The 57,671-nt window shown below is 68.8% G+C and carries 41 protein-coding genes (1 of these 41 running past the window's edge); 24 read left to right on the top strand and 17 right to left on the bottom strand.

The features are described from left to right. The 5 genes from QTI05_RS27115 to QTI05_RS27095 all read left to right on the top strand — a co-directional run. Positions 1-1,014: the 3' portion of a type II toxin-antitoxin system HipA family toxin gene (locus QTI05_RS27115; RefSeq protein ID WP_286624858.1), read on the top strand. It extends 48 nt beyond the left edge of the window; the window shows 1,014 of its 1,062 coding nt (coding positions 49-1,062); its start codon lies beyond the left edge, outside the window; its stop codon occupies positions 1,012-1,014. 111 nt (positions 1,015-1,125) lie between these two features. After that, complete coding sequence (gene mutS, locus QTI05_RS27110) at positions 1,126-3,714, top strand: DNA mismatch repair protein MutS (RefSeq protein WP_286624892.1); 2,589 nt, start codon at positions 1,126-1,128, stop codon at positions 3,712-3,714. Positions 3,715-3,877: 163 nt separating this feature from the next. Continuing rightward, the gene (locus QTI05_RS27105; RefSeq protein ID WP_286624859.1) at positions 3,878-4,705 is read left to right on the top strand and encodes a proteasome-type protease; all 828 of its coding nucleotides are present in this window, start codon (positions 3,878-3,880) and stop codon (positions 4,703-4,705) included. 103 nt (positions 4,706-4,808) lie between these two features. Beyond that, the gene (locus QTI05_RS27100; RefSeq protein ID WP_286624860.1) at positions 4,809-5,612 is read left to right on the top strand and encodes an alpha/beta fold hydrolase; all 804 of its coding nucleotides are present in this window, start codon (positions 4,809-4,811) and stop codon (positions 5,610-5,612) included. 123 nt (positions 5,613-5,735) lie between these two features. Continuing rightward, positions 5,736-6,098 carry an SPW repeat protein gene (locus QTI05_RS27095; RefSeq protein WP_286624861.1) on the top strand — a complete coding sequence of 121 codons (363 nt, stop codon included), beginning with the start codon at positions 5,736-5,738 and terminating at the stop codon, positions 6,096-6,098. 29 nt (positions 6,099-6,127) lie between these two features. Here the strand turns inward: QTI05_RS27095 and QTI05_RS27090 are convergent, their stop codons facing one another. Beyond that, complete coding sequence (locus QTI05_RS27090) at positions 6,128-6,952, bottom strand: undecaprenyl-diphosphate phosphatase (RefSeq protein ID WP_286547112.1); 825 nt, start codon at positions 6,950-6,952, stop codon at positions 6,128-6,130. Between the two features lie 198 nt (positions 6,953-7,150). Here QTI05_RS27090 and QTI05_RS27085 point away from each other — a divergent pair, with 198 nt between their 5' ends. From QTI05_RS27085 to QTI05_RS27050, 8 genes are read left to right on the top strand one after another with little or no spacing between them, the layout of a single operon-like run. Then, positions 7,151-7,351, top strand: coding sequence for a hypothetical protein (locus tag QTI05_RS27085; protein WP_286547110.1), 201 nt, complete (start codon positions 7,151-7,153; stop codon positions 7,349-7,351). Positions 7,352-7,410: 59 nt separating this feature from the next. Then, positions 7,411-8,037: a hypothetical protein gene (locus QTI05_RS27080; protein ID WP_286624862.1), complete on the top strand. Its 627-nt coding sequence runs from the start codon at positions 7,411-7,413 to the stop codon at positions 8,035-8,037. Next, positions 8,034-17,870 (top strand): DUF6603 domain-containing protein, encoded by a 9,837-nt coding sequence (locus QTI05_RS27075; protein WP_286624863.1) that lies wholly within the window; start codon positions 8,034-8,036, stop codon positions 17,868-17,870. The genes QTI05_RS27080 and QTI05_RS27075 overlap by 4 nt, the downstream gene beginning before the upstream one ends. Further along, the gene (locus tag QTI05_RS27070; RefSeq protein ID WP_286624864.1) at positions 17,870-19,912 is read left to right on the top strand and encodes a hypothetical protein; all 2,043 of its coding nucleotides are present in this window, start codon (positions 17,870-17,872) and stop codon (positions 19,910-19,912) included. The genes QTI05_RS27075 and QTI05_RS27070 overlap by 1 nt, the downstream gene beginning before the upstream one ends. Then, positions 19,909-20,937 carry a hypothetical protein gene (locus tag QTI05_RS27065; protein WP_286624865.1) on the top strand — a complete coding sequence of 343 codons (1,029 nt, stop codon included), beginning with the start codon at positions 19,909-19,911 and terminating at the stop codon, positions 20,935-20,937. Before QTI05_RS27070 ends, QTI05_RS27065 begins: the two co-directional genes overlap by 4 nt. Then, positions 20,934-24,950, top strand: coding sequence for a hypothetical protein (locus QTI05_RS27060; RefSeq protein WP_286624866.1), 4,017 nt, complete (start codon positions 20,934-20,936; stop codon positions 24,948-24,950). The genes QTI05_RS27065 and QTI05_RS27060 overlap by 4 nt, the downstream gene beginning before the upstream one ends. Further along, positions 24,947-28,537 (top strand): hypothetical protein, encoded by a 3,591-nt coding sequence (locus tag QTI05_RS27055; RefSeq protein ID WP_286624867.1) that lies wholly within the window; start codon positions 24,947-24,949, stop codon positions 28,535-28,537. The genes QTI05_RS27060 and QTI05_RS27055 overlap by 4 nt, the downstream gene beginning before the upstream one ends. Before the next feature lie 14 nt (positions 28,538-28,551). Then, complete coding sequence (locus QTI05_RS27050; RefSeq protein ID WP_286624868.1) at positions 28,552-29,661, top strand: M12 family metallopeptidase; 1,110 nt, start codon at positions 28,552-28,554, stop codon at positions 29,659-29,661. On the opposite strand, the gene QTI05_RS27045 is transcribed toward QTI05_RS27050, so the two are convergent. Genes QTI05_RS27045 through QTI05_RS27035 form a run of 3 tightly spaced genes read right to left on the bottom strand, consistent with a single transcriptional unit; the run spans position 29,645 to position 32,606 of the window. Next, positions 29,645-30,295 (bottom strand): aspartate/glutamate racemase family protein, encoded by a 651-nt coding sequence (locus QTI05_RS27045; RefSeq protein WP_286624869.1) that lies wholly within the window; start codon positions 30,293-30,295, stop codon positions 29,645-29,647. The two genes, QTI05_RS27050 and QTI05_RS27045, sit on opposite strands and share 17 nt — an antisense overlap. A 14-nt stretch (positions 30,296-30,309) precedes the next feature. After that, on the bottom strand, positions 30,310-31,221 hold the full coding sequence (locus QTI05_RS27040; RefSeq protein WP_286624870.1) for an amino acid ABC transporter substrate-binding protein: 912 nt from the start codon (positions 31,219-31,221) through the stop codon (positions 30,310-30,312). Between the two features lie 41 nt (positions 31,222-31,262). Then, a complete protein-coding gene (locus QTI05_RS27035) occupies positions 31,263-32,606 on the bottom strand; it encodes an aspartate aminotransferase family protein (protein ID WP_286624871.1) in 1,344 nt (447 codons plus the stop codon). A 129-nt stretch (positions 32,607-32,735) separates the two neighbouring features. Between QTI05_RS27035 and QTI05_RS27030 the strand changes: the two genes are divergently transcribed. Continuing rightward, a complete protein-coding gene (locus QTI05_RS27030) occupies positions 32,736-33,602 on the top strand; it encodes a MurR/RpiR family transcriptional regulator (RefSeq protein ID WP_286624872.1) in 867 nt (288 codons plus the stop codon). Between the two features lie 84 nt (positions 33,603-33,686). Here the strand turns inward: QTI05_RS27030 and QTI05_RS27025 are convergent, their stop codons facing one another. Further along, positions 33,687-34,163, bottom strand: a complete 477-nt coding sequence (locus QTI05_RS27025; protein WP_286624873.1) for a MarR family winged helix-turn-helix transcriptional regulator — start codon at positions 34,161-34,163, stop codon at positions 33,687-33,689. A gap of 90 nt (positions 34,164-34,253) precedes the next feature. Between QTI05_RS27025 and QTI05_RS27020 the strand changes: the two genes are divergently transcribed. The 3 genes from QTI05_RS27020 to QTI05_RS27010 are packed head-to-tail and all read left to right on the top strand — an operon-like array spanning position 34,254 to position 37,909. Beyond that, the gene (locus tag QTI05_RS27020; RefSeq protein ID WP_286624874.1) at positions 34,254-35,966 is read left to right on the top strand and encodes an FAD-dependent oxidoreductase; all 1,713 of its coding nucleotides are present in this window, start codon (positions 34,254-34,256) and stop codon (positions 35,964-35,966) included. Beyond that, positions 35,963-36,832 (top strand): intradiol ring-cleavage dioxygenase, encoded by an 870-nt coding sequence (locus tag QTI05_RS27015; protein ID WP_286624875.1) that lies wholly within the window; start codon positions 35,963-35,965, stop codon positions 36,830-36,832. Before QTI05_RS27020 ends, QTI05_RS27015 begins: the two co-directional genes overlap by 4 nt. 3 nt (positions 36,833-36,835) lie before the next feature. Next, entirely contained in the window at positions 36,836-37,909 is a 1,074-nt protein-coding gene (locus QTI05_RS27010) for a maleylacetate reductase (protein WP_286624876.1), read from the top strand. Positions 37,910-37,978: 69 nt separating this feature from the next. On the opposite strand, the gene QTI05_RS27005 is transcribed toward QTI05_RS27010, so the two are convergent. From QTI05_RS27005 to QTI05_RS26985, 5 genes are all read right to left on the bottom strand, one after another. After that, on the bottom strand, positions 37,979-38,452 hold the full coding sequence (locus QTI05_RS27005; protein ID WP_286624877.1) for a cupin domain-containing protein: 474 nt from the start codon (positions 38,450-38,452) through the stop codon (positions 37,979-37,981). Positions 38,453-38,523: 71 nt separating this feature from the next. Further along, positions 38,524-39,354, bottom strand: coding sequence for an alpha/beta fold hydrolase (locus QTI05_RS27000; protein ID WP_286624878.1), 831 nt, complete (start codon positions 39,352-39,354; stop codon positions 38,524-38,526). Positions 39,355-39,614: 260 nt separating this feature from the next. After that, positions 39,615-40,628: an ABC transporter substrate-binding protein gene (locus QTI05_RS26995; RefSeq protein WP_286657984.1), complete on the bottom strand. Its 1,014-nt coding sequence runs from the start codon at positions 40,626-40,628 to the stop codon at positions 39,615-39,617. Positions 40,629-40,693: 65 nt separating this feature from the next. Next, positions 40,694-41,647, bottom strand: a complete 954-nt coding sequence (locus tag QTI05_RS26990) for a fumarylacetoacetate hydrolase family protein (protein ID WP_286624880.1) — start codon at positions 41,645-41,647, stop codon at positions 40,694-40,696. 5 nt (positions 41,648-41,652) lie between these two features. Then, on the bottom strand, positions 41,653-42,567 hold the full coding sequence (locus QTI05_RS26985) for an NAD(P)-dependent oxidoreductase (RefSeq protein ID WP_286657983.1): 915 nt from the start codon (positions 42,565-42,567) through the stop codon (positions 41,653-41,655). 101 nt (positions 42,568-42,668) lie between these two features. On the opposite strand from QTI05_RS26985, the gene QTI05_RS26980 reads away from it, so the two are divergent. The 6 genes from QTI05_RS26980 to QTI05_RS26955 all read left to right on the top strand — a co-directional run bounded on the left by QTI05_RS26980 (position 42,669) and on the right by QTI05_RS26955 (position 48,051). Then, positions 42,669-43,562, top strand: coding sequence for a LysR family transcriptional regulator (locus tag QTI05_RS26980; protein WP_286624881.1), 894 nt, complete (start codon positions 42,669-42,671; stop codon positions 43,560-43,562). Between the two features lie 256 nt (positions 43,563-43,818). Continuing rightward, on the top strand, positions 43,819-44,133 hold the full coding sequence (locus QTI05_RS26975) for an NIPSNAP family protein (RefSeq protein WP_286547070.1): 315 nt from the start codon (positions 43,819-43,821) through the stop codon (positions 44,131-44,133). A gap of 9 nt (positions 44,134-44,142) precedes the next feature. Further along, positions 44,143-45,066 (top strand): VOC family protein, encoded by a 924-nt coding sequence (locus QTI05_RS26970; RefSeq protein WP_286624882.1) that lies wholly within the window; start codon positions 44,143-44,145, stop codon positions 45,064-45,066. Then, positions 45,066-45,446, top strand: a complete 381-nt coding sequence (locus tag QTI05_RS26965; RefSeq protein WP_286624883.1) for a YciI family protein — start codon at positions 45,066-45,068, stop codon at positions 45,444-45,446. Before QTI05_RS26970 ends, QTI05_RS26965 begins: the two co-directional genes overlap by 1 nt. 83 nt (positions 45,447-45,529) lie before the next feature. Beyond that, positions 45,530-46,699 (top strand): ABC transporter substrate-binding protein, encoded by a 1,170-nt coding sequence (locus QTI05_RS26960; RefSeq protein ID WP_286624884.1) that lies wholly within the window; start codon positions 45,530-45,532, stop codon positions 46,697-46,699. Between the two features lie 155 nt (positions 46,700-46,854). Next, on the top strand, positions 46,855-48,051 hold the full coding sequence (locus QTI05_RS26955) for a porin (protein ID WP_286624885.1): 1,197 nt from the start codon (positions 46,855-46,857) through the stop codon (positions 48,049-48,051). Positions 48,052-48,078: 27 nt separating this feature from the next. Here the strand turns inward: QTI05_RS26955 and QTI05_RS26950 are convergent, their stop codons facing one another. The 5 genes from QTI05_RS26950 to QTI05_RS26930 are packed head-to-tail and all read right to left on the bottom strand — an operon-like array spanning position 48,079 to position 52,363. Further along, complete coding sequence (locus tag QTI05_RS26950; protein ID WP_286624886.1) at positions 48,079-48,348, bottom strand: hypothetical protein; 270 nt, start codon at positions 48,346-48,348, stop codon at positions 48,079-48,081. A gap of 42 nt (positions 48,349-48,390) precedes the next feature. After that, a complete protein-coding gene (locus QTI05_RS26945; RefSeq protein WP_286547057.1) occupies positions 48,391-49,077 on the bottom strand; it encodes a response regulator in 687 nt (228 codons plus the stop codon). Then, positions 49,074-50,630 carry an ATP-binding protein gene (locus QTI05_RS26940; protein ID WP_286624887.1) on the bottom strand — a complete coding sequence of 519 codons (1,557 nt, stop codon included), beginning with the start codon at positions 50,628-50,630 and terminating at the stop codon, positions 49,074-49,076. Before QTI05_RS26940 ends, QTI05_RS26945 begins: the two co-directional genes overlap by 4 nt. 40 nt (positions 50,631-50,670) lie before the next feature. After that, on the bottom strand, positions 50,671-51,174 hold the full coding sequence (locus QTI05_RS26935; RefSeq protein ID WP_286624888.1) for a sensor histidine kinase: 504 nt from the start codon (positions 51,172-51,174) through the stop codon (positions 50,671-50,673). Between the two features lie 37 nt (positions 51,175-51,211). Then, positions 51,212-52,363 carry a porin gene (locus QTI05_RS26930; protein ID WP_286624889.1) on the bottom strand — a complete coding sequence of 384 codons (1,152 nt, stop codon included), beginning with the start codon at positions 52,361-52,363 and terminating at the stop codon, positions 51,212-51,214. 158 nt (positions 52,364-52,521) lie between these two features. Between QTI05_RS26930 and QTI05_RS26925 the strand changes: the two genes are divergently transcribed. Further along, on the top strand, positions 52,522-52,707 hold the full coding sequence (locus QTI05_RS26925; RefSeq protein ID WP_286547050.1) for a hypothetical protein: 186 nt from the start codon (positions 52,522-52,524) through the stop codon (positions 52,705-52,707). Here QTI05_RS26925 and QTI05_RS26920 read toward each other — a convergent pair. Then, positions 52,650-54,089 carry an efflux transporter outer membrane subunit gene (locus QTI05_RS26920; protein ID WP_286624890.1) on the bottom strand — a complete coding sequence of 480 codons (1,440 nt, stop codon included), beginning with the start codon at positions 54,087-54,089 and terminating at the stop codon, positions 52,650-52,652. The two genes, QTI05_RS26925 and QTI05_RS26920, sit on opposite strands and share 58 nt — an antisense overlap. Further along, positions 54,086-57,289 carry an efflux RND transporter permease subunit gene (locus QTI05_RS26915; protein ID WP_286624891.1) on the bottom strand — a complete coding sequence of 1,068 codons (3,204 nt, stop codon included), beginning with the start codon at positions 57,287-57,289 and terminating at the stop codon, positions 54,086-54,088. Before QTI05_RS26915 ends, QTI05_RS26920 begins: the two co-directional genes overlap by 4 nt. Positions 57,290-57,671 lie beyond the last annotated feature (382 nt).

The following is a 57,671-nucleotide window of genomic DNA, read 5'->3' as shown; positions in this document are numbered from 1 at the left end:
GGTGCCCTGCCGCTCACGCTGCGCGATGCCCTGCCCGACAGCTGGGGCCGCAAGGTGCTCGAAGTCCAGCACGGCAAGGCGCTGTCGGATCTGGACGCGCTGCTGCTCACCAACGAGGATCGGGTCGGCGCCATGGTGTTTTCCGAATCGCTGCCGATCGCCGTTGCAGCGCCGGCGGCGGGTCTGCTCTCGCTGCAGGATCTGGCCGAGGCTTCACGGCGCATCGAGGCCGGCATGGAAGTCACACCCCGCATGCAGCAGCTGTTGCGCGGTGGCAGCCTTGGCGGTGCAAGGCCCAAAGCCACCTTTGTTCACCGGGAACGCCGCCAGATCGCCAAGTTCGCCTCGCGCGGCGACGAGCACGACATGGAAGTTGTCGAAGCCGCCACGCTTGGCATGGCGATGGCCTGTGGCATCACGGTGCCGCCTTTCCTTTTGCAGCCGCTGGCGGTGGGCCACGCCCTGCTGGTCGAACGCTTCGATCGCACCGGGCCGATCGGCAACGAGCACCGGTTTCACTACCTGTCGGCGTCGGCCGTCCTCAATGTGCCCTACGAATCCAGTGGTGGCAGCTATGTGGAACTGGCGCAGCTGCTGCGCCGACTTTCGGCGCGCCCCGAACAGGACGTGCACGAGCTGTTCCGCCGCCTGGTTTTCAACCTCGTCGTCGGCAACAGCGACGACCATGTCAAGAACCACGGGCTGCTGCACCAGGGGCACGGCTTGTGGCGGCTGGCGCCGGCGTTCGACCTGGTGGCGCAGTTGGGCAGCCACACCGGCTATCAGGAGCTTGCGGTACTGCCGGGACAACACGCATCGAGTCTGGCGCTGGCATGCGAAGCCGCGCCGCATTTCGGACTGAACGCCGCGCGCGCCGAGGAGGTCATCCGTGCCGTCGAGGAATCGGTGGTCGGGCAGGCCTATGCGACGGTCAAGGCCGTCGGCGGCAGCCCGGCCCTGGCCAGGCGGGTCAGGGCTTTCGTGGCGCAACAGGGCGAGCGCATCCGCGCCTGAACCTGGCCGGGCGGCCGCCTTTCCAATGTCGAGGAAAATCGGCGCATCCTCCAGAAAACGGAACGCCTGTTGACATCGATTGCACCGGCTGACGCCCCGCCCCACACGCCGATGATGGCGCAGTATCTCGGCCTCAAGGCCGACCACCCGGACACCCTGCTGTTCTACCGGATGGGCGACTTCTATGAGCTGTTCTGGGCCGATGCCGAGAAGGCCGCGCGCCTGCTCGACATCACGCTCACGCAGCGCGGCCAGTCGGCCGGGCAGCCCGTCGTGATGTGCGGCGTGCCGTTCCATGCGGTCGATACCTACCTGGGCCGGCTCATCAAGCTGGGCGAGTCGGTAGCGATCTGCGAACAGGTCGGCGAGGTCGGCGCAAGCAAGGGGCCGGTCGAGCGCAAGGTGGTGCGCGTGGTCACGCCCGGCACGCTGACCGATGCCGAACTGCTCAACGACCGCAGCGAGTCGCTGCTGCTGGCCGTGCATGCCGGTACGCGCAACTTCGTCGGGCTGGCCTGGCTCAGCGTGACGGGCGCGGATCTGCACCTGGCCGAATGCCCGGCCGATGCGCTCGAAGCCTGGATCGGACGGATCGCACCGAGCGAGCTGCTTTACAGCGCAGAGGTCACGCCGGCTTTCGAGAACCGCCTGAAGACCGCACGCACGGCCTCGTCGCCGTTCACGCTGTCGATCCGGCCGGCCTGGCAGTTCGATGGCGGGCTGGGCGAGCGCAAGCTCAGCGAGCAACTGGCCAGCGCCAGCCTCGCGGCCTGGAATGCCGAGGGCCTGGCCAACGCGCATGCCGCCGCCTCGGCCCTGCTCGGCTACGCCGAACACACGCAGGGTCGTGCGCTCACCCACCTGCAGCGGCTCGTGGTCGAGCGCGACGGCGAACTGATCGAGCTGCCGCCGACCACGCGCCGCAACCTCGAGCTGGTGCAAACGCTGCGGGGCGAGGATTCGCCCACGCTGTTCTCGCTGCTCGACACCTGCATGACCGGCATGGGCAGCCGCCTGCTCAAGCGCTGGCTGCTGGCGCCGCGGCGCGATCGCGGCGAAGCGCAGGCGCGGCTGGCAGCCATCGCTGCATTGCAGACCGCGCCGATCGGCAGCACCGCGCTGCCCTGGCGCGCGCTGCGCGAGCAGCTCAAGAACACCAGCGACGTCGAACGCATCGCAGCGCGCATCGCGCTGCGGCAGGTGCGGCCGCGCGAACTCGTGGCACTGCGGCTGGCGCTGTCCAAATCGGAGCAGCTCGCACCGGCCCTGCCGGCGTCTGCCGCACTCCTGGCCCGGATTTCGAGCGACTTCGCGGCGCCGCCCGGCTGCGCCGAGCTGCTCGCCAGCGCGATCAAGCCCGACCCCTCGGCGCTGGTGCGCGACGGCGGCGTGATCGCGACCGGCCACGACGCCGACCTCGACGAGCTGCGCGCCATCAGCGACAACTGCGACGACTTTCTGCTCAAGCTCGAAATCCAGGAGCGCGAGCGCACCGGCATCGCCAACCTGCGCGTGCAGTTCAACCGCGTGCACGGCTTCTACATCGAGGTGACGCAAAGCGCGCTGGCCAAGGTGCCCGACAACTACCGCCGGCGCCAGACCCTGAAGAACGCCGAGCGCTTCATCACGCCCGAGCTGAAAACCTTCGAAGACAAGGCGCTGTCGGCACAGGATCGCGCGCTGGCACGCGAGAAGTTCCTTTACGAGCAACTGCTCGATGCGCTGCAAGCCCACGTGCCCGCGCTCACGCGGCTGGCCGGTGCGCTGGCCACGCTCGATGCGCTGTGCGCGCTGGCCGAGCGTGCCCACACGCTGAACTGGCGCGCGCCGACCTTCGTGGCGCACCCCTGCATCGAGATCCAGCAGGGCCGGCACCCGGTGGTGGAGGCGCGGCTGGCCGAGAAGTCGTCCGGCGGCTTCATCGCCAACGACACGCAGATGGGCCCGCAGCAACGCATGCAGGTGATCACCGGACCGAACATGGGCGGCAAGTCGACCTACATGCGGCAGGTGGCGATCGTCGTGCTGCTCGCCTCGATCGGCTCGTACGTGCCGGCCACCGCCTGCCGGCTCGGGCCGATCGACGCGATCCACACGCGCATCGGCGCGGCCGACGACCTGGCCAATGCCCAATCGACATTCATGCTCGAGATGACCGAGGCCGCACAGATCCTGCACGGCGCGAGCGCGCAGTCGCTGGTGCTGATGGACGAGATCGGCCGCGGCACCAGTACTTTCGACGGCCTCGCGCTGGCCGCCGGCATCGCGGCGCAGCTGCACGACCGCACCAAGGCCTTCACGCTGTTCGCGACCCACTACTTCGAACTCACCGAGTTCCCGGCCACGCACCACGCGGCGGTCAACATGCACGTGAGTGCGACCGAATCCGGCCGCGACATCGTGTTCCTGCACGAGATGCAGCCCGGCCCGGCCAGCAAGAGCTACGGCATCCAGGTGGCACGGCTGGCCGGCATGCCGGCCGCCGTGGTCAACCACGCGCGCCAGGCGCTTGAGGCGCTGGAAGCTCAGCAAACGCAAACGCGCGCGCAGGTCGACCTGTTTGCGCCGCCGCCGGTGGCCGAAACCCCGACGAGCAGCGCCGTAGAATCCGCGCTGGCTGCGCTCGACCCCGATGCGATGAGCCCCAGGGAGGCGCTCGAGGCGCTCTACACACTCCAAAAACTGAACCTGCGGAAATGAAATCACCCCCAGGCTGCGCGCACTGCGTGTCGCTTCGCCAACCCCCTCGCCGGGGGCAACACCAGTGGCCCGGCGAAGCCGGCTCCACGGTGTTCCTCGCAAAGACTCGGGCCGGTTTCTTGCATCGCGACGTATTCAGCACCGCAGAACCAGAACGAAATTCATGACTTATTGCGTAGGCATCAAACTCAACGCCGGACTGGTGTTCCTGTCCGACTCCCGCACCAACGCCGGCGTCGACCACATCAGCACCTTCCGCAAGATGATCTGCTACGAGCAGCCGGGCGACCGCGTCATGGTGCTGCTGTCGGCCGGCAACCTGAGCATTTCGCAGTCGGTGCGCGAGATCCTGCAGATCGAAGAGCTGCGCGAAAGCGAAGACAGTGCGCCCATCACGATCTGGAACGCAAAGAGCATGTTCGATGCCGCGCGCGTTCTCGGCTCGGCGGTGCGCCATGTGTACGACCGCGATGCCGAGGCGCTCAAGCATGCGGGCCTCGACTTCAACGTGTCCTTCATCTTCGGCGGCCAGGTCAAGGGCGAAGGCATGCGCCTGTTCCTGGTCTACTCGGCCGGCAACTTCATCGAGGCGACCACCGAGACGCCCTACTTCCAGGTCGGCGAATCGAAATACGGCAAGCCCGTGCTCGACCGCGTGCTGACGCCCGAAACGCCGCTCGACGAAGCCGCCAAGTGCGCGCTGGTGTCGATGGACTCGACCATGAAATCGAACCTCTCGGTCGGCCTGCCGCTCGACCTGGTGGTGTACGAGGCGAATCGCCTGCAGACCGACAAGGTGATCTGCATCGACGCCGAGAACCCCTACTACCGGATGATGCACAACAGCTGGGGCCAGAAGCTGCGCGAGGTGTTCGACAGCATCGAAGACCCGGTCTGGGACGACGCCGTTACCGAGCATCCGCTCAAGATGCCGGCAACGCGGCACAGCCCGCTGCGCAAGATCTCGACGCCCGAGGAAAAGCTGATTTAACCGGGGCAATGATGCTGCCCCCCGGCTTGCCACTTCGTGTGCTTCGCCACCCCCCGAGGGGGAGGCTCGGTCGCCTTGGGGCGGCCCGGCGGCGACCTCGGTGATGCCGCCCATCGTCTTCTCGCACGGCAACAGCTTCCCGGCGAGCACCTACCGCGTGATGCTCGACAGCCTGCGTGCGCGCGGCTTCGAAGTCGACGCGATCGAGAAGTTCGGGCACGACCCGAAATACCCCGTCACCGACAACTGGCCGCACCTGGTGCAGCAGCTCGCCGACTTCGCCCGGGGCGCGGCCGACCGGCACGGCGGCCCGGTGTTCCTGGTCGGCCATTCGCTCGGCGGCTTCCTGAGCCTGATGTGCGCGGCGCGCCATCCCGACCTGGCCCGCGGCGTGCTGCTGCTCGACTCGCCGCTGATCGGCGGCTGGCGTGCCAACACGCTGAACATCGTCAAGCGCACGCCGTTCATGAAAAGCATGTCCCCCAGCCTGGTGAGCCGCAAGCGCAAGAACAGCTGGGAACACCGCGAGGCCGTGTTCGAGCATTTCCGCAGCAAGAAGGCCTTTGCCCGCTGGGATCCGCAGGTGCTGCACGACTACATCGACCACGGCACCTCGGGCGCCGACGACGTGCGCACGCTCAGTTTCGACCGCGATGTCGAGACGGCGATCTACGACACCCTGCCGCACAACCTGAGCGGCCTGCTGCGGCGCCATCCGCTCAAATGCCAGGCGGCCTTCATCGGCGGGCGCCAGTCGCGCGAAATGAAGGCGGTAGGCATGGCGATGACCGAACAGGTCACCAAGGGCCGCATTGCGATGCTGGACGGCACGCACCTGTTTCCGATGGAAAAACCGATCGCGACCGCGGCGGCGATCGAGGCATCTCTGCGCAACCTGCTCGGTTGATCGCAGCCGCGTCGGCCAAGGCCGGTGGCCGGAACCAAGTCGCACGCAAACCGGTCAAAACCCTGCCGTCGGTGTGTTGCTTTTTCGACGGCAGAAAGTGTGTGTATGAAGCTACTCAAGCAAATGACGCCAGTCAAACACTGGCAAGACCCGGTAAACGTGCTGTTGGCGCTGTGGTTGATCGCCTCGCCCTGGGCGCTCGGGTTCACCGGCAATACCGTCGCGATGACGTCCACCGTGGTGATCGGGGTGGCGCTCGCCGCCGCGGCACTGGGCGCGACGCTGGTACCGCGTGCCTGGGAAGAGTGGACTGAAGCCGCGCTCGGGTTCGCGCTGATCGCATCGCCGGTGGTGCTCGGCTTCACCGCGACGCGCAACGCCATGCTCAGCGCTTTCGTGACGGGCGTGGTCGTGCTCGTACTGTCGCTCTGGGTACTGTTCGTCGACAAGGACTACAAGAGCTGGATCGAAGGCCCTGCCCACTAGCGCCGTTTGGCCGGCGCCTGCGTCGCCGGCTATTCGGCCCAGACCACCAGCCCGCTCCAGGCGGTGGCCAGCACGACGATGCCGAACGCAATGCGGTACCAGGCGAACGGCACGAAATCGTGGGTGCTGATGTAGCGGAGCAACCAGCGCACGCACAGCCATGCGCTGATGAACGAGAACGCCAGGCCGACCGCGAACAGCGGTACGTCGGCCACCGACAGTAGCGCGCGCTCTTTGTAGAGGCTGTACACGCCCGCGCCGATCAGGGTCGGGATCGCGAGGAAAAACGAGAAATCGGTTGCGGCCTGACGGCTCAGGCCGAGCAGCATGCCGCCGATGATGGTCGAGCCGCTGCGGCTGGTGCCGGGGATCATCGCAAGGCACTGCACCAGGCCGACCTTGAGTGCGTCCCATGGCGTCATGTCGTCGACATGCTCGATGCGCACCGAGCCCGGTGGCCGCCGCTCGGCCCACAGGATGATGAAGCCGCCCACGATGAAGGTGGTGGCGACCACCACCGGCGTGAACAGGTGCGCCTTGATCACCTTGCCGAACAGCAGGCCCAGCACCACCGCCGGCAGGAAGCCGATCAGGATGTTGAGCGCCAGGCGCCGCGCCTTCGGCTGGCGCGGCAACGCGACCACGGTCGAGTGGATCTTCTGCCAATAGACCAGGATCACCGCGAAGATCGCGCCGGTCTGGATCGCGATGTCGAACACCTTGGCCTTGTCGTCGTCGAAGCCGAGCAGCGAGCCCGCCAGGATCAGATGTCCGGTCGACGAGATCGGCAAGAACTCGGTCAGGCCTTCGACGATGCCCATGATCGCGGCCTTGGCCAGCAAAACGATATCCACGCAATCTCCTTGAAAGTGCGCCGATTATCGCGAGCGCGCCGTTCAGGTGGCCGTCAGCCCTCCGTGCCGGACCCTTGCCGCCCGGAAGGCCCATTTGCGTGAACTATTTCACAAGTTATACGGCCATCGGGGCGCTTGTGACGCATTGGGCAGGCGCGTAAGCTCGCGCCGCATTGACCACCCCCGGAAGAAAAGAAGATGTACACACTCATCCGAAACGCCGGTGTCAAGCGCGCACTGGTCGACGAGGCAGTGCCGCTTCTGTTCTCGTTCGGCGTGGCCGAAATGTTCTACAAGTTTCACAGCTTCATGCTTGAAACGGGTGCGTTCCTGCTGACCTGGCTCGTGGTGAGCTGGGTCGGCAGCGCGATCAGGTCGCGCTTCATACGCAACGGCTGAGCTGCCACCGACGCGAGCGGTGGACTCTCGCGAAACAGTTGCCGGAAGGGTTCCGAACCATGACGGATGGTGTCGCGCCAGAGTATTTGCGTTTCGTCGCGGCCGAGCGCCGCGCCGACCGGCTTCCGGCGGCGCCGAAGCCGATGGCCGAAGGCGAAATCTTCAAACCGGTTTCGCTCGAGGACAAGCAGGCCTCCGAGTTCTTTCGCGTTGCGGTGCGGCGCGCGAGCGGCCTGTTCCGACCGAGCAAACGCACCGAGGTGGTCTGGGTCGAAGGCGAGAACGAGCTCGCAGTGAGCCTGACGGGTCTGCAGGTGCAGATCGCGGACGGGCTGATCCGCGTCACGCTGCCGGTGCGCTGCGACCAGACCGGCGACGCCGTGATCGAGGTGGTGTTCGCCGTGGGATCGGACAAGGAGCCCTCCGGCCTCTACGCCTCCACCTACCGCCGCCCCAACGGCCCGGCACTGATCGTCGATACATGGGGTGAAGCGCTGGTCGCCTTTGCCTGGCAGGGCGTGCTCGGCATGGTGAGCGGCGTCGCCGGTGCGCTGGGCAAGGACGCCCGTGGCAACGTGCTGGTGCCGGTCGAGCTCACCGCGTCGAAGCGCGGCCTGCAGATCGTGCCGATGGCACGGCACCGCTTTGCCGGTGCGAGCGGCCTGAAACTGAGAGTCGCGCCATGAGCTTCGCGAGCGACGACCTCGGCGTGCTCGGCAACCTGGCCAAGGCGCTGGGCGTCTTCACGCCGGAGGGCGAGCCGAACCCGGGCTGGTTCGGCAACCCTGAAGCCTCGCTCAAGACCATGCTGGCCAACCAGGCCCAGCGCGAGGCGCTGATCGCCTTCGTCGACGACGCGATGGGCGGCGCCGACCGCACGACCGACCCGCGCGGCGTGGTGTGGCTGCCGATCGTGCACCTCGACGACCCGGATCTCACGATCGCCGTCACGGTCGACGAGTCGCAGCCCGACGGGCTGCACATCGGCATCGGCATCGCGGTGCACACCACCAACCCGGCCTCGACCAGCTCGCTCGCCGTGCCGCTGTTCCGCACGAAGAAGGGCAACGGCCCGAACGTGACGCCGGCCCAGGCGCTGCTGCTGGGCTCGGCCGGCGGGCGCATCCGGCTTGCCACCTCGATCACGGTCGACGCTGCAGCGCCGGTGCCGGGCCAGGCGCGGCTGGGCGCGATCGGCATCGACATCGACCTGCCCACCGCCCCGAACGACCCGGTCGCCCCGGTGTTCGGGCTCAGCCTCACCGGTTTCCAGTTGCCCGGCGCCACCGGCCCGCGCGACCTCCGCGTCGCGGCCGACGGGCTCGACGAACTCGACGACGCGCTGCTCGACCTGGTGCTCGCACTGGTCAAGGCGCAGGCCGACAGCGCCGCGGCCGGCTCTGTCATTGCCGCCGTGGGCGGCCTGCTCGGCCTGAAGAGCGGCGACGCGATTCCCGACTTTCCGATCACAGCCCTGCCGACCCAGGGCGTGCAGGCCATCGCCGCCTGGCTGCACGGCCTCATCACCACGCCGGCCAGCCGCAGCGTCTGGATGGGCTACCTCGCCACGCTGCTGGGCGGCGAGCCGCAGGACGACGCTGTGGCGTTCCAGCTCGGCGGCGCGCCGGGCCCGACGATCAACCTGACGCTGGGCCTGCGCGTCGACACCGGCCCGAGCGGCAACACCCGGCTGACCCCATCGCTCGGCATCGACCTGGGCGACGCCACGAAACGCGTGGAGGCGCGGGCCGACCTGTTCGAGGTCGACCTCGTCACCGGTGCGGCGAAGGCCCTGCCGCAGTTCGGCTTGTGGGCCGCGGCCGGCCGACCCGTCAACGGACAGCGCGTGCTCGACGTCGCCGGCCCGCCGGTCGCGCGGGCCGACACACTGCGCATCGGCTTCGCGCTCGACGGCGATCGGCATCTGAACTTCGTGCTGGCCGCCGACGGCGTGGTGCTCGGTGCCCACACCTACCCCACGCTGGATCTGACCTCGCCCGATGCGGTGATGGATGCGGTGGGCAACACCGTCGGCGATGTCGCCACCCAGTTGCTCGGCAATCTCGGCGGCGCGCTGCCCGCGGTGCGCCTGCTGATCGGGCTGGACGCGCCCGCGGGCGTCGCAGCGGTGACGCTGCCGGCCCTCATGGCCGACCCGCTGGCGGCCATCGCCGGCTACTGGCGAGCGCTGGTCGCGGCCGCCGGCAATGCGGCTGCCACCGTGCTGGCCGAACTGCGCAACGCGCTGGCCGATGCGGGCTCCGCAGCCTCGGCCATCCTGGGCACCGGCATCGCGCTCGACCCGTGGCGCGTGCCGCTGGTCGGCCCGCTGGCACTCGAGTTCCATGCCGACGGGCCGGTGCTCACCATCGGGCTGGCCGTGGTCACCAGCGTCGACACGCTGGGCCAGCGCTGCACGGTGATCGAGACGCGCATCGCCGCCACGCTCGCCGAAATCGACCTGCAGGCCCGCAGCGCCAGCCTGCTTCCCGGCGTCGAAGGCGTGCTCTCGGCACGCGAGCGCGGCATCAACCCGCCGCGCGTCACGCTCGCGCTCGGCAGTGGCACGGCGCTGACGGCACGCGGCGTCGGCCTGCGGCTGGGCTGGACACCGGCCGGTGGCCTCGCGGCCAGCGTGAGCGCACCCGACCTGCACCTGGCCACTGGCGATCTGAGCGTGCCGATCGCGCTGCCGGCGATCGCCGCCGATGGCAGCGTCACGCTGGCGCCTGCGGCCTGGGACGGCGTCGAGGCTCTGGTCGGCTATCTGGGCGAATTGCTCGGTGGCTTCTTCGGCGACACCGTCGCGGCACTGGGCTGGACGACCGAGCTGCCCTCGACCGCCGGCATCGCCGACAGCGGCGCGCGCCTGCGCCTGGCCGATCTGGTCGGCGACCCGGCGCAGGCGCTGCGCGGCTGGCTGCCGCGCCTCGCACTGAGCGATGCGGGGCCTGAAGCCCTTGCGCTGCTGGCCGACCTTTTCGCGGGCGCAGGCCCGAACCGCGGCTTCATCGAAGGCAGCGGGCATCCCGACGACCCGTACCGCCTGGCGCTCGCCGACGGGCTGCCGAACCTGGCCGTATGGTTCCCGCCCGCAGGGCTCGAACCGCGCCTGACGCGTGCGCCCGAGCCGCTGCGCAATTGGCGCCCGGGCGACCCGGGGCTTTCGCCCGCCGCGCTCGCGGCCGCCCTGGCGGACGAGGCGCGCGTCGCCGCCGACGTGCGCGAACTGGTGGAAGCGCGCGACGTTGCCGCCGGCCTTGCCGCGCTGGCGCAGCGCTGGGTGGGGGGTGACGGCCGCATCGTGGCGCCCGCCACGCCGCCCACCGGCGTGACGATCGATCTGACGGGCTTCGCGGCCGGCCAGCTGTTCGGGCAGCTCGACCTGGAAGACCTGACCGGGCGCATCCCGACCACCACGGTCTACGTCGCGCTCGGCAGTACGGCCTGGCCCGATGCACCGGCTGGCCGCCGCATCGACCTCGGCACGCCGCGCCTGGACGCCGCGATGTTTGCCGCGCCCGCCGCCGCGGTTGGCGACTGGTTCGTCGCGCTCGGCAGCCGCGCCGATTGCCTGGCCACCGGCAGCACCACCGACGGCACGCCGGAACAGGCCGCCCGCCTGGCGCGCGTGCTCGATGCGCTGGCCGGCGTCAGCAACGACATCGCGCTGGTCGCGCTCGATGGCGCGGGGCATGCCGCGCGCCTGGCGGCGCAGGCGCAGGCGGCGGTCACCGATCTGGTCACGCTGGGCACGCCGCTCGCGCCGATTGCGCTGACCGCGATCACCACCCAGCCGACCGCCGACGCGCTGCGGCTGCTGCACCGTCTGCTACCGCCCGCGCCGACGGCCGACGACGAGCCCGACGACGAAGACCTCGCGCTCGGCCGCGGCCTGGTCGGCGCGATGATGGAACTGGTCGATCGGGCCGACCCTGCGGCCGAGCTCCGGCCACCCGCCGTCGCCCCGGTGCCACCGCGCGCCGGCCTGGCCGTGACCGCGGTGTTCGGCGCCGTGCCGGCAAGCCGGATCGCGCGAGCCCTCACAGCCATCGTCGCGGCCGGCCTGGCGCAGCGCGCACGCACCCGCGCGGCAACCCCGTTGCCGGAACCCACCGGCGTGCAGGCCGGGCTGCGGCTGGTGCTCGCGCCCACCACCAGCGGCGCCCTGTCGTTCAGCGGCAGCGCGCTGCTCACGCTGTTCTCGTTCGACAAGACCACCGCCGGCATCGACACCACCCGCCAGCTGCGCGTGCAACTGCGCGTTGGCGACCGGCTCGGCTGGCTCAGCGCCACGCCCGAGCTCGAACTGCGCTGCGTGACGGCCGACATCGCGCTGCCGCTCGACGGCAGCAGCACGGGCACGGCCACCGTCACGCTGCACGACGCACGCGTGTTCGGCCAGTCGTGGGAGCGGCTGGTGCTCGGCACCGGGCCGGGTGCCGTGCCGCTGCTGCCCGAAGCGCGCGTGCTGCTGGCCACCGCGGTGCAGCGCATCGGTGCCGACGCGGCTGGCATCGCATCGCTGGCGCTCGATTCGCTGCTGTCCGCACTTGGCCTCACGAGCCCCACGGGTGGCCTCGCAGGCGACGCACTCGACCAGTTGCTGCACGACCCGGGCGGCCTGTTGCGGCAGCGCATGGCTGTGGCGGGTGCCGAGTTGTCCGAAGCAGTCGCGGTGCTGCTCGGGCCGCTCGGCAGCAGCGTCGATCTGGTCGCGCGCTCGGTGCGTGTGCAGGGCGGTGGCAACGCCAGTGGCCGCTTCGGCTGGCATGCCGACGTCACCGCGTCGCCCGCCGGGCTGGGTGGTGAATTGCGCTTTGGCGCCGACACGCCGACCCAGCCTGCCGGCGCACTCAACCTCGTGCTCGCGCTGCAGCCGCTGCAGGTGTCGCTGCAGTGGCACCAGTCCGGTGGCGCGACCGACATCGTGGCGCTCTGGCCGAACCCCGACGCGCAGGCGATCGCCCGCGCGGTGGCGCGCAGCGCGCCCAGTCTCGGCGGCCACGCCGCGCTCGAACTGATGCGCCAGGCCGACGAAGCGGCGCGTCCGGTGATCGACGCCGCGCTCGATGCCTTCGGCCTGCTGGCGGGCGCGGCGGGCGATGCGCAGCGCGCGATCCGCCCCCTGGCCGGGCTGTTGGCCGATCCCGCGGGCTGGTTGCGCAGTGCCGGTTCGCTCGGCGCCAACCCGGCGCGCATCCAGGCGCTGTTCGATGCGTTGCGGCCGCTGCTGGGCGTGGCCGGCGCGGCGGGCTCGCCGCTGGTGCTGGGCAGCGGCATCACGTTCAGCGTTGCGCCGGCTGCAGCCGGCGCGCGGCTCGCGCTCGATGTCGATCCCGGCGCCTGGGCGCCACCGGCCGGCGTAGCTGCGCGGCTGGCAGCCGGGCTCGGCGCCAGTCTCACGCTCGGCAGCGCCGGCCCGCCAACCCTGGGCCTGCAACTGCATGTGGGCCTCACCGGCGCCGCTTCGGGCCGGCAAGCCGTGCATGCACGCCTGGGCACGGGCGGCATCGAAGTCTTCGTGCGGCCTGCCTCCGGCGCGGACATTCCGCTGGTGCCCTTCGCAGGCCTCGGCTCGCTGGCGGCGGCGGCCGAGGCGGCGCTGCCCTTCCTGCTCGATCAGCTCGCCGGCATCAATGGCACGGTCGGGCAGCTCGTCGGCACGGTCGGCGACGCACTGGCGTTGCGCAGCGGCGCGCCGAAGAAGTTCGACGCGGTGGCATTGCACGACTGGGCGCTCGACCCGACCGGCCAGCTCGTCCTCGCGCTGCCGTCGATCGCCTCGACCGGCCTCACGACGATCGCGCCCCTGCTCGACAGCTTCATGCCTGCGGACGTCGCAGCCACCGCGAACGCCAACACGCTGACCGTCGCCATCGGCGGCTTCGCGCTGGCGTGGAGCCCTGCGAGCGGCGCAGTGGCGTTGAGCGGCAACGACATCGTGGTGCCGGGCATCGAGCACATCAGCTTCACGCTCGCGCTGGCGGCGACCGGCATCGAGGAACTCAGCGTCACCGCAGGCCCGGCGCAGATCGATGCCGGCGGCGTCGAATTGCGGCCCTTTGTCACCGTCGCGGCCGGCAACGGCCTGGTGGGCGGCTCGCGCGTGGCGATCGGCATGGCGGTCGACGACACGCATCGCTTCGCGATCCGCTGGCTGCTCGACGCGCACCAGTTCGCGCTGGTCGCGAGCGATGGCCCGGTCGTCAGCGGCCTCGACAGCGTCGACCCGGTCAAGGTGGCGCTGCGCATCGTCGAAGTGGTGGCCGACCTGGTGGCCGGCGTGGCCATGGCGCAGCCGGCCGTGACGCAATTGCTCGACACCGCCGTGGGCGCCACCAACGTCCGCAACATGATGCGCGGCGTGGTGCTGCGCGACCAGGCGAATCCGACGCAGCTGGTCAACGGCATGTTCGACCCGACCACCCTGCTGACGCGCATCCACAGGCTGTTCGGCAACATCGCCGGCGCCGGCATCGCGATCACCGTCGACGGCTTCACGGTGTCGTTCACCAAGTCCGGGGGCACGATCGGCCTGCAGGCCGGCCTGGCGAAGCGCTTCCCGCTGGTCAGCGGCAACGTGATGCTGTGGCTGGAGAACGATGACGCGTGGATCGAAAACAACCCGCCCGGCAACGGCGGCCTGTTCGTCGGCTTCCTGCCCGACACGCTGCCGCTGCGCTTCACGCCGAGCCTCACGGTCAATGGCGTCGGCCTGCGCATCGGCAAGAACTCGGGCCCGCTGCTCGACGCCGGCATCACGCTCGAATCGATTGCGCTGCACGCGTTCGCAAAGATCGACGGCGGCGGTGCGCGCAGCGGCGGTGTGCAGTTGCAGTTCTCCAACCTGGCGGTGTCGGCCGGCGGCGCCAAGGGTGACAACGGCATCGCGCAGGGCATCATGCGCGACACCGGCCCGAAGCCACCGCAACCGGCCTTCTCGCCTGCGCTCGCAATCCAGAAGCACGACAACCAGCCGGTGCATGTGACGCTGCGTGCGGGCGACGGCGACGGGCCCTGGTGGATCGCGATCCAGAAGGGTTTCGGCCCGCTCTACCTCGAGCAGATCGGCTTCGGCGCGACCATGCCGGCCGGCCGCGTCGAGCGCGTCTCGCTGCTGATGGACGGCTCGGTGTCGATGTTCGGCCTGACCTGCGCAGTCGACGACCTGCAGATCACCTACCTCACCACCAACGGCGACTTCTTCAACCCGAACAACTGGGCGGTCGACCTGGCGGGCCTGGCGGTGTCGGCCAACATGGCCGGCGTGTCGATCGCAGGCGGCCTGCTCAAGCAGCAGACGCCGGTCGGCATCGAGTACCTCGGCATGCTGCTGGGCCGCTTCGGCGTCTACGGCATCACGATCTATGGCGGTTACGGCGAAGGCACAGTCGCGGGCCAGAAGTTCACCGCCTTCTTCGCGGTCGGCGCGGTCAACGGGCCGATCGGCGGGCCGCCCGCGTTCTTCCTCACGGGCATTGGCGGCGGCTTCGGCATCAACCGCAAGCTGGTGGTGCCGACCGACCTCTCGCGCTTTGGCGACTACCCGCTGATCCAGGCGCTCGACATCGCCGCGCAGCCGCAGGATCCGATGACGCAGTTGCGCAAGCTGGGCGACTACTTCCCGATGGAGAAGGGCACCTTCTGGTTCGCCGCGGGCCTGTCGTTCAACAGCTTCGCGCTGGTCGACGGCATCGCGGTGGTGGCGGTGGAGATCGGCGACGGGCTCGACATCAACCTGCTGGGCCTGGCGCGCATGGCGCTGCCGCGGCCGCAGGTGGCGCTGGTGTCGATCGAGCTGGCGCTGATGGTGCGCTTCTCGAGCAGCGAAGGCGTGTTGTGGGTGCAGGGCCAGCTCACCGACAACTCGTGGCTGCTGTACCCGGACATCAAGCTCACCGGCGGCTTTGCCTACGTGATCTGGTTCAAGGGCGAGCACAAGGGCGAATTCGTGCTGACGCTCGGCGGCTACCACCCGGACTTCCACCGTGACGGCTACCCGCAGGTGCCGCGGCTCGGCATGCGCTGGAGCGTCAGCGACAACATCGTCATCAAGTCGGGCAGCTACTTCGCGCTCACCTCCGAGGCGTTGATGGCCGGCGGCGATTTCGAAGCCTCGGCCAGCTTCGGCCCGGCCTGGGCCGAGGTGAAGTTCGGCGCCAACGGCATCGTCTACTTCGACCCGTTCCACTACGACGTCGACGCCTATGCGCGCATCGCCGCGGGCGTGACGATCGACACGTGGATCTTCGGCGAGGTCACTATCTCGATCAGCATCGGCGCGCGGATCGAGGTGACCGGCCCCGACTTCCACGGCAAGGCCACGTTCGAAGTCGGGCCGATCGAGCTCACCGTCGAGTTCGGCGGCTCCGACCAGGCCCAGAAGCAGCCGCTGTCGGCCCCGGCCTTCATCGACAAGTACCTCGAAGCCGGCGACGGCGGTGCGCTGGCCCATGCGCTCATGACCTCGTTCGGGGCACTGCCGGCCAAGGGCGAGGATTCGACACCCGACGGCTCGGCCGCCCGGCCGTTCGTGGTGGTGGTCGAGTTCGGCATGACCTTCACCACCACCGTGCCGGCCACCAGCGTCACGCGGGTGCAGGCCGCGGCCGGCGCGACCACGCCGCATGCGGCCAGCCGCGCGCTCGGCGTGGCGCCGATGGATGCGCAGAACCTGCAGCCGGTCATCCAGCTCACCTGGAAGCGCGCGGGTGCCACGCAGCCGTTCCCGTTCGTGGCCACGGCGCGGCCGTTCGGCAGCTTCCCGGTCGGCATCTGGGGTCCGCCGCAGGACGCGGACAACCGCAAGGTGCCGAAGGCCGAGATGATCGAGGCGCTCAACGAGCTCGACCTGGTCTCGCGCGCCACGCCGTCGGGCGGCGGGCCGGAAATCCCGTACTACCAGGTGGTCGCGGGCAAGCGCAAGCCGCTGCCCTTCTCGCGCCGCAGCGTCGACGTGAACCTGCTCAAGAGCCAGGCGCAGGCGGTGGCCGGCCTGATCACCGCGCCGGCCACGGTGGCGGCCGCGTTCCAGCAGGCCAGAACCTTTCTTGCGGCCACGCCCACGGCGATGGCGTCGTTGCGCGGCGAGCGCCAGGCGCCGCCGCTGCTGGGCACGCTGGCCGAAGGGCTGCAGAGCGATCCGGCAACGGTGGCACCGGCCGTCGGCGCCACGCCCGCCGCCAAGGTCTACGACCACTTCGTGGATGCGCCGGTGGCGGTCGGCTTCATGTCGGGCGCGACGGTGGATCTGCGCGTCGCGTCGGCCGCGCGCACCACGGTCAAGGGCTCGGCCAAGGCATGGCGCGTGGCGCCGCCGAGCTTCGCCTCGGTCGAAGCCGAACGCAGCCGTTCGATCGCGGCACGGCTGGTGCTCGCCGAGCCGCAGGCGGTGCGCACCGACAAGGTCAAGACGGTGATCGGCGCAGTCGGCGTGCCGGTCACGGCGATCGGGCATGCGGCGCCTGCCGTGGTGGCGCGCAGCGGCGCATCCACCGCGCTGCTCGGCGACTTCACGGCGGCACTGGCAGCCGGCCCGCGCAGCGCGCGTGCGGCCACCGGCCAGCCCGGCGCCAGCCTGCTGCCGGGCCAGACGGTGGTGCTGAAGCTGCCAAATGCAAAGGCAGATGCCGCGCTGGGCGGCGCACGTCCAAGCCTGGGCGTGAGCGGTGCACCGGCGCGCGTGGTGTTGCTGGGCCTCGGCGGCAAGCTGCTGGCCGACGCCATGGTCGGTCCTGACGTCACCGGCAAGCAAGGCAGCATCGAGATCCCCGCCGGCACCGAGCGCATCGTGGCCATCGGCCAGAGCACACAGGCGGGCGCCGCGATCGACGCCGGGCTGGCCGGCTGGCATGCCGGCATGCAACTGCCCTACGCCGGCTGGTCGAGCGCGGTGGCGCCGGGCTGCGTGGTGCGCTCGAACGGCGACACGTTGGCGCTGCACCGCGAACGGCTCGATGCGGGCTGGGTCGGCGGTGCCGAACTCGCGCGCGGCGTGAGCACCGTCAGCACCACCTTCACGCAGGCGCCCCGCAGCGTGGTCATCGTGCTCGATGACCCGGCAGCGTTCGGCGATGCGGCCGGCGCGCGCCAGTTGCTGATGGGCCTGGACGGCGCCGAGCGCCGGCAGGACGCAGCAGGCGAAGCGCTGGCACCGGTGCTGCTCGCCATGGAAAACCGCAGCGTGCTGGCCTACGACATCGTGCCTGACGGAAGCGGCCCGGTGGTGGTCACGATCGCCAGCGAAGCGGGCTGGTCGCTGGTCGGCGTGATGGGCTCGTCGCAGCTCGACGCGACCGGCGCCATTGCGGCGATCTCGGCGCGCGGGCTCGACGCAGCGCTGCGTCCCTTTGCCGCTGCGCCGGCCAAGGACGCGCCGGCCAGCCGCCTCGCATGGCTCGGCCCGGTGCGCTCGTCCACCGAGCGGCACCAGGCACGCGCACTCGCCAGCGGCCGGCCACTCGCCGCCGTCGGCACCAACCCGCCAAGCAGGCGCAAGAAGGGAGGGCACCGCTGATGCCCAAGACCGGACATTTCGTGCTGCATTCGAACGTCATGCCGCCGCTGACGGCAGGCGCCTATGAACTGGTCAGCGAGCAGACCGGCCTGCCCTTCGCCGTGGCGCCGGAGCACACGCACGTGACGGTGGCCGCACCGCGCTACGTGATGCCGACCGACCAGATCCTGTCGACCTTTCCGCCGGCCAATGCCGAAGGCGCGTTCGGCGACCGCCTGCCGCAGATCGTGCTCAAGCGCCGCACCCTGCCCTGGGAGCGCAACCCCGCGGGGCAGGTGCAGCCCTCGCCCACGCCCTGGCTCGCGCTCGTGGTGGTGGCCGAAGGCGAGGCGCAGCTGTCCACGGCAACCGCGGTGGCGCAATGCGTCACGGCCGGCACCACGCTGCTGGACGCACAGGACAAGGACGTCGAGCAGGGCCTCTATCTCGCGGTGACCGAAACAGTGGTGAAGAAGATCTTTCCGTGCCTTGAAGACCTGGCGCTGCTGACGCATGTGCGCGAGGTCGACGTCAACGACACCGAACTGGCCAACGGCGACGACGACGGCTGGCTCGCCGTGGTGCTGGCCAACCGGCTGCCGGTGTTCGACGCCGCGAAGAACGCGCCGGTGCGCTACATGGCCTGTCTGGTGAACCTCGAAGGCCAGCTCGCCGCACTGCCGCCGCCGGAGCCGTTCGTGAACCATTTCGAATACGCGCTGGCGCAGGACTGGTCGGTGCTGGCCGAAATCGACGCCGGCATCGGGCCCGATCCGCGCGTGATGGGCGGCGTCGGCCTCGGCAACGTGGTGCTGCCGGGCGCCAGCGTGCTGGGCGACGCGGCGCCGGGTCGGGCGCGTGCGCCGCGCGCACTGCAGCAGACCGCACATGCGTCGCCCAAGGTCGGCGTCGCGCTCGACGGCGCGCAGACGATGACGCAGGGCACGGTCGGCAAGCAATGGGCGAATGCGAGCGATGCAGTGAAGGCCGTTGCGCTCGACCCCGATGCGAAGAAGCTGGTGCGCGACACGATGGGACGCGGTTTCCGCTTTCCGATCGAGACCTTCGCGATCGAAAAGGTGCTGCGCTTCCCGGTGCTCGCGCACTGGTCGTTCACCACCAACGAAGGCGCCACCTTCGAAACCCTGATGCAGGATCTGGACGTCGGCCTGCTCGGCACGGTGCCCGAACCCGCGCCGGCCAATGCCGCACCCGCCGCCGGGCCCGGGCCGGAAGTGGTGCAGACCGGGCACATTGGCCTCGGCCACCGCACGCGGCGCGGCGACCCGGTGCGCGCCTGGTACCGCGGGCCCTGCGTGCCCTTCCCCACCACGCGCGACGCGCCGGCCGCAAGCGGCCTGCCGCCGCTTGCGCATTCGGCCGATCAGCTGCGCCGCATCGTGCCCGATGGCCGCGAGGATCTCGCGCTCGCTGCCGCCTTCGAGATCGGCCGGCTGCTCGGCCTGTCGCAACTCTCCGTGGTGTCGGCGCTGATGCGCTTTCGCAGCGAGCAGTTCGGCGCCGGGCGCGTGCGCGAGCTGCTGATGCAGGCACTGCCCTACGCGATGCCGGAGCTGTCGGGCGTGCGCATCGACCTCGGCCGCTTCGTCGCGCTCGAGGCGATCGGCGAGATGGTGAAGAACCCCGACAAGATCATCGGCCCGCGCCGGCCGATCGCCGACCCTGGCCGCGAGATCGCGGTGAAGGGCGAACTCGACGTGCTGATCGCCGCCGGGCTCGGCATCGATCTGGAAGTGATCCGCAAGACCGGTGACCAGATCGGGCTGCTCGCGGCCATCGCGCAGACGCGCGCACCGGTAGCCAGCGAAGACAGCGGCATCCGCTTCGACACCAAGGCCGTGGCCGGCCTGCGCAACGCGCTGCGCGGCGAACTCGACCATGCGCTCGGTGTCGCGATGCCGCCGAGGGTGGCCGCGCCGCCGGTGCGGGCCGGCGCGCGCGCCGCGGCGGCCGCGCGGGCGGCGCCACCGCCCGATGCGCTCGATGCATTGATCGCCGGCGCCGAGGCGCAGGCCGACAGCGAAGAGGAGGACGCGCCATGAAGAACTTCATGAGTGCCGCCATCGCGCTCGACGCGGCCAAGGCCGCCTCGATGAACTACGCCGGCATCGTCACCGACCACGACCCGGGCGACGGCGACCACGTGGTGCCGGGCGAACTGCGCCGCTTCCTGGCGCGGCTGCGCCTGCTGCACGGCGTGCCCTTCAGCTACCTGGTGCCCGACGCCGACCTGCTGCCGATCGAGTCGATCCGCTTCTTCTACATCGACCGCGCATGGACCGACGCACTGGTACAGGGCGCGTTGAGCGTCGGCACCATCAGCAGCGCCGACCGCGCCCAGCTGGAGGCCGTGTACCCGCACATCCGCGACGACGTCGACGAGACCGAACGCACGGTTCGCACGCCGCGCGGCGAGAAGCGGCTGGCGGATGCGGGCGGCACCATCACCGGCTTCATCCTGCGCTCGCGCGCGGTCTCGGGCTGGCCCAACCTGCACGTGCGCGCCTATTCGCGCGACCTGCTCAAGGACGACGAGCTCACCACCGTGGCCGAGTCCGACCCCGACCGCATGAAGGTGCTGCGCATGGAGCGCCTGGCGCCCGCGGTGCTGCTGGTGCTGTTCGACGGCGTGCCGGCCGTGGTGCACATCGAGGAGCCGCGCCAGGGCATCCAGTTCGGCGTGCGCTTCGACACCGACGCGCCACCCGCCCAGCGCAGCGCCAAGGTGCAGATGCGCGACAACGCCAACGGCAATCCGGTCCCGCCGGCAGACGACATCACCGCCGCCAACTCGGTCGACGTGCCGTTCCGCCGCAATGCACCGGGCGTGATCAACCTGGCCGAGTTGCGCAAGCGCCTTGCCGCCAGGGCGCCGAATGCCAACGGTGCACTGGAGGCGAACGAGTACGCGCTGCAGATGCTGCGTTTTCCCTACCGGCAAGTGTTCGGCGACCCGAAGGATCTGGAAGGCAAGAAGTTCTACGGGCTCGACCAGTTCAAGGCGACCGTCTCGCTGGTCGACTGGAAGAGCACCGTGGCCGCGAAAGTGAACGGGGTGAACCCATGATCGATCGCGTCAAGCTCGATGCCGGCACCGTGCGCGAACTCACGCGCGGCAAGCGCTTTCTGGCCGCCGACCGCGCGCAGCTCGACGTGCGCGAAATCTCCACCTGGGACAAGTACCTGCTGCGCGAGCACCGCCTGCTGGTGCCGATGGACGTGCAGGCGCTCTACGTCGAGCCGGGCACCACCGAAAAGATGGTGCGGCTGCCGATGCTGCTGGCCGGCGCCAACGGCGTGGGCGTGAGCAACCCCGAAGACGGCATGCCCGACCCGTTCACCGAAGGCACGCCGCGCGCGCCCGGCGTGCACCTGCACTGGGCCATGCCCGATGCGCTTCTGCGCGGCAGCTTCGACCGGCGTGCCGACGGCAGCGCCAACCGGCTCGCGCTGCCGGTGCTGCCGGATCGCTGGGTGGTGCTGCGCATCGTGCTGCCGCGCGGCGGCACCGACGCGGTGCTGACCGGCTGGGTGCTCGAAGCCGACCGCGCGATCGCGGTGCCGCTCGGCAGCTGGACGGAAGGCAGCCACCCGAGCGCCGTGCCGCTCGGCGTGGCGCTCGAGAAGGAACAGCTCACCGGCACCGTGGGCGGCGCAGTGAGCTGGGCGGCGGTGTACGACGCGGTGCAGAACCGCTTTTCCTTTCACGATCCGCTGGACGACATCGCCACGCTGGCGCCCGGCGGAGTCGACGAAGACTGCGCGGCCTACGTCGTCTCCGGCTGGTGGAGCGACCCGGCGCGCGACCCGCTCGACGCGGCGCGCAGCAAGGGCAGCCTGCACGAACTGCTCGACCGCATGCGCTGGCGTTTGCTGGCCGAATGGGGCGACGAGCAGTGGGCGTTGCAGCAGGAGCGCGCGCAGTTCGAGTTGCGCCGCGCATTGGGCCTGACGACCGAGGAGCGCTGGTCGAGCAAGCGCCCGGTGCAGGCCGCCGCCGTCAAGCGCACCGGCGTGGCCGCGGCCGCCGCGGCGGCTGCCGCACCGGCGCAGCCCCATGTGCCGATCGACAAGACCTTCATGGAGCAGCAGACGCTGACGGCCGCCTCCACCTTCGCCAGCGATGCGGCGAAGCGTTTCGTGGCACCGGCCTGGCAGTTGCGCTCTTCCCTGCTGCACGGTGCGATCTACGGCGTGCCGGTGGCCGGCAAGGCGCCGGTGGATCGGCGCCCGGATGCCGCGCAACTGCGCGTCGCGCTCGGCCAGCACGACGACGACCTGCTCGCCGCCCTGGCCGCCGTGCCGCAGGCCACCCCGGAACAGCGCCGCACTTCCGAACGCCTGCTGGCCGCCTTCACCGCGCAGAAGGTGAATCGCCTGGCCTCGGCCGACGGGCTGGTGGAGTTGGAAGAGCACGAGCACGCCGCCGCGTTCTCGTCGGTGCCGGCCGGCTCGGCCGGCAACGACCGCTACCTGCAGCGCGTGCAGACCGGCGGCGCCGGCGGGCTCAAGGTCGGCAAGCACCGCGACGCGGCTGTGGCGTCGGCTGGGTCGAAGCGATCCTTCGACGGCGCGCCGCAGGCCACCCAGGGCGCGAGCGGCACCACGTTGTTCGCGAGCAAGGGCAAGCCCACGCTGGTCAAGGCCACGGCGGCAATGGTGAACGACGTGGCGCGTTCGCGCGTGGGCGAGGTGCTGGCACCGACCGAGGCGCGCGTGGTGAACCGCCCGGCCGCGCGCTTCACCTTCGCCGACGAGCCGATGGTGGCGATCCGCGGCGCCGCGCGCAGCCTGCGCCACGGCAACGACGGCCGCGGCTCGGCCGACGGCAAACTCACCTGCCGCTGGCCGACCCACGTGATCCAGGAGATCAGCGGCGTGATTGCCAGGGACCGTTTCATCCGTTCGCTCGGTAACGGCGCCGTGCCCGGCGAGGTGCTGATGCTGGCGCGCGAGGCGCTGCTGCACGACCCGTACCACGACGACTGGATCGCCGATGCGGTGACGCCGTCGAAAGCCGAGCGCGGCGCGATCTTCAGCCGGCTCAAGGCCGAATCGGTGCTGCGCTTCGGCCACGACGGCACCTACGACGGCGCCACCGTCGCGTTCCATCCCACGCTCGCGAAGACGCCGCAGGCCCGGCGCCGGCAGGCCGCCGCCGCGCAGAAGCCGATCGAGCCCGGCATGCGCCAGCAGCAGACCATGCTCGCCGACGAGGTGCGCAAGTTCTCGCTCTACAAGGGCGTCGACCCCGATCTGGTCGGCGTCACGACCTGGGCCCAGCCGTGGGTGCCGATGTGGCTGGAATGGGAGCTGAAGGTCGAAGGGCTCGACCCGCCGACGCTGGCGGCCTGGCAACTCGGCGCGATCGATCTCGAATCGGCGGGCACCGTGTTCGACGGCGACAGCGCCACGCTGCGTGGCCGCGCACAGCTCACGACCGGCGCGGCCGGCACGCTGCACGACGCCATCACCGACTGGCTCAAGCGCGAGGACGCGCTCGACGAAGCCGGCGCGGGCCTGGTCGACCAGGCCACCGAAGACGCGTTCAGCGCGCTCGACGAAGCGGTGCGCAACCTCGACGTGGTGACGGCAGCGCTCGATGGCGTGCGTACGCAGCTGCTCGGCTTCGCCGTGAGCGACGGGCTGCGTCGGCCCGGCGATGGCAGCACCGTCGGCAACCCGACACCGACCGCGGCGCCGCGCAGCGTGCTGGCCGGCTGTATCCAGTTGACACGTGCGCGCCTGCTCGACGTGTTCGGGCGCACGCTCGACGTGCCTGTGGCGACCGTGGTCACGCCAACCCGCAACATCCTGCCGACCCGGCCCAACGCGATGACCGTCGCGCCGCGGCTGTTGCGGCCGTCGCGCTGGCAGTTCCGGCTGGTGGACGCATCGACCGTGGTGGGCACCGAAGGCGTCGAGGCGCGCATCGACCAGATCGACACCACCCTGCAGGTGAACCCGGTGGCCGGCTTCGTGATGCCCGACCACCTGGACGAAAGCCTCGAGCTGTTCGGCATCGATGGCGCGCCGATCGGCGAGCTGCTGCACGAACCGGTCAGCGGCGGCGTGATGTGGGAGATCGCCGCGGGCCGCGAAGGCCCCGCCGATTCGGGGCCGCTGTACGGCCTGGCGCCGGCGCAGCAGGCGCTCGGGCGCTTCGCCGCGGGGCTGGTCGCCGCCGACGCGGCCGGGCGCGGCGGCGCGCCGCTCGAACCCGATGCCGGCCCCGAGTCGGCCCTGTCGGCGCTGCTGCGCGCGATCGACACCACGCTCTGGACCGTCGACACCTTCGCGGCACTCGGCAGCGAACATGTCGCCGGGCTGGTGGGCCGGCCGGTCGCGGTGGTGCGTGCCCAACTGCGGCTCGAACTCAAGCCGCCTGACGACGTCGACCTGTCCGACCCGCAGCGCGCGCAGGAGTGGGCCGACGCCGAGCGCAGCGCCGCGCGCCATGCGTTCCCGGTGCGCATCGGCGAACTGACGCGCAGCGACGACGGCGTGCTCGGCTTCTTCGTCGACGACGACTACGCGCACTTCCGGCTGGTCGACAAGGCGATTGCCGGCAGCGCCACCGAGAGCGGGCGCAGCCGCGGCCAGCTCGGCCTGTACGCGAGCGTCACCGGCATGCCGCCGAAGACCTCGATCACCCATCCGTACATTGCCGGCAGCGACGATGCCGACACGCTGCTGCTGCACATCGGCCAGACCGTGACGCTGACGATATTCATGCACCCGGCCGGCAAGGCCTCGCTGACCTCGGGCCTGCTGCCGCGCAAGGCGCTCGCGCTGGCGCGCGACTGGGTCGGCCCCGGGCTGGCGGCGATCGCGCCGTCGCTGCGCACCGGGCCCGTGCTGGTGGAAACCGACCTCGACACCAAAGGCCAGGTGCGCCTACCCAAGGTGTCGGTGTTCGGCAAGAACCAGAACTTCCTGTGGCGCGACACGCCGGCGACCTGGCGCACCGACGCGATCCTGGCCGCCACGCAGACCGCGCTACTGCCGGACACGCCGGCCGAGCTGCGCGAGGGCTGGATCCGCGTGGCGCCCGACAAACCCGGAGGGGCCGCACCATGAGCCGCTACGACTGGCCGGTCGCGCCGGCGGGACAACGGGACGAGGGTGAAGGCGATGACCCGGCCGGCCGTGCGCGCTTCAACGCACGTCGACGCAACGGGCTCGACCTCGACACCGCACTGCGCACCAGCCGCGCCACGGCACCGCCGCCGGTGCGCCGCCGCGCGGGCGCCGCCCCCGGGCCCTTCGCGCCCGCCAGTGGCCGCCAGCACCTGTGGCAGCAGCTCGGCCCGGCCACCGTGCTGGGCGGGCAGGCCGAAGGCAATCCGCGCGTGAGTGGGCGCGTCAACGCGCTCTGCGTGCACGAGGCCGGCCTGCGCATCTATGCCGCTTCGGCCAACGGCGGCGTCTGGTACTCGAAGGACGGCGGCGCCAGCTGGGTCTCGGTCGCCGGCCTCGCATCGACCAACACGGCCGGCATCCTGCGGCCGGCGCAGCGCAACGCCTGCGGCGCGCTGCATGTCGAATTCGGCACCGCCGAGGGCGAGGACCTGGTGTTTCTCGGTACCGGCGAAGTCAGCAGCGAGATGACCGCCGAGCCCGGCGACTCCGAAGGCGGCATCGGCATCCTGGTGGGCGACAAGCCCGTGAAATCGGTTGCCGCCGACCCGTGGGTCCGCGAAGCGCCCAACCTCGTCAACAACGGCATCTACAGCATCGTGCGCGAGCCCGGCGGCAGCATCGTGCTTGCCGCCACCCTCACCGGCCTCTACCAGCGGCCTGCGGCACCCGGCGCGAACATCAATTGGGAGCGCCCGGCCTCCGCACCCTTCGATGCGCTGGACACCGCCTGCACCGACCTGCTCTGGACGCCGGCAAACGGCGCCAGCCCGGCGCGTTGCTGGGTGTGGGTGAAAGACGGCGCGAAGGTCGGCCTGTGGGTGCGCGACGTGGTCGCGGACGAATTCAAGCCGGTGGAGGTCGATGCCGCATCGCCCTTTTTCTACACTGACGGCCGGGGCAGTCTGGCCGCCGCCACGCCGCCCACGCAGGTGTGGGTGCTCGGCGACCAGGGCGATGTCGGCACCGCCGCGCTGTTCCGCGTGACCAATCCGGCCGCCGGGACGCCGCCCGTCGCGCATGGCGTGGTCGGCGTGCCCGACGTGCTGCGCGACCAGGGCTTCTACGACATTGCCATCGCCGTCGACCCCGCCAACGCCAACCGCGTGGCGCTGGCCGGCAGCTACCTGGAGGACGTCACCCTCGACGGCGCACAGGTGCAATACAACGCCTCCATCGTGGTCGCCGAAGTCGCGCCAGACCCGGGTAACGGGGGCGTGCTGACCTATGGCCTTGCTGCGACGCCCTACACGATGATCGGCGTGGGTGTGCATCCGGACGTGCATGCGCTGGCGTACAGCAACGGCGGCGCGCGGCTGTGGACGGGCTGCGACGGCGGCGTCTTCCGGTCCGACCGGCCCGCGCGGCCGGCCGGCTTCTACGCCTGCAACCGGGGCCTGTCGATCAGCGAGTCGAACTACGTCGCGGGCCATCCGCGCTGCGAAGGCCACCTCATCGCCGGGCTGCAGGACAACGGCGTGGTGACGCGCGTGTCCAGCGGGGTGTGGAAGATGAAGTTCATGGGCGACGGCGGCGGCGTGATCATGGACGCCGCCAGCCCCGACCACTCGATGTCGCAGTACGTGCAGGGCAACTGGAACGTCGATGCGACCGGCGGCACCGGCCCCCTGGTTCGTGCCGGCACGCTGGTCAAAGCCGAGAGCGAGAAGGCGGCGTTCTACTCCATGCCGGCGTGCATCGCCAACGTGCGCGCCTCGCCGCCGGCCATCACGCCCGGCTTCAGCCAGACGCTGATCGGCACCCGCCGCCTCTGGTACTCCGACGACTTCGGCGTCAGCTGGGTGACGCTGCCGACCGCCACCGACCCCCTGCCCGGCAACACGGCGCAGGACGGCATCGGCCAGCCCATCACCGTCTGCCGCTGGCAAAGCCCCGACGTGGCCTGGGTGCTGTGCAACCAGCGGCTGCGGCGCTACGAGCGCACGGCGGGCTCGCACAACGCCGGCGGCCCCGGAACCTGGACTTCCCGCGATGTCATGCCGGCCGGCTACTCCCCGAGCGGCAAGGTCAAGAAGCGCCCGCCGGCCCCGCCGTCGCTGCTCGACGCCAAGGTGTGGACGGACATCGCGGTCAACCTGGACGCACCGCCCGCTGCCGGCGATCCGCCGGCGCAGCGCGGCACGCTCGGTGCGCTGTACGTCGGCACCATCGGCAATGCCGACATCGCCAATGCAGACACGCTGTGGTGGTTCGACGGCACCGACAAGTGGCACCCGACCGGCCTGCGCACCGATCCGAACGGCGTGCCGGCCCCGGTGCTTTCGATCGCGTGCAATCCGGACTTTTCGTCGGAGGTCTGGGTCGGCACCACGGTGGGCGTCTGGCGCGGCGTGCGCACCGACCACGGCGCCGACGCCCCGACCTGGGCATGGGCCCAGAAGGTCAACGGCCTGCCCGAGGCCGCGGTGGAAGACCTGGCGATCTTCAGCGACAACGGCCTGGTGCTGCTGCGCGCGGCCATCGCGTCGCGCGGCGTGTGGGAGCTGCGGCTCGACGTGGCCGACGTGCAGGATCTCACCTATGTGCGCGCGCATGACGACGACCTGCGCCACCGCCCGCGCGCCGTCGAAAAACAGCGCGACCTGACCACCGACCGATCCTGGCACGGCAGCCCTGACGTGCGGCCGCGGCTGGCACCGGCCGCCGTGGCCGCGCCCGCCACGCTGTCCTGGCGGCGCAGCACCTTCCCCGGGGCCACGGAGCCATTGCGACGCTTCCAGGCGGCACTGCGTTCCAGCACCAAGGATCCGCGCATCTTCGCCAATGGCGTCTGGGACGCGTACTTCAGCGAGGTGCTGCGCGACCACGGCGTGCCCACGGTGACCGTCGCGGCGGTGCCGTCGGTGTCGCCGGAGTTCCGGCTCGTGGAGATCACCAAGGCGTTCTGGAACCTGCACATGAAGCCGCCTCACGCCACCGCCGAGGCCTGGGACACAGTGGTGCCGACCGAGGACGACCTGCTCGAACTGACGCCGGAGCTGCGCGAAGGCGAACTCTCCCATACGTCGTGCACGCTCAAGCGCGGGCCGGCGAAGGTCGACATCGTCGTGCACCACCGCGGGCTCGATGCGCGCGACGGCGGCGACGTGCGCGTGACGCTGCTGAAGTGGATCGATCCGAAAACCAGGAAGCGGGCCAAACCGGACGACCCCGCGACCTGGTTCAGCGGCCCCGTGCCGTGGACCGCCGCGGTGAACGAGGTGCTCAATTCCGCCACCGGCAGCACCGCACAGGCCTTCGGCGCCGGCTGGAGTTTCGTTGGCACCACCAACGCAACGCGCCGCCTGGCCCTGGGCGGCCAGACGCTCGATCCGCTGCACGCGGGTGTCGCGAGCTTCGACCTCAACCTCGGCGGCCTCAAGAACAACACGGTGGTGCTGCTGGTCGCGGTGATCCGCGCCGGCGCAGGCATCGCCAGCGACATCGCACTGGCGCCAGCCACCCTGCAGGAACTGGCCCTCACCCGCCCCGAAGTGGCAGTGCGTTCGGTTTGTGTCACCACCTGAAACCAGGAGTCACCATGCCCACCCTCAAGAAGATCTGCTCACCCTATCCGCCCGCCCTCAGCCGGCGCGCCGAGGCATCCGCGCTGTCGAGCGACCAGGCAGCCACCGACGAGCGTGTCGACAACGTCCGCATCCTGCCGCTCGGCGGGCCCGGCCTGCGCGGCGGCGGCATGATGAGGCCGCGTGCCGCGGTGGAGCGCATGAAGCTGTGGGACAACGGCCGGCACCTGCGGGTGAAGTTTCTCGACGGCCTGGCCGACGTGCAGGGCAAGGTCGAGGCGATCGCCAAGGAGTGGGAGGCCATCGCCAACCTGCACCTGGATTTCGTGACCACCGGCACCTCGGAAATCCGCATCAGCTTTGCCGAGCAGGGCTTCTCGTGGTCCACCGTCGGCACCGACGCGCTCACGGTGCCGGCGCGCCAGGCGACCATGAACTACGGCTGGCTCGAGCCCACCACCTCGCTGCGCGAATACCAGCGCGTGGTGCGCCACGAGTTCGGCCATGCGCTGGGAATGATCCACGAGCATCAGAACCCTGCGGCCCAGGGGCAGATTCCGTGGGACAAGGAAAAGGTCTATGCGCACTACGCGCAGCAGGGCTGGACGCGCGACGACGTCGACTTCAACCTCTTCGCGCTCTACGCCGAAGACAGCACCAACTACACCGCCTTCGACCCGACCTCGATCATGGAGTACGCCATTCCGGACTCGCTGACGATCGGCTCCTACGCAATCGGCTGGAACACCACCTTCTCGCCCACCGACATCGAGTTCATGCGCCGTCAGTACCCCAAGGGGGCGCCGAGCATGGTCGAACTGGTGGTGGGTGCCGCGCGCACCGAGGCGGACTTGTCCACCGGCGGCGAGGTCGACACCTACCACTTCGATGTGGCGACGACGGCCACGCACATCATGACCACCGAGGGGCCAAGCGACACGGTGCTGACACTCCACGGCCCGAACGACCCCGGCGCCGTGTTGGCCTGGGACGACGATCGCGGCAAGGGCCTCAACGCGCGCATCGTGCGCAAGCTGTATGCGGGCTCGTACTGGCTGTCGGTGCGCCACAAGAACCCGCAGGGCACGGGCAGCTACAGCATCGGGGTCAAGAAGAGCGGCTGAGGCGCTTGCGAAGCCCGCGCACCGCACTGTCGACGGTGGTCAGCACCGGCAGCCCCGAGGCCGCCTCGCAGGCGGTTCGCGCACGCGCCATGCTGAACTGCGCCAGCGCAATGCGCGTGCAGCCACGCGCGGCCAGGGCCCGCGCCTGCGCCGCGATCAGCGCGTCGTGCCGCTCCCCATCGCCCGCATTGAGCGCGTCCAGCGCGCCTTCTGCCAGCGCGAGTTCGAGCCCGGTGCCGGCCGGGAATTCCGGCGGCATCGATTCGAGCGTGGCCGCGAAGGTCGCGACCAGCCCGATCTTTCCGCTGCCCTGTGCCGCCTCTTCGATCATGGCCTCGTTGGGCTTGAGCACAGGCACGTCCGCATGGCTGCGCGCCACCGCCTCGATGCAGGGCCCGAACGCCGAGCAGGTGAACAGGATGCCCTGCGCACCCGTGTCGACCGCGTACTGCGCGAGCCGCGCGAAGCGTTCGTGCATCGCGGCATCGAGCCCGCGCCCGTTGCGTGCGAGATCGGCCGACAGGCTGTCGTCCAGCAGGTTCATGCGCACGGCCTGGGGCCAGTCGCGCTCGAAGGCGGCATTGATGGGCGCAACGGAGTGCGCGAGTGCGTGGATCAGGGCGAGGCGGGTCATGCGACGCGTGGCGCTCAGATGCCTTTCGACGAAGGGTTCGCGAACGCGTCCTTCGTCTCGGCGTTGAGCGGGTAGTTGATATTGATGTTCTTCGGCGGAATCGGCGACATGAACCACTGGTTGTAGAGCTTCTCCATCTCGCCGGACTTCATCATGCCACCCACGACGCGGTCGACCAGCGCCTTGAAGGCGGGGTCGTCCTTGCGGAACATGAGCGACTGGTTTTCGGTGCGCAGGCTCTCGCCGGTGATGATGAAATCCTTCGGGCTGCGCGCATTGGCGATCTGGCCTGCCAGCAGGATGTCGTCCAGCACGAAGGCCTGGGCCCGCCCGCTTTCGACCAGCAGGAACGAATCGGTGTGGTCCTTGCCCGCCAGGTTGTTGACCTCGAGGTTGCGGCCCTTGTCGGCTTCGCGCAGCAGGCGGAAAGAGGTGGTGCCGGTGGTGGTCGCCACCGTCTTGCCCTGCAGGTCGGCAATGCTCCTGATGCCCGAATCGGCTTTCACCAGCATGCGCACGTTGTAGCGGAAGATGTCCGGCGAGAACGCGACCTGCTTCTGCCGCTCGACCAGGTTGGTGGTGGAGCCGCACTCGATGTCCACCGTGCCGTTGGTCACCAGCGGAATGCGGTTGGCCGAGGTCACGGCCTGGTAGCGGATCTCGATCGCGGGCATCTTGAGCTCGCTCTTCATGGCCTCGACGATGCGGTTGCAGATCTCGATGCTGTAGCCCACCGGCTTCAGGTTGCCGTCGAGGTACGAGAACCCGAACGACGACTCGCGGTAGCCGAAGGTGATGCTGCCGCTGGCCTTGACCTTGGCCAGCGTGCTGGTGTCCTGCGCCTGCGCGGCGGCCAGCGGCAAGAGGGCCAGGGCGGACAGCAGGGCCGCGCTCCGGGTGAAAGTCGACAGGCAGGGCAAAGCCATGGGAATGCTCCTCGGGGGTTGATGAAAACGAAGAAAGGAATTCAGGCGGCCTGCACCGCTGCGGCCCGCGTGACCGCATCGATCGATTCGGCCAGCAGCGCCGCGATGCGCTGCAGGTCTTGCCGCGTGGCGATGTACGGTGGCGCCAGCAGCACGTGGTCGCCCAGCCGGCCGTCGACCGTGCCGCCGAATGGGTAGCACAGCAGCCCGCGCGCCATCGCGTCCTGCTTGATCAGCGCGTGAACCTTGACAGAAGGATCGAACGGCGCCTTGCTGCCGCGGTCGGCCACGAGTTCCACGCCCCAGAAGAAGCCGCGGCCGCGGATGTCGCCCACATGCGGATGTGCGCCGAGCGCATCGCGCAACATCGCACCGAAGGCCGCGCCGTCTTCGCGCACCTTGGCCAGCAAGCCATCGCGGTGAAGCACTTGCTGCACAGCGAGTGCGGCCGCACAGGCAACCGGGTGCCCGAGGTAGGTGTGGCCGTGCTGGAAGAAGCCGCTGCCCTTCGACATCGCATCGACGATCTTCTTCTGCGCCAGCACCGCGCCGATCGGCTGGTAGCCGCCGCCGAGGCCCTTGGCGATGGTGATCAGATCGGGCACGACGCCCTCCTGCTCGCACGCGTGGAGCGTGCCGGTGCGGCCCATGCCGCACATGACCTCGTCGAGGATCAGCAGCACGCCGTATTTGTCGCACACGGCGCGCACGGCCTGGAAGTAGCCCGGCACCGGCGTCAGCACGCCGGCCGTGGCGCCGCCGACCGTTTCGGCGACGAAGGCAATCACACGATCCGCGCCCTGCGCCAGGATCGCGGCCTCGAGCTCCGCGGCCAGCCGCAGGCCGTAGGCCTGCGCGGTCTCGCCGGCGCGTTGCTCGCGGTAGGGGTAACACGGCGCCACATGGGTCGCGGGAATCAGGATCGGCGCGAACGGCGCGCGCCGCCATTCGTTGCCGCCCACGGCCAGCGCGCCGAGCGTGTTGCCGTGGTAGCTCTGGCGCCGCGCGATGAAGTGCGTGCGCTGCGGCTGCCCGATCTCCACGAAGTACTGGCGCGCCATCTTGAGCGCAGATTCCACCGCCTCCGATCCGCCGCTGACCAGGTACGCATGGCTCATGCCTGCGGGCGCGGTGCGAATCAGTTCGTCGGCCAGTTGCTCAGCCACTTCAGTGGTGAAGAAGCTGGTGTGGACGTAGGGCAGCCGGTCGATCTGGGCATGCATCGCCGCCAGCACATCCGGATGGGCATGGCCCAGCGAAGAGACGGCTGCACCGCCCGAGGCGTCGAGGTATTCGCGCCCGGTGGCGTCGCGCACCGTCATGCCGCTGGCCGACACGGCGATGGGCGGGGTGCTGCGCAAATGGCGATGGAAGACGTGGGTCATGGGTTCCGGTGCTTGTGTAACTAACGTTCTGGCGCGATTATTATTTGGAACATATGTTCCGTCAATGGTTTTGCTGGAAGCGACTTGGTACATTCGTTCCAGACCACGCCAGAGACACGAGAGACACCGATGCCCGTCAAGGACGACTTGCGCCAACGCTTTGCCGAACTGAGCCCTGCCCTGCAGCAGGTGGCGAAGTACGTGCTCGACCACCCGAACGATGTGGTGACCAGTTCCATGCGCACCATCGGCACGCGCTCGCAGAGCACGCCAGCCACGCTGGTGCGCTTTGCCCAGCACCTCGGCTACGCCGGCTGGCCGCAGCTCAAGGAAGCGGTCGCGGCCGAAATGGGCCTGGGCCCCGACGCGTATGGCGAGCGTGCGCGCCAGCTGGTGGGGCGCGCAAAAAAGCACGAGCTGGTCACCGAGATGTTCGAAGCGCAGCGGCGCAACCTCGACGCCACCGAGCGCCAGAGCGCCGCCGCGCTGGCCCGGGCGGCCACGCTGCTCGAAGGAGCCCGCTCGGTGCATGCGGCCGGGTTCCGCGCCTGCTTTCCGTTGGCGTTCTCGTTCGTCTACGTGTATCGCCTGTTCCGCGCCGGCGTGCACCTGATCGACGGCCAGGGCGGCTCGCTCGAGATGCAGCAGCGCGCGCTGGCCAAGGGCGACGCACTGGTGGTGATGAGCTTCGTGCCCTACTCGCGCGAGGCGCTGGAGGTTGCGCAGGCGGCGAAGCAGGCCGGCTGCAGGATCGTCGCCATCACCGACAGCGCCGCCTCGCCGCTCTCATTGCTGGCCGACGAAACCATCCTGTTCGCGATCCACAGCCCCTCGTTCTTTCCCTCGGTCACCGCGGGTTTCGCGGTAACCGAAGCACTGCTCGAACTGCTGGCCAGCCGCGCCGGCAAGGGCGCGGTCAAGCGCATCGAACAGGCCGAAGCACAGCTGTTCGCGTCGGGCGCCTATCTGCAGCCACCAAAGCAGCGCGGCGGCTGAGGCGGCGACCGCGCGTCGGGTATCGCTCGAAGCCGAACGAGCCTTCTCGCGGCACCCGAAGTCGCCACGTGTCAGCCAGGCAAGTCAAGACTCCCCGCCCGTGCCCGCGTAGCTAGCAAGCGCAGCCAGCACAACAGCCAACTGGGCCTCGCCCACCTCCTTCGACATCTCGCGCTGGGCTTGCGCCACGGCGCGGCCGAAGTCCTTCAGCCAGCTTTCGCCGGTCGGCGTGAATCGCACGATGCGCACGCGCTTGTCCGCGGGATCGGCCAGCCGCTCGACGAGCCCGATCGATTCGCATTGGTCGATCAGCTCCGTCATCGCAGCGTTCGTCATCGCGGCGCGCCGTGCAAGCTCTGTGATGCGCGTACCGTCGATATCGAGGTGGCGCGTGAGATTGACATGCGAGCGGCGCGTCTGCGCGTGGCCGCGCTCATTCATCAGCGCCATGACGCGCTCCTCGAAGCGGCGCAGTGCGCTGCTGAGCAGGCGGCCGATGTTGTCGGTGCGCCAGCGCTCGCCGATGCGCGCTCCCTTTCCGGGCGTAGGGGAATTCCTCAAGGTCTTGCAATCCTCATATATTTAGGTAACCTAAGCATCTATGCGAAGCCAACGCTGAGCGGCGATGCCGAGCCTATACGGCCTATGTCCATGACCTATTCCACCAATACTACGGCCCCCGCGCAGCAACGTGCGGTGGACACAGAAATCCTGATTGCGGGCGGCGGCCCGTGCGGCCTGATGCTTGCCAACGAGCTCGGCCGCAGAGGCATCCGCTGCCTGCTGGTCGATGCGAAGCCTGGAACCGCCTTCAACCCGCAGGCCAACGCCACCCAGGCGCGCACGATGGAGCACTTCCGCCGCCTCGGCTTCGCGCACGAGATCCGCAGCCTGGGTCTGCCGGCCGATCACCCGACCGACATCGCCTACTTCACGCGCTACACGGGCCACGAGCTGGCGCGCATCCACTTGCCGACGGCGGCGGAGGCCGCCGAGAAGATCAAGTCGATGACAGGCTCGTGGAGCGCCGCCGAGTTGCCGCACCGCGTCTCGCAGAAGTTTGTCGAGGCGGCATTGCGCCGCCATGCCGAGGCATGGCCCACGGTCGACGTGCGCTACAGCTGGCGGCTGGAACGCTTCGCCGACACCGGCGACGGCATCGATGCGTGCATCAGGCCCGCGGAAGGCGGCGCCCCGGTCGAGGTGAAGGCCAAATTCCTGGTCGGGGCCGATGGCCCGCGCAGCATCGTGCGAAGTGAACTCGGCATCGAATGGGGCGGGGTCACCGGCATCCAGCGCGACTTCATGGGCGGCAAGATGTTCGCCATTTATCTGCGGTCTGCGCAATTCATCTCGGCGCTGACGCATCCCAAGGCTTGGATGTACGTCGCGGTCAATCATGAGCGGCGCGCTTTCATGGCGTCCGTGGACGGCGTCGCCGAGTACGCGTTTCACGCCGCCGTGCATCCGCACGAGAACCCGGAAACCTGGACCGAAGCCGATGCGCGGCGCATCTTCGCGCAGACGGTCGGGGTCGAAGTGCCGATCGACATCCTGTCGATGGGCATCTGGCAGGCCGGCCACGCCCTCGTCGCCAAGCAGTTCCAGCGCGGCAATGTGTTCATTGCAGGCGATGCGGCGCATCTGTTCACGCCCACCGGCGGCCTTGGCTACAACACAGCGGTTGAAGACGCGGTCAACCTGGGCTGGAAGCTGGCCGCCGTACTGCGCGGGCAGGCGCCCGCCGCACTGCTGGAAAGCTACGAGGCTGAGCGCCGTCCGCTCGCCGAACGAAACACTGGCTATGCAAGAAGCTTCGCCGATTCGGTCGGTCTGTTCGCCGCCAGAGCCGAGTTGGAGGAAGACTCGCCGCGCGGCGAGGTCGAGCGGCGCGCCGCGGCCGCGCATCTTGACGCCCACGCACGCCTGGAATTCAACATCCCCGGCGTCACGTTCGGCGGGCGCTACGACGGGTCGCCGGTGATCGTGGCCGATGGCACGGCGCCCCCGCCTGATGAGCCCAATCGCTACGTCCCCACCGCCTGCCCTGGCGGTCGACCGCCGCATGCCTGGCTGCAGGGCGGCCGTTCGCTGTTCGACCTGTTCGGCCGCGACTGGACCTTGCTCGCACTGGGCGCCGAGCCGCCCGATACGGCGCCGTTCGAAGCCCTCGCGCACATGCGCGACCTGGATCTGCGCGTCGTGCGGTTGCCGCAGCCCATGCTGCGCGACCTGTACGAGGTGCCCCTGGTGTTGATTCGCCCCGACCAGATCGTCGCCTGGCGCGGCAGTTCCGCCGAAGAAGCGCAGGCCGTGTTCGACCAGGCCACGGGCCACCACCTCGTTTCGGAGAACTGCGCATGAAACCGCTCGACCCCTTCACCATCACCGAGGCAGTGCTCGAGTCGATGGATCGATCCCCCGATGCGCGACTGCGCAGCGTGATGGGCAGCCTGGTGCGTCATCTGCACGACTTCGCCCGAGAGGTGAAGCTCACCGAGGACGAGTGGTGGCGCGGCATTCGATTTCTCACCGACGCGGGACACATCACCGACGACAAGCGGCAGGAGTTCATCCTGCTTTCGGACGTGCTCGGCCTGTCCACGCTGGTCATGGCACAGAACAACACCAAGCCGACCGGCTGCACCGAGGCCACCGTCTTCGGTCCGTTCTTCGTCGAGGGCGCACCCATGGTCGAGCATGGCGCCGATATCGCCAATGGCGCCAAGGGAGCGCCGTGCTTCGTGCGGGGCCGGGTCACCGGGCTGGACGGGGAGCCGGTTCCTCACGCGCTCGTGGATGTCTGGCAGGCCGACGAAGAAGGTTTTTACGACGTGCAGAAGCCCGCCCCCTCGTTGTCCGAGCACCGGGCCCGGGCCCAGCTGCGCACCGACGCCGACGGCCGCTACCACTTCCGCTCCATCGTGGCGCACGAGTACCCCATCCCGCACGACGGCCCGGTGGGCGCCCTGCTCGATTCGCTCGGCCGCCATCCATGGCGCCCGGCGCACCTGCATTTCATGATCCAGGCGCAAGGCTACGAACGGCTGATCACCCATGTGTTCCGGCACGGCGGGCGCTACCTGGATTCCGATGCCGTGTTCGGCGTGCGCCCCAGCCTCATCGCCGATTGGGTGCGCCACGAAAGCGACGACCCGGCCAGACCGCCGGTCTACTACACGCTGGACTATGACTTCGTGTTGAACACCACTGCACGGTCGGCGGACTGAACGATGGAGCCTCTGGCTTTTACCTACCAATGCGCACCAGCCCGCGTCGTGTTCGGCTGCGGCAGCCTGAACCGCCTGGACGAGGAACTGCTTGCCCTGAACGTGCGGCGTGCGTTGGTGTTGTGCACACCTGAGCAGCGCGAGACCGCGGAGTCGGTCGCGGCACGACTGGGCGTGCGCGCCGCCGGCGTCTTCGACCGTGCCGTCATGCACGTGCCGATCGAGACCGCGCGCGAAGCCGTGGCCCACGCCCGGGCGGTGGGAGCCGATGGCATGGTCGCCGTCGGCGGCGGTTCGACCATCGGCCTCGGCAAGGCCATCGCACTGGAGCACACGCTTCCCATCGTTGCCATTCCGACCACCTACGCCGGCAGCGAGATGACGTCCATCTACGGCATCACCGAGAGTGGCATCAAGAAGACCGGCCGCGATGCGCGCGTGTTGCCACGCACCGTGCTGTATGACCCAGACCTGATTCGCACACTGCCGTTCAAGGTGTGCGTGACAAGCGGCTTCAATGCCATGGCCCACGCCGCGGAGGCGCTCTACGCGCACGATGGGAACCCGGTGGTATCGCTCATGGCGGAGGAAGGCCTGCGTGCAATGGCCGCCGCACTTCGCGGCCTGCAGGCGGAGCCGCAATCCGATGCGGCACGCGCACAGGGGCTCTACGGCGCCTGGCTGTGCGGCTCGGTGTTGGGCGCCGCGTCCATGGGCTTGCACCACAAGCTGTGTCACACGCTGGGCGGCAGCTACAACCTGCCGCACGCCGAGACGCACACGGTGATGCTGCCGCACACGCTGGCCTACAACGCCGCCTTCGCGCCTGCCGCAATGTCGCGTGCGGCGCGCGCGCTCGGCACTGTGGAGAGCCGCGTACCGCCGGCGCTCCACGATCTCATGCGCGCGACAGGCGCACCGCTGGCGCTGAAGGAACTCGGCCTGCCAGCGGAGTCTCTCGACCGCGTGGCCGATCTGGCCGTGCAGAACCCCTATCCCAACCCGCGGCCTCTGGACCGCGACGCACTGCGCGCGATGCTGCAGCGCGCCTACGACGGCGAGCCGCCCTTGCCTTGAGCGCTGCGGCGCCCACCATTGCGCCGCACTTTCCTCATGCGGCCCTGCAGTTGCGGCTGGGCCCTGCCGCTATTTGTCGATGGGCGATTGATAGGTGACGCCGTACTGCGCAGACAGATCCACGACACGCTTCATGTCACGCGGCACAGCGAGCCCTTCGTTCGCCACTGCGATGAAAAGCTCCTCGAGCCCCCCTGGCAGGCAGCAAAGAATGTGCTCGCCTTCCACGTCGCTGACGTTGCGATACTGGTGCACCATTCCCTTGTGCTGTTGCACCAGCGTCCCAGCCGGTGCTTCGATCGTTCGTTCGCCCTTCTGCCAGAAGCGGTAGTGACCCCGCAGAATGAGAAAAACCTCGTCCTCGCGCGTATGGACATGGGCCGGCGGACCGCCACCGGGCTGCGAGATAACGCGGGTCGCGGACATGGTTCCGCCGGTGGAGGCAGTCGTCACCTCTACCTTCATCCGGAGCCCGAAAGCGGAGAACCAGGGGCTTTCTCCGTCCATCGCATGCGCCTCCTTGGCCAGGGACGGCGGCATCATGAAGACGGAGGCTGATGCAGCGAGAGCACCTAGCACCGATCGGCGATCAAGACAGTGTTGGGCGGGCGCTTTCACCTGCTTGTCTCCTCGCTGAAAAACTTGGTCATCTGCTCGACCAAGGTCTGGGGGCATTCCGTCGCAAGCCAGTGCCCGCAGTTCTGGATCACACCACCACGCACCTGCTTGCCGGCCGCCTCCATCTGCTGCAACAGAATCGGGCCTACGCCCATGCTGCCGCCCAGCGCCAGAACAGGCAATTCCAGTTTGTTGCTTTCCAACCAGGTCGCGTTGCGCTTCGCGTCGGCCGCAATGGTGCGAAACATGCCGAGCCCGCCTCGGACGGCGCCCGGTTCCGAATACGCCTTGACCACCGCATCCATGTCCGCATCGACGGCTTCGATGTTCACCGCAAAGTTGCGGATGAACCAGGAAAAGTACGTACGCTCTTTGCCCTGGATCAGGGCCTCCGGGAGATCCGGCACGTTGTAGAAACTCCAATGCCAGAGACGACTGTCCTTGGTGAGTTGGTCCCATGGCGGAATGCCCGGAACAACACAATCCAGCATCACGAGCTTGGTCACCCGGCCGGGATGGCGCGCAGCGAGTTCGAAGCCAACGTGCGCACCGAGATCATGGCCAACGACCAGCGCGTTCTTGACACCAAGTTGATCCAGCAGTTCGAGCATGTCCCGTGCCACTGTTTCCCGGTCGTACCCAGTCAACGGCCTGGAAGAGTCGCCCATCCCTCGCAGATCCGGCGCAATGACTGTGTATCGACTGGAGAGCATTGGAATGACGTGATGCCAGGCATAGGAGGTGTTCGCCCAGCCGTGCAGCAATAGGACCACGGGCCCTTTCCCAGCCTGGAGGTAATGCAGGCGCACGCCGTTGACAATGGCCATGCGATGGCTTCCGCCGGGATTTGAATCGTCCTTGGATGGGATCGATACCGACCGAGTCCCATCGCCACCTGGCACGATCTGCGCATTCACGTCACTACTTCCAACACAAGCACTTGCCATCACGATCATGGCCATCACCCCCCTGAATGCGCCGTCCAATGCACGGCATCTGTTTCTTGATCGCAACTATGTCTCCTTGTTTCAAGTTGATTTTGTGGACCTCCCGGAGCCGGCTTATGCGGTACATGTCGGTGCTCCGTTCAGTGGTTGCCAAAAGCGGCTTCGTGGAAACTCGGGTCGTAGTAGTACGCGGCGCCGTGCAGCCTGGCGCCGAGCCGGCCGAACTTTGCGCGCAGCCTCACGACCGTCTCGACGCCTGCAAGGTCGATCTGGCCCCGCCGCTGAAAACTCTCCGGGCCGGACAGCAGCGCGTGGTATGCCGTTTCCGCTGACTGGGGCGGCGTGTTCGGCGGCATGTGCGCCAGGAAGATCCTGAGCGCCTCGTCCTTGTTGCGCGGCTCGCGCAGCCAGTCGACCGCTTGCGCGTGGGCGCGTATGTAGCCCCGCACGCGCTCCGGCTGGGCGCGCGCCCAACTTTGACGGACCGAGGCGACGACGCCCTGGTAGTGGCCCAGCTCGTCCGTCGCATTGGCCAGCCGGTGGAAGCCCTGCGCCTGGGCCATCGCATCGAACGGCGCAACCAGGATGGTCGCCGCGTGCTTGCGCTCCAGCAGCGCCTGGTAGCGCTGCAACACCCCGCCCGCCCGCTCGGTCTTGTAGTCGCGCTCCAGCAGCAGGCCATGGCGCTCCAGCAGTTCGAGCAGCACGAAGGCATAACCGGTGGTCAGGGCATCCACCGACAGTGTCTTGCCCCGCAGGTCGGCATAGCCGCGGCTCTCCGGCGACGCCACCAGCCGCAGAAAGCCCGCGTCCGAACCCATGACGGCCACCAGATCCGGCCCGTCAACGCCCGCCTCGCCCTGCCCTTCGCGGTAGGCGATGACGTTGTCCATGGCCGTCATGGCGATGTCGAACTCGCCCTGGATCAGACCCTTCATCTGGAACGTGGAGTTCGGCGTGGGCGTGATCGCGACGGCCAGCCGCTCGCTGGCGAAGAAGCCCTTGTCCTGGGCGATCCAGAGCGGCCAGTTGAAGGCCCCGGGAAACACAATGATGCGCAACGGTGCCGGGGTTTCCGCCACGACACGGGCGCCGCCGGCGCATCCAGCGACAAGCGCGGCCAGCGACGAGATCGACAAGAACCGCATGAACATGGACGCCTGTTTCAAGAACTTCTTCACCGACACCTCCTCCGTCTGGTTGTCCGTTGCAGCCGCATCTAGACGATGCGGGTTTCGAGCTCTCCGAGCGCCTCGATCCATACCCTTGTCACGTCACCGCGCTTGAGGAAGGTGCCGGTCTCCATGCCGACGCCTGCCGGCGTGCCGGTCAGGATCACGTCGCCCGCCAGCAGGTCCACGCGCTCGCTCAGGTAGGCGATCTGTTCGGCGACGCCGTAGAGGTGGTTGCTGGTGTTCGAGTCCTGCCGCAGCTCCCCGTTGACCCAGAGCTTGATGGCCAGGTTCTCCGGCGAGCGGACGAACTGGGCCGGCGTGAACACCGGTCCCAGGGGGCATGAACCGTTGAAGCACTTGTGCCCGATCCAATCGAAGCGAAAGGGGGACGAAGGATCCACGCCGTCCCTCACCAGGTGGTCGCGCGCCGACAGGTCGTTTGCACACATGTAGCCCGCCACGTAGTCCAGTGCGCTGTCCACGCTGACTTGCGCGGCGCGCCTGCCGATCACGACAGCGAGTTCCGCCTCCCAGTCCAGGCGCTCGGTGCGGGGCGGATACGGAACGTCGCCCCGGTGGCCGGAGAGGGTCGCGGCGCCCGACTTCAGGAAGTGCCAGGGCGGCACGCCCTCCTTCTTCGGGTCGAGCACCAGCTTCTGGTTGAAGGCGCGGCCCATGGCTTCCACGTGATCGCGGTAGTTAGCCCCCGCCGCGTAGATGGCGCCGGGCCGGCTGAATGGGGAGCGCAGCGTGAGGCTGTCTGCATCGAGTCGAGCGGTCGAGAACCCATCTGGATTCGCAGCGAGTTCGGCGGCGAGCTTGTCGAGCTCGGGTACGGACAACGCCCAGTGGTCGACGAGTTCGTCAAGGCTGGCCGTGGCCAGGCTCGCGCAACCGGTCGCGCGTGCAACGCCGCCCAGATCGAACCAGTGGTTGCCGATCGCAAGGCCGGACCGCGGAGTGCGTTCCGTTTCATAGGTGAACAGTTGGTACTTCATGGAGATCATTGGTCAGACGAGCCGCCGCTCGGGTTGGACGGACGCGACTCCGCTTCCAGCAGCTTGATCACGGCGGAAATGTCTTCCTCGCCCATGCCGCCTTCCAGCGCGCGCAGGAAGTACGGAGCGGCGGCAGAAAACAGCGGCGTGGCACAACCCAGCTCGCGCGCCATCCCCGCCCCGAGCCGCAGGTACTTGTGCAAGGTGTTGAACGATCCGGGAGCGGGTGTGAAGGCCCGCGCGGCCATCAGTGGCGCGCGGATCGTGAACATGGCGGAATTGCCCGCGCCTTGACGGATGACTTCGGCAACGCGCTCGGGCGCGAAGCCCGCGCGAACACCCATGTTCATGGCTTCCGCCGCGGCGAGCGTATGGATGGTGACGAGCGTATTGGCGATCAGCTTCATCGCGACCGCCGAGCCGACATCGCCCAGATGGAAATGGTGCTCCGTGATGGCATCGAGCACCGGTTTGCACTCCTGGAACAAGGCCTCGTCGCCGCCCACGTAGAGGGCCGCGCGGCGCTCAACCACCATGGGCGGCGATCCGCTCACTTCGGCTTCGAGCATGCGGGCGCCGGCCTGTTGTACGCGAAGCGCCTGCTGCACCTTGTAGTCCCGCGTGTAGGTGCCCATCTCGATGACGATCTTGCCGGGAGCGAGTGCTTCCAGCACGCCCTCTGCGCCATTGAGCACCGCGGCTTGCGCGTCTTCGCCGGGCAGGCACAACAGCAGCACATCGGCCTGCCGGGTCACTTCGGCTGGGGAGTGCAAGGCCTCGCCGCCCGCGCGCAAGAACGCCTCGCGGTCTGTGCGGCGGAATCCGACCACCCTGAAGCCGGCGCGCATGAGATTGACGGCAATGGGCAAGCCGAGCTGCCCGATGCCGATCATGCCGATAAAGCGATGAGGTTTTCCCACCTGTGTCTCCTAATAATGTGAGCGGATTCTGCGATCCGGATAGACATCTATCCAGACCGATTCGATGATTCCCTCGTATAAACAACTTCTATACTTGGTGCGTGAAAGACCTGAACCTCCTCTACACCTTCGAGGCAATCTGGCGCGACCGCTCCGTCACCGGCGCTGCCGAAAGTCTCGGCCTGACGCAGGCTGCGGTGAGCGCGTCGCTGAAGCGGCTGCGAGAGGAGTACGAGGACAAGCTGTTCACGCCCGTCGGCCGCAAGATGGAGCCGACACCCCTGGCCGTGGACCTGGCCCCCCTGCTGCTGGATTCCTTGTCGATGGTTCGCAAGACGCAGGTGGAGCGACGGCGCTTCGACCCCGCCACGGCGAAGCGGATGTTCACCGTGCGCACTCGCGACATCGGCGAAGCCGTGTCCTTCCCACGCATCATGGCCGCCCTCGCACAGTGCGCGCCGGGGATCCGGCTTCGAACGGTTTTCCGGTCGATCCCGGAAACTGTCAGCGGCCTGGCGGGCGGACAAATCGACTTCGCGCTGGGATTTCTGCCCTCGCTGGAAGCAGGAATCCATCGGCGTTTGATTCACACCCAGCACTACGTGTGCGTCATGCGCGCCGGGCATCCGCTCGCCAACAAGAAGATGACCGCAGAGCGCTTCAGCGAAAGCGAACATCTGTTGGTGGAGTACTCCGGCAGCGGCCATATCCAGTTGGAACGGGCGCTGATCGACGCGGGCGCTCGAAACCGCATCAAGATTCGGTTACCTCAATATCTCGCGGCGCCCCACTTCGTGGTGAGTTCCGACCTCCTGTGGTCCGTGCCGGCAATCCTTGCCGAGACGCTGGCCAAGCACTACCCACTGGTCATCAAGCCGCTTCCCCTCGATTTGCCAAGCTTCGAGGTGTTCCTGTATTGGCACGATCGCTACCACCAGGATCCCGCGAACAAGTGGATGCGCGACTTCGTCGTGCAGCAGTTGGCTTCCACCTGACGCTGTCCATCCGCTCTGCGGAGCGCGACTGGCTCACCGAGTCTCAGGACGAGCAGCGTTCACCTGCGTCTCCTCCTCACGCGTCGCACCTGCGGCCGTCGCCGGCCGGCTCACTCCACAAATTGCGTTTATACGAATGAATCATTGATTCAGTATGGTTTGGTCGACCGCTAAAACGCAGAATTCAGCCACACCAACAAGGAGACTGAGTGAGTGCATCTGCCCACGCCGTCGGCATGATCTCTCCAGACCGGCCATGCTCATCGAACAACGCACCTATGAACTGAAGCCAGGCTCGCTGCCTGAATTCCTTGCGGGCTACGAGGCCGAAGGACTCCCGCTGCAACAGCAGGCGCTGGGCCATCTGATCGGGTACTTCGTCGCCGAGATCGGCGAGCTGAACCGCATCGTGCAGCTGTGGGGCTTCGACTCCTACGAAGACCGGCTCTCGCGCCGCGCCGCGCTCTCCGCCAATCCGCAGTGGCGCAGCTTCCTCGGAAAAACGGCTGCCCTGGTGATGCGACAGCGCAGCGAGTTGCTGACCCCGGCGAGCTTCTCGCCGATCCGCTAGGAGACCACGATGATCCGCTCGTTACTGCAAGTGGGCATGACCGTTCCTGAACTCGAGGTCGGCCGTGCCTTCTACGAACTCTTCGGCCTGGAGGCACAGGTCTCGGGCGACGACCTGGTCTTCCGCTGCGAAGGGAGTGCCCAGGAGTTGTTGCGCCTGATGCCCGGCGCACGCAAGAAGTTGAGCTATGTCTCGCTCGGCACCAACGCGGCCAGCATGGCGTCGCTGGTCGTAAATCTCGAACGCCATGGCGTGGCCATTGCCGAAAGCCCGTTCGGGCCGATGGCGGGCATCTGGTTTCGGGACCCGCATGGCGACTGGCTCAACGTGCAGGTGGCCGAGCCGCTGCCGTCGAACGCGCAAGCGCCGGCCGAGATCAATGCGCCCGGACGCTACCGCCGCATCGGCACGCGCGCATGCGACCCCTCCTCGCAACAGAAAAAGGCGCGGCCGCGGCGCATGGGCCACCTGATCAAGTTCTCTCCCGACGTGGATCGGTCGGTTGCGTTCTATACCGAGGTGCTGGGCATGAAGGTGTCGGACCGCGCAGGCGACGTTCTGGCCTTCCTGCGCGGCAGCGCGGGGGGCGACCACCACATCGTGGCCTTTGCCCAGAGCACGCACACGGGACTGCACCATCTCAGCTTCGAGGTCGCAGACATCGACGAGATCGAGGTCGGTGCACAGACTTTGCTGCGCGCGGGCTACAAGGACGGCTTCGGCCTCGGGCGGCACGTAGGCGGCTCGAACTACTTCCACTACATCCGCGATCCGTGGAACAGCCTGGTCGAGTACTTCTGGGACATCGACGTGATCCCCGAGGACGACAGCGGCTGGGAAGCCATGAACGTCACGCCGCAAGAGCTGACCGCCGTCTGGGCGACGACTCCGCCGCCGCCGGAGTTCCCCATGAACTTCGAAGAGCGTGATTGATGGTCGCGCACGACGAGCGCGCGCAGGAACTGCTGCGCGCCATGCTCAACAAGCCGCTCTACGTTGCGCTGCGCAAGCCCGGCAACCTAGCGCGCACGCCTGAACTGCTGGAGGCGCACCTGCGCTGGATGATCGCGGCGGAACGCCGCGGCGAACTGTTCGCCTCCGGCCCCTTCACGGACGACGCCAGTCCGCCCGGTGCGCTCGGCGGCATGACGATCGTGCGCGCCACGTCGGCCTCCCATGCGCGGGACATCCTGTCGTCCGACCCCTTCGTGAAAGAGGGCGTGGTGACGCTCGACGTCCGGAAATGGCTGCTGATGGAGGGCGGCTTCTCCGTCACGGTGCGGTTGTCCGATCAGTCCGCCCATCTTTTCTAGGCCTCTGCATCCGGATCGAAGCCCTGGGCGAGTTGGAAACCACGATGAGCTGACACCGCAAAAACCACCTGTGAGGAGACACCATGAAAAAGACAATCAAGCACACTGCTCTCGCCCTCTGCATCGCGTTGGTCGCCTCGGCATCCCATGCCGACGTGAAAGTGGGCTTCCTTGCCACGCTGAGCGGCCCTTCCGCCGATGTCGGACGCGACCAACTCGACGGCTTCAACCTTGCCCTTGAGCAATTGGGCGGGAAACTCGGCGGCACCCCGGCCACCCTCTTCAAGGAGGACGACCAGCAAAAGCCGGAGGTCGCGCTCGGCGCCGTGTCGAAGCTGCTCGACAAAGACAAGGTCGATGTCGTGACGGGGCTGACCTTCGCCAACGTCGTGATGGCGCTGCAAAGCAAGATTGCGGCGACCGACGTGCCATTCCTCGGCTCGGTCGCCGGCGTGTCGGCTTCGGCAGGTGCGCAGTGCAAGCCGAACCTCTTCGTGACCTCGTGGCAAAGCGATGTGCCGGCGGAGGCCATGGGCAAATACCTGACGGACAAGGGCGTCAAACGCATCAGCGTGCTGACGCCGAACTTCGTCGGCGGCAAGGACAAGATCGCCGGCCTCAGGCGCTTCTACAAAGGCGAGATCGCGGACGAGATCTACACGCCGCTGAACCAGCTGGATTTTTCCGCCGAGCTGACGCGCGTGAGCGCATCCCGGCCCGAGGCGGTATTCGCGTTCTATCCGGGCGGGCTCGGCGTGACCTTCGTGCGGCAATACCAGCAGGCGGGCCTGCTCGGCAAGATTCCGCTGTACACGACCAACACGATCGAGGGCACATCGATCGCAGCCATGGGCACCGCCGCCATCGGCGCCATCACCGCCGACACCTGGTCGCCGGGCAACCCGGGCGCAGAGTCGCGCCAGTTCGTCGCAGCGTTCGAGAAAAAGTATGCGCGCATGCCCTCCGCCTATGCGGCCTTCAGCTACGACGCGGCAATGGTGCTCGACGCGGCCCTTGCCAAGCTCAAGGGCAACGCTTCCGATCGCAAGGCGTTGGCGCGGGCGATTGCCACCACGCCGTTCAAGTCCGTGCGCGGCGCGTTCCGCTTCGGCGGCAACAACTTCCCGGTGCAGAACTATCACGTGTTCGAGATCGCCAAGGACGCGGCCGGCAAGCCGGGATTCCGATTGCTCGCGGAAAACGTCCTGCAGTCGCATGCGGACGCCTATGCATCGCAGTGCGTAGCCAAGTGACGCGCTGACCTGGCGCCGGCCGCTTCGGCGCCGGCTGCCCCCTCCCTCCCTTCCTTCCTTTTCAGGCCGCCATCGGTGCGAGGCATCGGTGTGGGCATCGCTCGCCCTTTTTTTCCCGCAACAACACAAGGAGACAAACCATGAGGAGACACACCATGAGAAAGAAATCGATCGCAGCCGTCGCGGCCGGCGCGCTCGCAGTGGGCGCCTGGGCGCAATCGCCCAGCGTCAGTGGGCCCGCGACCGCACCCGACCAGGATGCAAGGCGAGCCCAATCGGAGGCGGAGTCGCGCGCACGCGCGGCGTCGGCCTCCAGCGTCTCGCTCTACGGGCTGGTCGACACAGGCGTCGAATACGTCAACAACATCGGGCCCGGCCCGGGCAGCGGCCACGTGATCCGCATGCCGTCGCTGACGGGCAGCCTGCCCTCGCGCTGGGGCGTGCGTGGCGTCGAGGATCTGGGCGACGGCCTGCGCGGTGTCTTCGTACTCGAGTCGGGCTTTGCGCCCGACGCAGGCGGCCTGAACCAGGGAGGGCGCGCCTTCGGGCGCCAGTCCTTCGTAGGCTTGTCCGGGGGCTGGGGCACGGTGACGGTGGGGCGCCAGTACACGATGCTGTTCTGGTCGCTCCTGGACGCTGACGTCCTGGGCCCCAACATCTATGGCAGCGGCTCGCTCGACGCCTACATCCCGAACGCACGCGCCGACAATTCCATCGTCTACCGCGGCACCTTCGGCGGCCTCACGCTGGGGGCCTCCTACAGCCTCGGGCGCGACGCTGCGAATGCGGGGCCGAGTCCGGCCGGCACCAACTGCCCCGGCGAAAGTGTCACCAGCAGCAAAGCCTGCCGTGAGTGGTCCGCCTTGCTGAAGTACGACACAGCCGCATGGGGCACCGCCCTCGCCGTCGACGAAATCCGCGGCGGTCCCGGCGCCTTTGCAGGCTTGGTGAGCAGCGCGCTGAAAGACCGACGCATTTCGGCGAACGGGTATGTGAAGCTGGGCCAGGGACAACTCTCTGCGGGCCTGATCCGGCGCGACAACGATGCCGATCGCCTGACGCCCCGAAGCGACCTCTGGTACGTTGGCGCAAGCTACCCCATCTTGCCGACCTTGACCCTCGACGCGCAGATCTTCCGACTCGGCTACAAGAACAGCCGGAACAGCGCGACCCTGGGCGCCCTGCGCGGCACTTACCACCTGTCCAGGCGCACCGCGCTGTACGCGACGGTCGGGCATATCGCCAACGACGGCAGCCTGGCCCTGTCTGTGAGCTCCGGTGCGGCCGGCAGCAACCCGATCGCAGGCGGATCCCAGACCGGGGTCATGCTGGGGATGCGGCACTCGTTCTGAGGTGCCAGCGGGGCAGCAGCGCTGCCGTCAGCGCGCCCGCTCCGGCAGCAGCAGCAGGCGGCCGTCCGGCCCGCGTTCGCAAACGCCGGTCAACACCTCGCTGTGGCGGCCGGGCAGCGGCATGCGCACACCCTCGGGCTGGCCGAGGCAGGCTTCGCGCATGCCCGGTGCAGGCCCGGGGTCAGCCCAGGCGGCAAAAAGCGGTGGTGGCGGCGGTGGCGGCATGGGCAGCATCACCATGCAGCCGGAGAGCGCGGTGGCGATCACGGCAGCCACGAACCAGTCGGTAGTCTTCATGCGGCCGAGTGTGGCGGGCGATCTCGGAGAAATTGCGCAGGATCAGTCGGACGGCGCCTCGAACGCAAAGCCCACCCCGTACACCGAACGGATCCAGTCGTGCGACGGTGCCGCCACGGCGAGCTTGCGGCGCAGGTTCTTGATGTGGCTGTCCACCGCGCGCTCGGTCACGTCGGCCGTGTCGTCGTAGGCCAGTTCCAGCAGCCTGGCGCGCGAGAAGATGCGGCCCGGGTGCCGCGAGAGCGCCTGCAGCAGGCCGAACTCGCGCCGCGTGAGGTTCAGCGGCATTCCGTTCAGCGAGGCGCGCCAGTGCGCGTCGTCCAGCACCAGGGGCACTGCCGGCGCATCGGCGGCCTTGCCGGCACTGACCTGGGTGCGCCGCAGCACCGCCTTCACCCGCGCCACCACCTCGCGCGGCGAGAACGGCTTGCAGATGTAGTCGTCGGCCCCAAGCTCGAGCCCGAGCAGCCGGTCGACCTCTTCGATGCGCGCGGTCAGCATGATGACCGGATGGCTGGTGTGCACCCTCGCCTGCCGCAGCACGGTCATGCCGTCGAGGCGCGGCAGCATCACGTCGAGCAGGGTGAGATCCGGCGGCGTGGCGATCATCTTTTCGAGCGCGGCGTGGCCATCGGCCGCATGGTCGACCTCGTAGCCCGCATGCCGCAGGTAGTCGAGCAGCACCGAGGCAATGTCTTTTTCGTCTTCGACGACGAGGATGCGTGTCATGGCAGAACCGCCTTGTTCAAGAGCGGCAGGGTCAGCGTGATGCGAACGCCGCCGAGTGGCGAGGCCGCCGCATCGATGGTGCCGCCGTGCTCTTCGACGGTGGCGCGGCAGATCGACAGGCCGAGGCCCGAGCCACCCGTCTCGCGGTTGCGCGATGCCTCGCCGCGAAACAGCCGCTCGAACAGGCGTGGCAGCTCTTCGGCCGTGACGCCGGGCGCGCTGTCGTCGAACTGCAGCACCAGTTGCTGCTGCCCGCCGTCCATGGCTTCGGTGTGCGCGCCCAGTTGCAGTTGCCCGCTGGCGTCGGTGTAGCTCAGCGTGTTCTCCAGCAGGTTCATGAACACCTGGTGCAGCCGGCGCGCATCGCCCTCCACCATCGGCTGGGCTTTGGCGGCCAGGGCTTCGATGGCCGTCGCATCCACCTCGATGCCGCATTTGGCAAAGCGGTCGCGCGTCATCGTCACCGCCTCCTTCAACAGCACCAGCGGATAGGTCGGCGCAAAGGGCGCCAAGGCATCCTGCGGCTCGCGCATGCTGCTGCGCAGATCGTCCACCAGGTGGCCGAGGCGCATCACCTGGCGGTGCAGCCGCAGTGCGGTGCGGTCGTCGAAGCTGCGCACGCCATCCTGCAGGGCCTCGATCTCGGCGCGCATGGCGGCGAGCGGCGTGCGCAGTTCATGCGCCACGTCGGCCAGCCAGACGCGCCGGCTCGCCTCGACCGTGTCGAGCCGTTCGGCCATGTCGTTGAAGGTGCTTCCGAGCAAGGCCAGTTCGTCGGAGCCGTGCACCGGCACGCGGATGCCGGCCCGCCCGCGCGCCACGTCCTGCGCGGCCTGCGTCAGCGCATCGATCGGGCTGAACCAGCGCCGCGCCAGCAGCCATGACAGCACCAATGCGAACGCAAGCCCGGCCAGCCCGGTCAGCGCGACGATGCCCGATTGGCGCGCGACGAACGCGCGGTCGGCCTGGCTCTCCAGCCCCTCGAGCGGCGCCAGCACCAGATAGCCGACAACGACGTGGCCCTGCTGGATCGGCAGCCGGGCCGAGGCCTTGGGGTCGCTCACCATGCCGGCCACCGGCGCACCCTTGGCGTCGACCACGCCGAGGCGCTGGACCAGGGAATCGGCCGCTTCGCGAAGTCCGAGAAAGAGCCAGGGCGGCGGCAGCCCGAACGGCGGAGGCGGGGTGTCCAGCTGCGGCCACGAGGGTGGCTCGCCGCCCCGGTCCGAGGGCGGACGGCGCGCGTACCACGAAGGCAGACGGCTGTCGGTCTTGCCGCTCGCATCGGGCTGCGCCAGGCCGGCGTCGCCCATCTGCAAGCGACGCCAGGCGTCATCGTCCCGGCGCAGCCTCTCCCAGCTGCCGTTGGTGGCGTAGTGCTGTTTCAGCAGTTGAACCAGCCAGTTCATGCGGCGGATCTCGATCTCTGCCACATAGGGGCCGAGGCCGCGCTGAAGTCCGAGTATCGAGAAGCCTGCAAAGATGAGCAGAACGCCCAGCAGCAAGGTGGCCAGTGCAAGGAATATCTTCTTGGAAAGGGTCAGGCGGGACATCGTTTCAATCGGGCACTGGGCCGCATTTTGCGGCACAGCGTCATCGCAGATCTCCCGCTGCAGAAGGGGGCGTGCACAGCGGCAGCCTGAAGGTGATGCCCAGCGCGCCGAGCGCGGAAGGCGCCGCATAGATGCGCCCGTTGTGCGCGCTGGCGATACGCTGGCAATGGCGCACGCCCGCATCGGACTCCCGCGCCCCGCGTTCGAACAGATGCGCCAGGCCGGGCGCCGACGCATCGGGGCCGGCGTCCATGAAGTGAACGGCGGCCCTGGCGCCATCGGCGAGCGCCAGCACCTGCAGCGTGCCGCCGTTCTTCAGTGCGCGGCAGGCGATCCGGGCCACATGCATCAGCAGTTGCTCGATCTCCTCCTGCTGCACGAACACCGGGAGCGGGTGCGCCGGCAGGCGATGCTCCAGCACGATGCCCCTGCCCTGCAGCATCGACCTGCAGGCAGCGGGCATCGCCAGCAGCAGTTGCCCGAGGTCGGCCGCGGCGCGCGGTTCGGCCACCGCAACGGCACTGGCGACGATGGCAAGACTCAAGGGACTCGGCATCATGGAACGTGCGCGCCGCTGAGCGTCAGAAGGCGTGGCGGATGCCGAAGTCATAGCCGGTGGACGAGCGCGGGATGCCCGTGTAGCCCACCGAACCGCCCGTCGTGATGGCCGAACTCAGCGCGCCGGTGTAGAGCGCGTCGTTGCGGTTGTTCACGCGGGCCACCGTCGTGTACAGCGCGGTGCGCTTCGACAGGTTGTGCACGTACCCGATTGCCAGCTTCTGCACGCGCGGCCGCTCGCCGTAGAGACCCGTCGCGCCTTCGTCGTAGCGCACTGCCGAATACGCCGCGCGGATCAGGCCTGCGCCCACCGGCACCGTCGCGCCGAGCAGATAGCCGTTGTAGTTGTCGTTGTACGAGGCCAGCGAGGCGCCTTCGAACTTGTTGCGCACCTGCGAGAGTTCGCTGAACAGCTTGACCGGCCCGAAGTCGTACGAGGCGCCGAGGTTGGCCGTCTGGATCTTGCGGGTCAGCGCGCTGGTGTCGACGATGGTGCTCTCGCCGTACGACGCAGCGATGTCCAGCGGCCCGTTGGCATAGCCGAAGCGCCCGCCGACATAGCGGCCCGCGTTGCTGTTGGTCGAGGCGGTGGTCGTGCTGCTGGTGCTGGTGTCGACGTTCTCGTGCAGGCCGTACTGCACCTGGCCATAGAAGCCGCCCAGGTTCGGCGGCAGGAAGTAGCCCACCGTATTGCTGGAGCGCACGTACTTCGGGTTGGCCAGGTTGCTGCTGCCGCTCACCGAAGAGATCACGCTGGTGCCCGAGCCGTTGGTGCCGAACGGATCGAAGACGGTGTCGTTCCAGAACGTGGCCGTGTAGTCGCGGCCCAGGCGCACTTCACCGAAGCCGCCGGACAGGCTCACCGTCGAGCGACGGCTGAAGTTCAGGCCGGTGCCGCCATCGTCGGAGCTGATCGGCGCTTCGAGCCAGAAGCTGGCCGCCAGGCCGCCACCCAGGTCTTCGGTCCCGCGAAATCCGAGCCGGCTCGAGTTGTAGCCGGAGTTGGTCAGGGCCCACTGGCTCTGCTTGTAGCTCTGGCCCGTGAGCGCATCGCGCGATGTGGCCGACTGGTAGCTGATTGCCGTGTCGACCACGCCAAACAGCGTGACGGACGATTGCGCCGAGGCAAAGCCAGCAGCGAGCAGCGCGGCCATCGCCGCGAGGGTTCGTTTCATTCAGTTTTCTCCGGGTTCAAGGGATTGCATCGAACCGCTGCACTGCACCTGCACTGCGGCGGCGAGCGAATGTTGAACGGCGAATGCGGAGGCAAATAGGAGGCCGTCGACGCAAGGTCTCCCACATTCCTCCCGGATCGGCAAAGACCATCGCGGCCATGAATGACCTGACCCGCGAAGACGTCGACCTGCTGCTGATGATCGGAGCCGCCGTGGTCGTCTTCCTGGCGCATGTGGCCGCGCTGATCGCGGTGCTGCGCGGGCGCGTGCTGCGCCGCGTGCGCGGTCAGCCGGGCGTGGCGTCCTTGAGCCAGGCTGCGTCCCAGCCCCCGCCCAGGCCCTGAATCAGGCCGACCGCCGCCACCTGGCGGTTGACCCCCAGCTGCAGCACGGTGCGGCGCGCGTTCAGCGCCGATGCCTGCGCCGTCACCACCTCGGTGTAGCTGACCTGGCCCGCACGGTAGCGGTTCAGCAACTGCTGCTCGGTCTTGTCGGCCGCGACCGAGGCCTCGCGCCGCAGCGCTTCCTGTTGCGCCAGGCTGGCCGTGGCGGTGAGCTGGTCTTCGACGCCCTGGAACGCGGTCAGCACGGTCTGCCGGTAGCGCGCGACGGCCGCCTCGTGCCCCGCCTTGGCCGAATCGACGCGCGCACCGATCGCACCCGCATCGAACAGCACCTGCGCCGCCGAGAGGCCGAGCGACCACAGCGTGTTGGATGCGCTGAACAAGTCCTGCACGCGGCTGGCCGAACGGCTCAGCGAGCCGCTCAGGTTGAGGCTTGGAAAGTAGGCCGAGCGTTCGATGCCGATCTGCGCATTGGCCACCGCCACGGCGCGCTCGGCCGCGGCGATGTCGGGCCGGCGCTGCAGCAGCGTCGACGGCACGCCCAGCGGTACGGCGGGCACGGCCGGTGTCCATGCGGCGAGTGGAGGAAGCTTGAAGTCGGCCGGTGCAGCGCCCACCAGCACCGCGATCGCGTGCTCGAGCGTGGCGCGCGTGCGCTCCAGCGCCACGCGTTCGGCACGTGTGTTGACGAGTTGCGTCTGTGCCTGCAGCACGTCGCTCTGCGCCGCAATGCCGGCGTCGTAGCGGTTGCGCGCGATCGTGTAGCTGCGCTCGTAGCCTTCGATCGTGTCGGCCAGCAGGGCCAGTTCGGCATCGGCCTCGCGCAGCGAGAAGTAATTGATGGCGAGCTCGCCATGCGCCGACAGGCGGGCCGCGGCCAGATCGGCCGCGCTCGCCTGTGCCGATGCCTGCGCGCTCCCCACGGCCGCCCGCAGCCGGCCCCAGACATCGGGCGCCCAGTCGACATTGAGCCCGACGCTCGACGAGCCGCTGGACGTGCCAGCCGTGCGGTCGCCGCTGCGGCCCGCGCTGCCGGAGAGCCCGACGGTCGGAAACAGGCCCGCGCGCTGTTCGCGCACCAGCGCGGTCGCCTGCGCATAGCTGGCGACGGCCGCCGCGATGTTCTGGTTCGACACCTGCACGCGTGCAGCCAGCTCGTTCAGCCCCGCGTCGTTGAACAGCTGCCACCACTCGCCGCGATCGAGTGCGTCGGCCGGTGCGGCGGGCAGCCAGCCTTCGGCGGCCGGTGCTTCCTTCCAGGCGCTCGGCGATGCGATGGCAGGCCGTTCGTAGGTCGGGCCGACCGCGCAGCCGGCCAGCAGCGCGGCCAGTGCGAGTGCCGTCGTCGTGCTGCGCAAAAAGGGAATGCGATTCGGGGTCATGTTTCGGCGCCCGCAGCACGGGCCAGATGTTGTTCGTTGGCGGGACGCCGGCGCAGCTTGTCCATCAGCACATAGACCACGGGCGTGGTCAGCAGCGTGAGCAGCTGGCTCGCGATCAGCCCGCCGATGATCGACACGCCAAGCGGCTGGCGCAGCTCCGCCCCCTGCCCGAAACCGATCGCGAGCGGCAGCGCACCGAGCGCGGCAGCCATCGTGGTCATCAGGATCGGGCGGAAACGCAGCATGCACGCCTCGCGCACCGCCTCGGTCGCGCTCAGGCCGCGCGAGCGTTCGGCTTCGAGCGCAAAGTCGATGATCAGGATCGCGTTCTTCTTGACGATGCCGATCAGCAGGAACACGCCGATCAGCGCAATGATCGAGAAGTCCATGCGGAACAGCAGCAGCGCCAGCACCGCGCCCACGCCGGCCGAAGGCAGCGTGGTGAGCACGGTGATCGGATGCACCAGGCTTTCGTACAGCACGCCGAGCACGATGTAGATCACCACGATCGCCGCGACGATCAGGAACGCCTGCTGCCCCTGCGACTGCTGCGCGCTCGCCGCCGTGCCGCTGAAGCTGCCGCGCACGTTGATCGGCATCGCGATGTCGGCCGTGGCCTGCTCGACGATAGCGCGCGCTTCGCCGATCGAGGTGCCGGGCGCCAGGTCGAAGGAGATGGTGCTCGACAACTCGCCGCTGTCGTGCGAGATCGAGGTGGGAATGGCGCGCTCCGAAATCTTCGCGACGGCGCCCAGCGGCACCATGGTCGTCGCCGTGTTGCTCAACGGCGAACCGGTCGAGGCGCCGCGCAGGCCCGGGTTGGCCGAGGTCGTGGCCACCACGTTGCCGCTGGTCACCGTCGGGTCGGTCGGCACATAAAGGTCTTTGAGCTCGACCGGGCCCTGCATGAAGCGCGGCGCCCATTCCATGATCACCGCGTACTGATTGAGCTCGTCGTAGATGGTGGCCACCGAGCGCTGGCCGAACGCGTTGTAGAGCGAGCTGTCGATGGCGCTCGAGCTCAGGCCCAGGCGCGAGGCGCTGTCGCGGTCCACCGTGACATAGGTTTCGACGCCGTTGTCGGACTGGTCGCTGTCGATGTCGGTGAGCGCATCTTCCTGCTTCAGCCGGTCGGCGAGCTTGCCGACCCAGGTGCGCAAGTCCTTGAGGTTGTCGCTCTTGAGCGTGTACTGGTAGGTCGAGTTGCTGGAGCGCCCGCCCATGCGCAGATCCTGCACCTGGCCCAGGAACACGCGCAGCCCGGTGAGCTTGTCGAGCTGCGGGCGCAGCCGCGCGATGACCTGCGGACTGGTCGCGTCGCGCTGCCCCACCGGCTTGAGGTTGACGAACATGAAGCCGCCGCCGGCGCGGCTGCCGCCCGAGAAGCCGACCACGGTGTCGACCGCCGGATCGGCACGGATGATGTCGACCGCCTGCTTCAGCTTCTCGCCGAGCGCCGCCGACGAGATGCTCTGGTCGGCGCGCAAGCCACCATTGAGCTGGCCGTTGTCCTGTTGCGGAAAGTAGCCCTTGGGGATGTGCGTGAACAGGTAGTAGTTGAGCCCGACCACCGCCACCAGCACCAGCATCACGATGGTCTTGCTGGCCAGTGCCCAGTCGAGACTGCGCTCGTAGGTGCGCAGGCTGAAGTCGTAGCCGGCCTCGGCCCAGCGCACCGGCCAGGCGCGCTTGCGCGGCGGCGTATCGGGGTCGACCTTGGGCTCGGACTTGAGCAGCCAGGCGCACATCATCGGCGTGGTGGTGAGCGAGATCACCAGCGAGATCAGCACCGAGGCCGACAGCGTGACCGCGAACTCGCGGAACAGCCGACCGACCTGCCCGTCCATGAACAGCAGCGGAATGAACACCGCCACCAGCGACAGGCTGATCGACAGCACCGTGAAGCCGACCTCGCGCGCACCGCGCAGCGCGGCCTCGAGCTTGTCCATGCCCGCCTCGATGTGGCGCTGGGTGTTCTCAAGCACCACGATCGCGTCGTCGACGACGAAGCCGGTGGCCACCGTCAGCGCCATCAGGCTCAGGTTGTTGAGGCTGAAACCCAGCAGGTACATGACGCCGAAGGTGCCGAGCAGCGACACCACGGTGGCCACGGCCGGCACGATGGTGGCGCGCGCGCGGCGCAGGAACAGCCCGACCACCAGCACCACCAGAACGATCGAGATCATCAGCGTGAACTCGATCTCGCGCAGCGATGCGCGAATGGAGTTGGTGCTGTCCGAGGCCACCTGCACGTCGATGTCCTGCGGCAACTGGGCTCGCAGCTCGGGGATGAGCGCACGCACGCCGTCGACGGTCTCGATGATGTTGGCGCCAGGCTCGCGCGTGATGAGCACGACGATGGCCGGCTGCCCGTTGAAGAGGCCGAGCGTGCGCCGGTTCTCGACGCCATCGACCACGTTGGCCACGTCCGACAGGCGCACCGCGGCGTTGTTGCGCCACGCGATGATCATCGAGCGGTAGTCGGTCGCGCGCAGCCCCGGCGACGGCGTGTAGATCTGCAGCCGGCGGCCTTCGCCCTCGATCGCGCCCTTGGGCCGGTTCGCGTTGCTGGCCTGGATGGCCGCACGCACGTCCTCGGTGCTGATGCCGTACTGGTTGAGCGCAAAGGGCTGCAGCTCGATCCGCACCGCCGGCAGCGAGCCGCCGCCGATCTCGACATCGCCGACGCCCGGCACCTGCGAGATGCGCTGGCTCACGATGTTGGACACGGCGTCGTAGATCTGGCCGGGTGTCTTGGTCTTGGAGGTGAGCGCCAGGATGATGACCGGCGACGACGCGGGGTTGGCCTTGCGGTAGGTCGGGTTGCGCCGCAGCGTGGCCGGCAGGTCGACCCGCGCCGCGTTGATCGCCGCCTGCACTTCGCGCGCCGCGCCGTCGATGTTGCGCTTGAGGTCGAACTGCAGGTTGATCCGGCCCGAGCCGGTCGAGCTGTTCGACGTCATTTCGTTGACGCCCGCGATGGTGCCGAGCCGCCGCTCCAGCGGCGTCACCACGCTGCTGGCCATGGTGTCGGGGCTGGCACCGGGCAAGCTGGCCGTGACCGAAATAGCCGGGTAGTCGACGTTCGGCAGCGGCGAGACCGGCAGCACGAAGAACGCGGCAATGCCGGCCAACGCGATGCCGATGGTCAGCAAGACCGTGGCGATCGGGCGCTCGACGAAGGGTCTCGAGAGGTTCATCGGTTTGCTCTCGGGGCGCGTCGGTGGGCGGTATGCGCTGGGGCGGCCGACGTCACCGGCCCTTCGGGCTGCCCTGCGCTGCTCGCGTCAGGCGGGGTCCGCGTGAACTCGCTTCGCTCAAACAGCACGCGGCCCTGATCCGCCTGCCCCTGCGCTGCTCGGCGGTGCCTCAACGGCCGCCCCAGCGCATACCACCCACCGACGTGGACCGGAAGGGGTTGCATCCGGAATGCGCAGACCTTCGCACCACCCCGAAGCCCGGTGTGCGGTGCGGGCTGGCCGATCCCTTCTGCGCCGCCGAGGAGCGCAGCGCTTTGCGGATCAGGGCTCGCAGCTGTTTGAGCGAAGCGAGTTCTGCGAGACCCCGCAAAGCGCGAGCACC

It is taken from the genome of Variovorax fucosicus, from assembly GCF_030316825.1.
GTDB classification, from domain to species: Bacteria; Pseudomonadota; Gammaproteobacteria; order Burkholderiales; family Burkholderiaceae_C; genus Variovorax; species Variovorax fucosicus.
Note: the sequence above shows the minus strand (reverse complement) of the source record. Positions and strands in the feature narration are given on the sequence as shown.

Coding starts and splice junctions, on each gene's coding strand:
- mutS (WP_286624892.1), top strand. CDS start 1,126: ATGATGGCGCAGTATCTCGGCCTCAAGGCCGACCACCCGGACACCCTG.
- QTI05_RS27105 (WP_286624859.1), top strand. CDS start 3,878: ATGACTTATTGCGTAGGCATCAAACTCAACGCCGGACTGGTGTTCCTG.
- QTI05_RS27100 (WP_286624860.1), top strand. CDS start 4,809: ATGCCGCCCATCGTCTTCTCGCACGGCAACAGCTTCCCGGCGAGCACC.
- QTI05_RS27095 (WP_286624861.1), top strand. CDS start 5,736: ATGACGCCAGTCAAACACTGGCAAGACCCGGTAAACGTGCTGTTGGCG.
- QTI05_RS27085 (WP_286547110.1), top strand. CDS start 7,151: ATGTACACACTCATCCGAAACGCCGGTGTCAAGCGCGCACTGGTCGAC.
- QTI05_RS27080 (WP_286624862.1), top strand. CDS start 7,411: ATGACGGATGGTGTCGCGCCAGAGTATTTGCGTTTCGTCGCGGCCGAG.
- QTI05_RS27075 (WP_286624863.1), top strand. CDS start 8,034: ATGAGCTTCGCGAGCGACGACCTCGGCGTGCTCGGCAACCTGGCCAAG.
- QTI05_RS27070 (WP_286624864.1), top strand. CDS start 17,870: ATGCCCAAGACCGGACATTTCGTGCTGCATTCGAACGTCATGCCGCCG.
- QTI05_RS27065 (WP_286624865.1), top strand. CDS start 19,909: ATGAAGAACTTCATGAGTGCCGCCATCGCGCTCGACGCGGCCAAGGCC.
- QTI05_RS27060 (WP_286624866.1), top strand. CDS start 20,934: ATGATCGATCGCGTCAAGCTCGATGCCGGCACCGTGCGCGAACTCACG.
- QTI05_RS27055 (WP_286624867.1), top strand. CDS start 24,947: ATGAGCCGCTACGACTGGCCGGTCGCGCCGGCGGGACAACGGGACGAG.
- QTI05_RS27050 (WP_286624868.1), top strand. CDS start 28,552: ATGCCCACCCTCAAGAAGATCTGCTCACCCTATCCGCCCGCCCTCAGC.
- QTI05_RS27045 (WP_286624869.1), bottom strand. CDS start 30,295: ATGACCCGCCTCGCCCTGATCCACGCACTCGCGCACTCCGTTGCGCCC.
- QTI05_RS27040 (WP_286624870.1), bottom strand. CDS start 31,221: ATGGCTTTGCCCTGCCTGTCGACTTTCACCCGGAGCGCGGCCCTGCTG.
- QTI05_RS27035 (WP_286624871.1), bottom strand. CDS start 32,606: ATGACCCACGTCTTCCATCGCCATTTGCGCAGCACCCCGCCCATCGCC.
- QTI05_RS27030 (WP_286624872.1), top strand. CDS start 32,736: ATGCCCGTCAAGGACGACTTGCGCCAACGCTTTGCCGAACTGAGCCCT.
- QTI05_RS27020 (WP_286624874.1), top strand. CDS start 34,254: ATGACCTATTCCACCAATACTACGGCCCCCGCGCAGCAACGTGCGGTG.
- QTI05_RS27015 (WP_286624875.1), top strand. CDS start 35,963: ATGAAACCGCTCGACCCCTTCACCATCACCGAGGCAGTGCTCGAGTCG.
- QTI05_RS27010 (WP_286624876.1), top strand. CDS start 36,836: ATGGAGCCTCTGGCTTTTACCTACCAATGCGCACCAGCCCGCGTCGTG.
- QTI05_RS27005 (WP_286624877.1), bottom strand. CDS start 38,452: ATGATGCCGCCGTCCCTGGCCAAGGAGGCGCATGCGATGGACGGAGAA.
- QTI05_RS27000 (WP_286624878.1), bottom strand. CDS start 39,354: ATGGCCATTGTCAACGGCGTGCGCCTGCATTACCTCCAGGCTGGGAAA.
- QTI05_RS26995 (WP_286657984.1), bottom strand. CDS start 40,628: ATGTTCATGCGGTTCTTGTCGATCTCGTCGCTGGCCGCGCTTGTCGCT.
- QTI05_RS26990 (WP_286624880.1), bottom strand. CDS start 41,647: ATGAAGTACCAACTGTTCACCTATGAAACGGAACGCACTCCGCGGTCC.
- QTI05_RS26975 (WP_286547070.1), top strand. CDS start 43,819: ATGCTCATCGAACAACGCACCTATGAACTGAAGCCAGGCTCGCTGCCT.
- QTI05_RS26970 (WP_286624882.1), top strand. CDS start 44,143: ATGATCCGCTCGTTACTGCAAGTGGGCATGACCGTTCCTGAACTCGAG.
- QTI05_RS26965 (WP_286624883.1), top strand. CDS start 45,066: ATGGTCGCGCACGACGAGCGCGCGCAGGAACTGCTGCGCGCCATGCTC.
- QTI05_RS26960 (WP_286624884.1), top strand. CDS start 45,530: ATGAAAAAGACAATCAAGCACACTGCTCTCGCCCTCTGCATCGCGTTG.
- QTI05_RS26955 (WP_286624885.1), top strand. CDS start 46,855: ATGAGAAAGAAATCGATCGCAGCCGTCGCGGCCGGCGCGCTCGCAGTG.
- QTI05_RS26950 (WP_286624886.1), bottom strand. CDS start 48,348: ATGAAGACTACCGACTGGTTCGTGGCTGCCGTGATCGCCACCGCGCTC.
- QTI05_RS26945 (WP_286547057.1), bottom strand. CDS start 49,077: ATGACACGCATCCTCGTCGTCGAAGACGAAAAAGACATTGCCTCGGTG.
- QTI05_RS26940 (WP_286624887.1), bottom strand. CDS start 50,630: ATGTCCCGCCTGACCCTTTCCAAGAAGATATTCCTTGCACTGGCCACC.
- QTI05_RS26930 (WP_286624889.1), bottom strand. CDS start 52,363: ATGAAACGAACCCTCGCGGCGATGGCCGCGCTGCTCGCTGCTGGCTTT.
- QTI05_RS26925 (WP_286547050.1), top strand. CDS start 52,522: ATGAATGACCTGACCCGCGAAGACGTCGACCTGCTGCTGATGATCGGA.
- QTI05_RS26920 (WP_286624890.1), bottom strand. CDS start 54,089: ATGACCCCGAATCGCATTCCCTTTTTGCGCAGCACGACGACGGCACTC.
- QTI05_RS26915 (WP_286624891.1), bottom strand. CDS start 57,289: ATGAACCTCTCGAGACCCTTCGTCGAGCGCCCGATCGCCACGGTCTTG.